General features: G+C 58.2%; 58 protein-coding genes (2 of these 58 cut by a window edge). 21 read left to right on the top strand and 37 right to left on the bottom strand.

What is annotated here, in order from left to right; genetic code table 11:
• Positions 1 to 262, bottom strand: partial view of a phytanoyl-CoA dioxygenase family protein gene (locus AC2FLJ_RS18815; RefSeq protein ID WP_058272224.1) — the 5' end (the start) only. 578 nt of this gene lie to the left of the window's left edge; 262 of the gene's 840 nt are visible here — the first part of the coding sequence; it begins with the start codon at positions 260 to 262; its stop codon lies beyond the left edge, outside the window.
• A gap of 187 nt (positions 263 to 449) precedes the next feature.
• On the opposite strand from AC2FLJ_RS18815, the gene AC2FLJ_RS18820 reads away from it, so the two are divergent.
• Together AC2FLJ_RS18820 and AC2FLJ_RS18825 are read left to right on the top strand one after the other, a co-directional pair.
• Positions 450 to 938 (top strand): twin-arginine translocation pathway signal, encoded by a 489-nt coding sequence (locus AC2FLJ_RS18820; RefSeq protein WP_496699785.1) that lies wholly within the window; start codon positions 450 to 452, stop codon positions 936 to 938.
• A gap of 47 nt (positions 939 to 985) precedes the next feature.
• Complete coding sequence (locus tag AC2FLJ_RS18825; RefSeq protein ID WP_496699786.1) at positions 986 to 1,543, top strand: ferric reductase-like transmembrane domain-containing protein; 558 nt, start codon at positions 986 to 988, stop codon at positions 1,541 to 1,543.
• A gap of 32 nt (positions 1,544 to 1,575) precedes the next feature.
• Here AC2FLJ_RS18825 and AC2FLJ_RS18830 read toward each other — a convergent pair whose 3' ends face one another.
• Genes AC2FLJ_RS18830 through AC2FLJ_RS18840 form a run of 3 tightly spaced genes read right to left on the bottom strand, consistent with a single transcriptional unit; the run spans position 1,576 to position 4,078 of the window.
• Entirely contained in the window at positions 1,576 to 1,923 is a 348-nt protein-coding gene (locus AC2FLJ_RS18830) for a 5-carboxymethyl-2-hydroxymuconate Delta-isomerase (RefSeq protein ID WP_496699787.1), read from the bottom strand.
• A gap of 12 nt (positions 1,924 to 1,935) precedes the next feature.
• Positions 1,936 to 2,862: an ornithine carbamoyltransferase gene (gene argF, locus AC2FLJ_RS18835; RefSeq protein WP_058272227.1), complete on the bottom strand. Its 927-nt coding sequence runs from the start codon at positions 2,860 to 2,862 to the stop codon at positions 1,936 to 1,938.
• Positions 2,863 to 2,890: 28 nt separating this feature from the next.
• Complete coding sequence (locus AC2FLJ_RS18840; RefSeq protein WP_058272228.1) at positions 2,891 to 4,078, bottom strand: aspartate aminotransferase family protein; 1,188 nt, start codon at positions 4,076 to 4,078, stop codon at positions 2,891 to 2,893.
• 292 nt (positions 4,079 to 4,370) lie between these two features.
• Between AC2FLJ_RS18840 and AC2FLJ_RS18845 the strand changes: the two genes are divergently transcribed.
• Together AC2FLJ_RS18845 and AC2FLJ_RS18850 are read left to right on the top strand one after the other, a co-directional pair.
• Positions 4,371 to 5,255, top strand: coding sequence for a DMT family transporter (locus AC2FLJ_RS18845; protein WP_282153513.1), 885 nt, complete (start codon positions 4,371 to 4,373; stop codon positions 5,253 to 5,255).
• 112 nt (positions 5,256 to 5,367) lie between these two features.
• Positions 5,368 to 6,603, top strand: a complete 1,236-nt coding sequence (locus AC2FLJ_RS18850) for an MFS transporter (RefSeq protein ID WP_496707143.1) — start codon at positions 5,368 to 5,370, stop codon at positions 6,601 to 6,603.
• Here the strand turns inward: AC2FLJ_RS18850 and AC2FLJ_RS18855 are convergent.
• A complete protein-coding gene (locus AC2FLJ_RS18855) occupies positions 6,600 to 7,403 on the bottom strand; it encodes an ABC transporter permease (protein WP_109313410.1) in 804 nt (267 codons plus the stop codon). The two genes, AC2FLJ_RS18850 and AC2FLJ_RS18855, sit on opposite strands and share 4 nt — an antisense overlap.
• Before the next feature lie 126 nt (positions 7,404 to 7,529).
• On the opposite strand from AC2FLJ_RS18855, the gene AC2FLJ_RS18860 reads away from it, so the two are divergent.
• Positions 7,530 to 8,105: a GcrA family cell cycle regulator gene (locus tag AC2FLJ_RS18860; protein WP_058272305.1), complete on the top strand. Its 576-nt coding sequence runs from the start codon at positions 7,530 to 7,532 to the stop codon at positions 8,103 to 8,105.
• Between the two features lie 578 nt (positions 8,106 to 8,683).
• Positions 8,684 to 8,974 (top strand): hypothetical protein, encoded by a 291-nt coding sequence (locus AC2FLJ_RS18865; RefSeq protein ID WP_496707145.1) that lies wholly within the window; start codon positions 8,684 to 8,686, stop codon positions 8,972 to 8,974.
• A 3-nt stretch (positions 8,975 to 8,977) separates the two neighbouring features.
• Here AC2FLJ_RS18865 and AC2FLJ_RS18870 read toward each other — a convergent pair whose 3' ends face one another.
• The 3 genes from AC2FLJ_RS18870 to AC2FLJ_RS18880 form a co-directional block, all read right to left on the bottom strand.
• On the bottom strand, positions 8,978 to 10,054 hold the full coding sequence (locus tag AC2FLJ_RS18870) for a T6SS phospholipase effector Tle1-like catalytic domain-containing protein (RefSeq protein ID WP_058276975.1): 1,077 nt from the start codon (positions 10,052 to 10,054) through the stop codon (positions 8,978 to 8,980).
• A complete protein-coding gene (locus AC2FLJ_RS18875) occupies positions 10,032 to 12,323 on the bottom strand; it encodes a xanthine dehydrogenase family protein molybdopterin-binding subunit (RefSeq protein ID WP_496707148.1) in 2,292 nt (763 codons plus the stop codon). The genes AC2FLJ_RS18870 and AC2FLJ_RS18875 overlap by 23 nt, the downstream gene beginning before the upstream one ends.
• Before the next feature lie 99 nt (positions 12,324 to 12,422).
• Entirely contained in the window at positions 12,423 to 12,563 is a 141-nt protein-coding gene (locus AC2FLJ_RS18880) for a hypothetical protein (protein ID WP_186437380.1), read from the bottom strand.
• On the opposite strand from AC2FLJ_RS18880, the gene AC2FLJ_RS18885 reads away from it, so the two are divergent.
• The 4 genes from AC2FLJ_RS18885 to AC2FLJ_RS18900 all read left to right on the top strand — a co-directional run bounded on the left by AC2FLJ_RS18885 (position 12,562) and on the right by AC2FLJ_RS18900 (position 17,569).
• The gene (locus AC2FLJ_RS18885; protein WP_496707150.1) at positions 12,562 to 12,750 is read left to right on the top strand and encodes a hypothetical protein; all 189 of its coding nucleotides are present in this window, start codon (positions 12,562 to 12,564) and stop codon (positions 12,748 to 12,750) included. The two genes, AC2FLJ_RS18880 and AC2FLJ_RS18885, sit on opposite strands and share 2 nt — an antisense overlap.
• 77 nt (positions 12,751 to 12,827) lie before the next feature.
• Complete coding sequence (locus tag AC2FLJ_RS18890) at positions 12,828 to 15,896, top strand: valine--tRNA ligase (protein WP_496707152.1); 3,069 nt, start codon at positions 12,828 to 12,830, stop codon at positions 15,894 to 15,896.
• A 137-nt stretch (positions 15,897 to 16,033) separates the two neighbouring features.
• On the top strand, positions 16,034 to 17,197 hold the full coding sequence (locus AC2FLJ_RS18895; protein WP_496707154.1) for a benzoate/H(+) symporter BenE family transporter: 1,164 nt from the start codon (positions 16,034 to 16,036) through the stop codon (positions 17,195 to 17,197).
• 39 nt (positions 17,198 to 17,236) lie between these two features.
• Complete coding sequence (locus AC2FLJ_RS18900; protein WP_496707156.1) at positions 17,237 to 17,569, top strand: DnaJ family domain-containing protein; 333 nt, start codon at positions 17,237 to 17,239, stop codon at positions 17,567 to 17,569.
• Here the strand turns inward: AC2FLJ_RS18900 and AC2FLJ_RS18905 are convergent.
• The 3 genes from AC2FLJ_RS18905 to AC2FLJ_RS18915 form a co-directional block, all read right to left on the bottom strand.
• The gene (locus AC2FLJ_RS18905; RefSeq protein ID WP_496707157.1) at positions 17,566 to 17,937 is read right to left on the bottom strand and encodes a VOC family protein; all 372 of its coding nucleotides are present in this window, start codon (positions 17,935 to 17,937) and stop codon (positions 17,566 to 17,568) included. The two genes, AC2FLJ_RS18900 and AC2FLJ_RS18905, sit on opposite strands and share 4 nt — an antisense overlap.
• Complete coding sequence (locus AC2FLJ_RS18910; RefSeq protein WP_496707159.1) at positions 17,934 to 18,716, bottom strand: crotonase/enoyl-CoA hydratase family protein; 783 nt, start codon at positions 18,714 to 18,716, stop codon at positions 17,934 to 17,936. The genes AC2FLJ_RS18905 and AC2FLJ_RS18910 overlap by 4 nt, the downstream gene beginning before the upstream one ends.
• Positions 18,717 to 18,781: 65 nt before the next feature.
• On the bottom strand, positions 18,782 to 19,852 hold the full coding sequence (locus AC2FLJ_RS18915; protein ID WP_496707160.1) for an SMP-30/gluconolactonase/LRE family protein: 1,071 nt from the start codon (positions 19,850 to 19,852) through the stop codon (positions 18,782 to 18,784).
• Positions 19,853 to 19,947: 95 nt separating this feature from the next.
• Between AC2FLJ_RS18915 and AC2FLJ_RS18920 the strand changes: the two genes are divergently transcribed.
• Complete coding sequence (locus AC2FLJ_RS18920) at positions 19,948 to 21,048, top strand: pyridoxal phosphate-dependent aminotransferase (RefSeq protein WP_496707161.1); 1,101 nt, start codon at positions 19,948 to 19,950, stop codon at positions 21,046 to 21,048.
• Here AC2FLJ_RS18920 and AC2FLJ_RS18925 read toward each other — a convergent pair.
• The 6 genes from AC2FLJ_RS18925 to AC2FLJ_RS18950 form a co-directional block, all read right to left on the bottom strand.
• Positions 21,045 to 22,241, bottom strand: a complete 1,197-nt coding sequence (locus AC2FLJ_RS18925) for a pyridoxal-phosphate-dependent aminotransferase family protein (RefSeq protein WP_496707162.1) — start codon at positions 22,239 to 22,241, stop codon at positions 21,045 to 21,047. The two genes, AC2FLJ_RS18920 and AC2FLJ_RS18925, sit on opposite strands and share 4 nt — an antisense overlap.
• Positions 22,242 to 22,292: 51 nt before the next feature.
• Positions 22,293 to 22,925 (bottom strand): bifunctional 4-hydroxy-2-oxoglutarate aldolase/2-dehydro-3-deoxy-phosphogluconate aldolase, encoded by a 633-nt coding sequence (gene eda / locus AC2FLJ_RS18930; RefSeq protein WP_282120010.1) that lies wholly within the window; start codon positions 22,923 to 22,925, stop codon positions 22,293 to 22,295.
• Between the two features lie 3 nt (positions 22,926 to 22,928).
• Entirely contained in the window at positions 22,929 to 24,734 is a 1,806-nt protein-coding gene (gene edd, locus AC2FLJ_RS18935; RefSeq protein ID WP_496707164.1) for a phosphogluconate dehydratase, read from the bottom strand.
• A gap of 2 nt (positions 24,735 to 24,736) precedes the next feature.
• Entirely contained in the window at positions 24,737 to 26,182 is a 1,446-nt protein-coding gene (zwf, locus tag AC2FLJ_RS18940) for a glucose-6-phosphate dehydrogenase (protein WP_496707166.1), read from the bottom strand.
• Between the two features lie 117 nt (positions 26,183 to 26,299).
• Complete coding sequence (gene ptsP, locus AC2FLJ_RS18945; protein ID WP_113790526.1) at positions 26,300 to 28,543, bottom strand: phosphoenolpyruvate--protein phosphotransferase; 2,244 nt, start codon at positions 28,541 to 28,543, stop codon at positions 26,300 to 26,302.
• A gap of 46 nt (positions 28,544 to 28,589) precedes the next feature.
• Positions 28,590 to 29,828, bottom strand: a complete 1,239-nt coding sequence (locus tag AC2FLJ_RS18950; RefSeq protein ID WP_058272246.1) for an aspartate kinase — start codon at positions 29,826 to 29,828, stop codon at positions 28,590 to 28,592.
• Between the two features lie 165 nt (positions 29,829 to 29,993).
• On the opposite strand from AC2FLJ_RS18950, the gene AC2FLJ_RS18955 reads away from it, so the two are divergent.
• Positions 29,994 to 30,347, top strand: coding sequence for a hypothetical protein (locus AC2FLJ_RS18955; RefSeq protein WP_496707167.1), 354 nt, complete (start codon positions 29,994 to 29,996; stop codon positions 30,345 to 30,347).
• Here the strand turns inward: AC2FLJ_RS18955 and AC2FLJ_RS18960 are convergent.
• The 5 genes from AC2FLJ_RS18960 to AC2FLJ_RS18980 all read right to left on the bottom strand — a co-directional run bounded on the left by AC2FLJ_RS18960 (position 30,341) and on the right by AC2FLJ_RS18980 (position 33,377).
• Positions 30,341 to 30,979, bottom strand: coding sequence for an SDR family NAD(P)-dependent oxidoreductase (locus AC2FLJ_RS18960; protein WP_496707168.1), 639 nt, complete (start codon positions 30,977 to 30,979; stop codon positions 30,341 to 30,343). The two genes, AC2FLJ_RS18955 and AC2FLJ_RS18960, sit on opposite strands and share 7 nt — an antisense overlap.
• Before the next feature lie 3 nt (positions 30,980 to 30,982).
• On the bottom strand, positions 30,983 to 31,426 hold the full coding sequence (locus tag AC2FLJ_RS18965) for a DUF1178 family protein (RefSeq protein WP_108861745.1): 444 nt from the start codon (positions 31,424 to 31,426) through the stop codon (positions 30,983 to 30,985).
• Between the two features lie 71 nt (positions 31,427 to 31,497).
• On the bottom strand, positions 31,498 to 31,962 hold the full coding sequence (locus AC2FLJ_RS18970) for an NUDIX hydrolase (RefSeq protein ID WP_472724204.1): 465 nt from the start codon (positions 31,960 to 31,962) through the stop codon (positions 31,498 to 31,500).
• A gap of 124 nt (positions 31,963 to 32,086) precedes the next feature.
• Entirely contained in the window at positions 32,087 to 32,830 is a 744-nt protein-coding gene (locus AC2FLJ_RS18975; protein WP_496707170.1) for an EcsC family protein, read from the bottom strand.
• A 52-nt stretch (positions 32,831 to 32,882) separates the two neighbouring features.
• Complete coding sequence (locus AC2FLJ_RS18980) at positions 32,883 to 33,377, bottom strand: GNAT family N-acetyltransferase (protein WP_058276957.1); 495 nt, start codon at positions 33,375 to 33,377, stop codon at positions 32,883 to 32,885.
• A gap of 71 nt (positions 33,378 to 33,448) precedes the next feature.
• On the opposite strand from AC2FLJ_RS18980, the gene AC2FLJ_RS18985 reads away from it, so the two are divergent.
• Both AC2FLJ_RS18985 and AC2FLJ_RS18990 read left to right on the top strand, forming a co-directional pair.
• Complete coding sequence (locus tag AC2FLJ_RS18985; RefSeq protein ID WP_108861743.1) at positions 33,449 to 34,054, top strand: flavin reductase family protein; 606 nt, start codon at positions 33,449 to 33,451, stop codon at positions 34,052 to 34,054.
• Positions 34,054 to 34,695: a CatB-related O-acetyltransferase gene (locus AC2FLJ_RS18990; RefSeq protein WP_496707172.1), complete on the top strand. Its 642-nt coding sequence runs from the start codon at positions 34,054 to 34,056 to the stop codon at positions 34,693 to 34,695. Before AC2FLJ_RS18985 ends, AC2FLJ_RS18990 begins: the two co-directional genes overlap by 1 nt.
• Positions 34,696 to 34,724: 29 nt before the next feature.
• Here AC2FLJ_RS18990 and AC2FLJ_RS18995 read toward each other — a convergent pair whose 3' ends face one another.
• Positions 34,725 to 36,359 (bottom strand): SulP family inorganic anion transporter, encoded by a 1,635-nt coding sequence (locus tag AC2FLJ_RS18995; protein ID WP_496707173.1) that lies wholly within the window; start codon positions 36,357 to 36,359, stop codon positions 34,725 to 34,727.
• A gap of 200 nt (positions 36,360 to 36,559) precedes the next feature.
• Between AC2FLJ_RS18995 and AC2FLJ_RS19000 the strand changes: the two genes are divergently transcribed.
• Positions 36,560 to 37,432 carry an S-methyl-5'-thioadenosine phosphorylase gene (locus AC2FLJ_RS19000; RefSeq protein WP_282120020.1) on the top strand — a complete coding sequence of 291 codons (873 nt, stop codon included), beginning with the start codon at positions 36,560 to 36,562 and terminating at the stop codon, positions 37,430 to 37,432.
• 9 nt (positions 37,433 to 37,441) lie between these two features.
• Here the strand turns inward: AC2FLJ_RS19000 and AC2FLJ_RS19005 are convergent, their stop codons facing one another.
• Complete coding sequence (locus AC2FLJ_RS19005) at positions 37,442 to 38,308, bottom strand: alpha/beta hydrolase (RefSeq protein ID WP_496699805.1); 867 nt, start codon at positions 38,306 to 38,308, stop codon at positions 37,442 to 37,444.
• 212 nt (positions 38,309 to 38,520) lie between these two features.
• On the opposite strand from AC2FLJ_RS19005, the gene AC2FLJ_RS19010 reads away from it, so the two are divergent.
• A complete protein-coding gene (locus AC2FLJ_RS19010; RefSeq protein ID WP_496707175.1) occupies positions 38,521 to 39,537 on the top strand; it encodes a DUF418 domain-containing protein in 1,017 nt (338 codons plus the stop codon).
• Between the two features lie 52 nt (positions 39,538 to 39,589).
• Positions 39,590 to 40,219 (top strand): LysE family translocator, encoded by a 630-nt coding sequence (locus tag AC2FLJ_RS19015; RefSeq protein ID WP_282169121.1) that lies wholly within the window; start codon positions 39,590 to 39,592, stop codon positions 40,217 to 40,219.
• A gap of 4 nt (positions 40,220 to 40,223) precedes the next feature.
• Here AC2FLJ_RS19015 and AC2FLJ_RS19020 read toward each other — a convergent pair whose 3' ends face one another.
• Positions 40,224 to 40,397 (bottom strand): hypothetical protein, encoded by a 174-nt coding sequence (locus AC2FLJ_RS19020; RefSeq protein ID WP_282153539.1) that lies wholly within the window; start codon positions 40,395 to 40,397, stop codon positions 40,224 to 40,226.
• Between the two features lie 308 nt (positions 40,398 to 40,705).
• Here AC2FLJ_RS19020 and AC2FLJ_RS19025 point away from each other — a divergent pair, with 308 nt between their 5' ends.
• Positions 40,706 to 41,245, top strand: a complete 540-nt coding sequence (locus AC2FLJ_RS19025) for an adenine phosphoribosyltransferase (RefSeq protein WP_058272309.1) — start codon at positions 40,706 to 40,708, stop codon at positions 41,243 to 41,245.
• A gap of 170 nt (positions 41,246 to 41,415) precedes the next feature.
• Entirely contained in the window at positions 41,416 to 41,898 is a 483-nt protein-coding gene (locus AC2FLJ_RS19030) for a fasciclin domain-containing protein (protein WP_496707176.1), read from the top strand.
• 34 nt (positions 41,899 to 41,932) lie between these two features.
• Here the strand turns inward: AC2FLJ_RS19030 and AC2FLJ_RS19035 are convergent, their stop codons facing one another.
• From AC2FLJ_RS19035 to coxB, 12 genes are all read right to left on the bottom strand, one after another.
• Entirely contained in the window at positions 41,933 to 43,348 is a 1,416-nt protein-coding gene (locus AC2FLJ_RS19035; protein ID WP_496707178.1) for an FAD-binding oxidoreductase, read from the bottom strand.
• 38 nt (positions 43,349 to 43,386) lie between these two features.
• Complete coding sequence (locus AC2FLJ_RS19040; RefSeq protein ID WP_496707180.1) at positions 43,387 to 44,205, bottom strand: MBL fold metallo-hydrolase; 819 nt, start codon at positions 44,203 to 44,205, stop codon at positions 43,387 to 43,389.
• An 88-nt stretch (positions 44,206 to 44,293) separates the two neighbouring features.
• Complete coding sequence (locus AC2FLJ_RS19045; RefSeq protein WP_496699807.1) at positions 44,294 to 44,920, bottom strand: imm11 family protein; 627 nt, start codon at positions 44,918 to 44,920, stop codon at positions 44,294 to 44,296.
• A 4-nt stretch (positions 44,921 to 44,924) separates the two neighbouring features.
• Entirely contained in the window at positions 44,925 to 45,509 is a 585-nt protein-coding gene (locus tag AC2FLJ_RS19050; RefSeq protein WP_496707182.1) for a GNAT family N-acetyltransferase, read from the bottom strand.
• A complete protein-coding gene (locus AC2FLJ_RS19055) occupies positions 45,509 to 46,771 on the bottom strand; it encodes a M16 family metallopeptidase (protein ID WP_113790541.1) in 1,263 nt (420 codons plus the stop codon). Before AC2FLJ_RS19055 ends, AC2FLJ_RS19050 begins: the two co-directional genes overlap by 1 nt.
• Positions 46,768 to 48,156, bottom strand: coding sequence for a threonine synthase (gene thrC / locus AC2FLJ_RS19060; protein WP_496707184.1), 1,389 nt, complete (start codon positions 48,154 to 48,156; stop codon positions 46,768 to 46,770). Before thrC ends, AC2FLJ_RS19055 begins: the two co-directional genes overlap by 4 nt.
• The gene (locus tag AC2FLJ_RS19065) at positions 48,153 to 48,830 is read right to left on the bottom strand and encodes an SURF1 family protein (RefSeq protein WP_282169115.1); all 678 of its coding nucleotides are present in this window, start codon (positions 48,828 to 48,830) and stop codon (positions 48,153 to 48,155) included. Before AC2FLJ_RS19065 ends, thrC begins: the two co-directional genes overlap by 4 nt.
• Positions 48,831 to 49,000: 170 nt before the next feature.
• Positions 49,001 to 49,816 (bottom strand): cytochrome c oxidase subunit 3, encoded by an 816-nt coding sequence (locus tag AC2FLJ_RS19070; protein WP_058272267.1) that lies wholly within the window; start codon positions 49,814 to 49,816, stop codon positions 49,001 to 49,003.
• Between the two features lie 22 nt (positions 49,817 to 49,838).
• Positions 49,839 to 50,414 (bottom strand): cytochrome c oxidase assembly protein, encoded by a 576-nt coding sequence (locus AC2FLJ_RS19075; protein ID WP_496707186.1) that lies wholly within the window; start codon positions 50,412 to 50,414, stop codon positions 49,839 to 49,841.
• Positions 50,414 to 50,575: a cytochrome c oxidase system small membrane protein gene (locus tag AC2FLJ_RS19080; protein ID WP_239336011.1), complete on the bottom strand. Its 162-nt coding sequence runs from the start codon at positions 50,573 to 50,575 to the stop codon at positions 50,414 to 50,416. The genes AC2FLJ_RS19075 and AC2FLJ_RS19080 overlap by 1 nt, the downstream gene beginning before the upstream one ends.
• Positions 50,572 to 51,528 (bottom strand): heme o synthase, encoded by a 957-nt coding sequence (gene cyoE, locus AC2FLJ_RS19085; RefSeq protein ID WP_496707188.1) that lies wholly within the window; start codon positions 51,526 to 51,528, stop codon positions 50,572 to 50,574. The genes AC2FLJ_RS19080 and cyoE overlap by 4 nt, the downstream gene beginning before the upstream one ends.
• An 85-nt stretch (positions 51,529 to 51,613) precedes the next feature.
• Positions 51,614 to 52,525 (bottom strand): cytochrome c oxidase subunit II, encoded by a 912-nt coding sequence (coxB, locus tag AC2FLJ_RS19090; RefSeq protein WP_496707190.1) that lies wholly within the window; start codon positions 52,523 to 52,525, stop codon positions 51,614 to 51,616.
• 176 nt (positions 52,526 to 52,701) lie between these two features.
• Between coxB and tldD the strand changes: the two genes are divergently transcribed.
• Both tldD and dprA read left to right on the top strand, forming a co-directional pair.
• Entirely contained in the window at positions 52,702 to 54,123 is a 1,422-nt protein-coding gene (tldD, locus tag AC2FLJ_RS19095; protein WP_496707192.1) for a metalloprotease TldD, read from the top strand.
• A gap of 240 nt (positions 54,124 to 54,363) precedes the next feature.
• On the top strand, positions 54,364 to 54,867 hold the beginning of the coding sequence (dprA, locus tag AC2FLJ_RS19100) for a DNA-processing protein DprA (protein WP_496707193.1). The gene runs 630 nt beyond the window's last position; the window shows 504 of its 1,134 coding nt (coding positions 1-504); it begins with the start codon at positions 54,364 to 54,366; its stop codon lies beyond the right edge, outside the window.

Here is a 54,867-nt window from a genome sequence, read left to right on the forward strand (position 1 = left end):
CAAGCGGAGCACAAGGTGAGTTGTGAACGAATTGCGTGAATTGCGGGATTTTATTCCAAGCCCAGTAGTCCTCGAAATAGGCAGGTGCGCGAGGGTCCTTGGTATGGCGGGTGAAATTATCGGTTGGGCGGGCCAAATCCGCGTCGATACCGTCTCGCAAAAGTGCCAGCCAATCCTCTGAGAACCTGGAGCGCAGCACAACCGCACCGTCGCGCTTGAACGCCTTGATTTCTTCGTCTGAGACAACGTCTTCGACAATCATAGTGCAGGACCCCCCGAACTGACGGATTTCAGGATGGCACCTGCGCGGGGGCACGGTCAAAGGAATTCACAATTTGTCACCCCCGCCGCGCGACCCCTCGGAAACTGAAACAATCGTGCTATCTTTCCGCTGAAAGGATGCCCGGCATTGTCGAGGCGTGGTGAAACACTTGAAAAGAGAGGTTTGCATGCCTGGTCTTACGTTCTCTCGTCGTTCTTTGGTTTTGGCGTCTGGGGCTGTTCTGGCAACGGGTGCGACAGGCTTTTTGGTGCCAGCGCGCGCAAGTGGCGTGGCCCCCACCGCATCCATGCGCGGAGGGTCCAACAATTACCGTCCCGGCGCGCCCATCGTTGACCGGATTGGCAGCGGCGGGTTCTGGATGACCGGAACAGTGCGACGCGCCGGGGACGGTGCCCCCCTGCCCGGTCAGCGCATCCAGATCTGGGCGCATACGACAGAAGGCCACGAACGCGATCCGCAGAGCCACGGCGCAACTCTGACCGATGCCAATGGAGAGTTCCGACTGGAGATGCCGCAAATCGTACCCGCCTTTGGCCAGCCACACGGCCATCTAGCTTATGACAGTGGTGAATTCGAAACGGTTTTCCTGCGCCCAATTATGGGCAACTCCAAGGACAAAACCTTGGCCTCGCATTTCGTTCTGCAGCCTGCCTAACCACAGTGCGTCGAAGCCTAGTAATCTGGACCTTTGTGATCCTTGCCATGGCCGTACCGATTATCGCGGCTGCGGCGAGCCCTCAGCTGGCATGGCGTGAACCGATCTACATCACCGCCGGGTTTGCCGGTGTTATTTCAATGTGTCTGCTGTTGATGCAGCCGCTACTTGCGGGCCGTTTGTTGCCGGGGCTAACCCCGGTTGCCAGCCGCCATTGGCATAGGTGGTGTGGGCTAGCATTAGTTGCAGCCATTCTGATCCATGTCGGTGGTTTGTGGATCACCAGCCCGCCCGACGTTATTGACGCTCTGTTATTTGTTTCACCGACACCGTTTTCGGCTTGGGGTGGGATTGCGATGTGGGCCGCGTTCGGAGCCGCGTTTCTAGGTCTTTCTCGCAAGCGCCTTGGCTTAAGGTTTCGCGTCTGGAGGTTGGGGCATGCGAGCCTTGCGATCATCACCATTATTGGCAGCGTCGTACATGCCCTGATGATTGAAGGTACCATGGAGGTCATGACCAAGTGGGTATTGTGCGGTCTGGTCGTGTTGGCGAGCGTCGCGACGCTCGCCAAATTGCGGATTTGGGATATCAGGCGACCCACCTGAACAACACAGGATCTGTGACAACCGGACACTGGCTATGGCCCGGCCACCCGTTTCGCGTAGGAAGCGCGGTTCATCTGAACGTCTTGCACTGTGATACTGCCAACCTCGGGCAAGGCCGCCGACAGAACCTCTAATATGGCCACGGTAAGCTCAGAGCGCGTCGCCTCGTCACGACCCTGCATCAGCAGAAGCGTGGCGTGGACAAAGCTCTGGGGATCAGTGCCTAATCGGTAGTATTCTACCGGTGTCGCGCGAATTTTTATCGTTTCTGCGTCGAATTCAGGATGTTCGGCCAGAACGGCAAAAAGCTGATCGCAAATTGTCTGAATATCATGGACCTGCTCTATGCCTTTCGAAAACTCCAGTGTGACATGAGGCATGGTGGACTCCGTTCAGACGCCCAGACACCAGCGCATCACGGCCTTTTGCGCATGCAGACGGTTTTCGGCCTCGTCGAAGATGACCGAGTTGGGGCCGTCCATCACTTCGGATGTCGCTTCTTCTTCGCGGTGGGCAGGCAAGCAGTGCATGAACAGCGCGTCCGGTTTTGCATGTGACATCAGCTCGGCGTTGACCTGATAGGGGCGCAGCATGTTGTGGCGACGTTCCTTGGCGGACTGGGAATCGTGCATTGAAACCCAGGTATCGGCGACCACCAGATCGGCACCCTCAACCGCTTTATACGGGTCTCGTTCGACCACGATTTTCGAGCCCTTTTGACGGGCAAGCCCCATAAACTCTTCTTCCGGATCAAGCTGGGCCGGGCCGGTGAAAGTGAAATCAAACCCGAACTGACCCGCAGCATGTAGGAACGAGGCGCAAACATTGTTGCCGTCGCCGGTCCAGACTACTTTCTTGCCCGCAATCGGACCGCGGTGTTCCTCAAACGTCAGCACATCCGCCATAATCTGGCAGGGATGGGTGCGGTCAGTCAGGCCGTTAATGACTGGCACGTCCGAGTATTCAGACATCTCGGTCAGAATGGTCTCATCGAAGGTCCGGATCATGATCATGTCGACATAGCGCGACAGGACGCGGGCGGTGTCGGCGATGGTTTCGCCGTGGCCCAGTTGCATGTCTTTGCCCGACAGCACCATGGTCTGCCCGCCCATCTGGCGCACGCCTACGTCAAATGACACGCGCGTTCTGGTGGATGGTTTTTCGAAGATCAGCGCGACCATGCGGTCTTTCAGAGGCTGTTCGTCATCAAGTGCTGCCTTTGGGCGGCCCAGGCGCGCCTGTTTCATAGCGCCCGCCTGATCAATCATGGTCCGCAGATCGCCCGCGTCGGTTTTATGGATATCGAGAAAATGGTTCATTTCTGTTCACTTTTCATTCGGGTGTGTCTTAGGCCGAGGCCATTGACTCTTCGACCTGCGCAGCGGCTTTGTCGAGGCGGATCACGGCCTGGGCGATGTCATCCTCGGTCAATGTCAGCGGCGGAAGCAGGCGGATCACGTTATCGGCGGCTGGGACGGTAATGACCTCATTATCATAGCCGGCGTTGACCATGTCGATATTGGGCGCTTTGCACTTCAGGCCCAGCATCAGTCCTGTTCCGCGCACTTCTTCGAAGACCTCCGGGTGCTCGGCGATTAGCCCTTCGAGCTTCTGGCGCAGCATCCCGGCCTTGCGGTTGACGCCCTCTAGGAATGCAGGCGTTGCCACCTGATCAATGACGGCGCAACCCACGGCACAGCCCAGCGGGTTGCCGCCATAGGTAGAGCCATGCGTGCCTGCCGTCATACCGCTGGCGGCGTCTTCCGTGGCCAGAACAGCACCCAGAGGGAAGCCTCCGCCGATGCCTTTGGCGACCATCATGATGTCCGGGGTAATTCCAGCCCATTCATGGGCGAACAGCTTGCCGGTACGACCTACTCCACATTGCACCTCATCGAGGATCAAAAGCAGGCCGTTGTCATCGCAAATCTGGCGCAAGGCTTTGAGCTCCGCGTCAGGGACGGGACGGATGCCGCCCTCGCCCTGCACGGGTTCGATCATGATCGCGGCGGTTTTATCGGTGATCGCATTGGTGACGCCATCGAGGTCGCCAAACGTGACATGAACAAAGCCCGGCAGCAGTGGACCGAAACCCTTGGTCATCTTCTCAGACCCGGCAGCGGCAATACCAGCCGACGACCGGCCGTGGAACGAGCCATCAAAGGTGATGATCTCGACCCGTTCGGGCTGATCCTTGTCATAGAAATACTTGCGGGCCATCTTGACCGCCAGTTCGCAAGACTCGGTGCCCGAGTTTGTGAAGAACACGGTATCGGCAAAGGTGTGCTCCACCAGTTTGTCGGCCAGCGCCTGCTGCTGCGGGATGTGGTAGAGGTTTGAAACATGCCACAGCGCGTGCGCCTGCTCGGTCAGGGCATTGACCAGTGCGGGATGGGCATGGCCCAGCGCATTCACGGCGATCCCAGCGCCCAGGTCCAGAAAACGTCGGCCATCCGCCTCGGTCAGCCAGGCGCCTTCACCCTTCACGAAAGTCAGGGGCGCGCGGTTATAGGTCGGCAGAACGGACGGGATCATGGGATCATCCTTTTCAGGTAGTTTGAGCCTTGTGAGTGATACACTCGGCCTGTGTTCGTCAACTGATTTGGTGGAAATTGCGCCGATTTGAACAGCGCAAATAGATCAAAGAGGCCGGTTACGCGGCAAAGCGTCGGCGTCGGAGTCGCAGGATATGTGCGTTTTTGATCATAAGCCGCCGTATAGCGCTGCCCGAAGCATCTGAAAACCCTGAAATTGGCAACCAGCGAAAATACTTGGCGCGACGCATTTGCCGCTTGCCATTTGACATGCGCTGACGCACCGCTGACATATGTTTGTCGCCAAAGCCCACAATCCGCCTCTTGCGGCCGTGCTGATCACCGCCGCCAGTGCGTTGCTGGCCGGGACCACCCTGCTGGCCAAAGCCTTGGGAACGGACACGTTGGGTCCCGCGCTGCATCCAATGCAGATCAGCCATGGGCGGTTTCTGTTTGCCTTTATCGTGATCGTCACCGCCGTCGGCGTGATGCGGCCGCGCCTGCAGCGTCCGCATTGGGGCCTGCATATTGGGCGTACAAGTTTCGGCTGGGTCGGGATTACGCTGATGTTCGCCTCGGTCGCGTTCATTCCGATCGCGGATGCGACGGCGATTTCCTTTCTGAACCCGGTCTTTGCAATGGTGTTGGCAATCCCGCTGCTGAAAGAAGGCGTCGGCCCTTGGCGCTGGCTGGCGGCAGTTGTGGCGCTGGCTGGGGCACTGATACTGTTGCGCCCGACACCCGATAGCTTTCAGCCAGCTGCCCTGTTGGCACTGACCGCAGCCGCAGTCATCGGGATGGAGCTGATATTCATCAAGAAACTTTCGGGTCGAGAAATCCCGATCCAGATCTTGCTGATCAACAACGCAATGGGCCTGACGATTGCCTCTGTCGCGGTGAGCTTTGTTTTTCAGATGCCGACTTTAGAACAATGGGCGGCGCTGGCGGGTATCGGCGCGCTGATGGCCTGCGCGCAGGCGTGTTTTGTGAACGGCATGGCCCGGGCAGATGCCTCATTTGTTGCCCCAATCAGCTATGCGACGCTGATTTTTGCCGCTTTCTACGATTTCGCGATATTCGGCGTGATTCCGGACGGGATCAGCATGATCGGCTCAGCCATAATTCTGACTGGCGGGCTTATTCTCGTCTGGCGTGAAGCGAGGGCGCGGCAAGCCTGAAACTCCAAAAACTTTTCCTGACATGGCCCGGGGGCGACCTGTATGTCGCAAACTCCGAAGAACGAGGATTGATCCGGCGCAATGTGTTCTCAGTTGATTTGAGAGTTTACCCATGCACGAACGCCGTATCCCCGAATGGGTGCGCCATGCCCCAGCACCGTCAGTCCGCGACTTTGGTATCCTTGCCGGGTTCGAGGCGATTGTCCGCGGCATTCTGATATCGGTCTTTCCACTGGCCATGTATCGGGCGATGGGTGATGCGTCTTCGGTATCGTTCCTGTATTTTCTGGTCGGCGTTATCTCGTTGATTGCGGGGCTGATGGTGCCGTTCCTGATCCGCTTCATACCGCGCAGATGGGCGTACACTGTTGGTTGCCTCATGTTCATCGGCGGAGCCCTTCTGGCGATTGAGGGCAGCCCGGCGGCAGTGGTCGGTGCGCTTGCCCTGAACACGGTCGCGACAGTGGTCACATTTATTTGCTTCAATGCTTATGTCCTGGATTACATCAGCAAGATCGAGCTGGGAAAATGCGAGACCAGCCGCATGTTTTACAGCGCCCTCGGCTGGGCGGGCGGCCCGATGGCCGGCGTCTTATTGTTGGAGGTATGGCCCCCTGCCCCGTTTGTCATCAGCGCGGTGGCAGGTGCGGTCATGCTGATCCAGTTCTGGCGCATGCGGTTGGGCAATGGCAAGTTGATCACCAAGGCGCGCGGCACCGCGAAAAACCCGCTGGCCTTTCTGCCGCGCTTCTTTGCCCAGCCCCGGTTGGTGGCCGGGTACCTTTTCGCCATGATCCGATCCTGCGGCTGGTGGATCTACGTGGTGTACCTACCCATCTTCGCCATTCAAAACGGGCTGGGTGAGCAACTGGGCGGCATCCTTCTGTCCACCACCAACGCGATGCTGTTCGCAGCTCCGCTTATTCTGCGTTGGGTGCAGGGACGTTCGATTCGCACAGCAGTCCGCGTGGGCTTTGCTGCCTGCGGAACATGCTTTGTCACCGCTGGGGCAATCGCAGGTTGGCCGGTCGCGGCGGTTGTGGCGTTGGTTCTTGGGTCCATCTGGCTAATCGTTTTGGACATTTGCGCAGGCTTGCCGTTCCTAATGGCCGTGAAGCCGTCCGAACGCACTGAAATGTCAGCGATCTACTCCAGTTACCGCGACGTCTCCGGCATTCTGACACCCGGAGTTGCTTCACTGGTCCTTCTGATCTCACCCGTCGCCGGGGTATTCGCAGTCGGGGGCTTCGCCTTGTTCGGGGCCTGGGCCGTGGCCGCAAATCTGCACCCCCGATTGGGAAAGCCCAGAATGACTTTTCATCCCGGTTCACTGGCCGAGACGGGTTAAGCCTTTAGGCGATACCCAGTTCGCAGCATCTGCCAGGTCAGCGCACCGACCAGCAGCGTGGCACCGGTGCATACCGCAATACCCAGCCAGGGTGAGCTGTCGGACACGCCGATCATTCCATACCTCAGGCCGTCAATCAGATAGAAGACCGGGTTCACATGACTCACCCGATTCAGGATAGGAGGCAGCGCCTGGACCGAGTAAAACGTACCCGACAGGAAAGCCAATGGTGTCACGATGAAGTTCGTGATGGCCGCCATCTGATCAAACTTGTTGGCAAAAATACCGGCAAACAGGCCCAAGGCCCCCATGAATGCGCCACCCAGAACAACGAAGATCAGGGCAAACAACGGGTTCTGCGGGTAAATCCCCAAAACCAAAGCAAGTGCGACCGCAACCACACAAGCGATCAGAACACCCCGCGCGACGCCACCGGCCAGATAGCCCAGCAGTATCTCAAGCGGGGACAAAGGCGGCATCAACGTATCGACGATGTTTCCCTGCACTTTGGCGATCACCATCGACGAAGAAGTGTTGGCGAACGCATTCTGGATCACGGTCATCATCATAATGCCCGGCGCCAGAAAGGTCAGGAACGGCACACCCATCACATCCGGACGCCCCGGACCGATGGCGATATTGAAGATCAGCAGGAACAGCCCGGCCGTCACAAGCGGCGCCAACAGGGTTTGTGTCCAGACCGCCAGAAACCGCAGTGTTTCACGCTGGGCCAACGTGTAAAGCCCCATCCAGTTAACTGTTCCGAAACGCCGTTCGCTCTGATCTGCGGAAATCTGCATCACCTGCCCTCATCCTGATTCGAGAACCGCTTGTAACTCGGCTCGCAGTGATTAAAATAGGGGGCTGAGACGAATTCCCAAGGCGGCCCGAATCCGGGGCCGCTTTCCGCTTTTGAAAGGCAAATGATGTCCTGGACTGACGAGCGTGTAGAACTGCTGAAAAAAATGTGGGGCGAGGGCCAGTCGGCCAGCCAGATCGCCAAGGAACTGGGCGGCGTAACCCGCAATGCGGTGATCGGCAAGGTGCACCGTCTGGGCCTGTCGAACCGCGCAACCGGTGCCTCGCCGGCTAAATCCGAACCTAAAGACAAACCGGCACCCGCGCCCAAGGCCGAGGCCAAGCCAAGGCCCGCGCCTAAGACCGAACCGGCGCGCCCAACGCCGGCACCTGCAGCCGAGACAAAACCGGCCGTTCCAGCGCGCCGCCAGATCATACCGGCGGGTCAACCACTGCCGCCGCAGCCTTCGGCCAACGAAATCAGCCCCGAGGCGCTGGCCAAGGTCAACGAGATCGAGAAGAAGGCCAAGAAGCTGACGCTGATGGAACTGACCGAGAAGACCTGCAAATGGCCAGTAGGCGACCCGGCGACCGAGGATTTCTGGTTCTGCGGCCTGCCGGTTGAAGCAGGCAAACCCTATTGTGAGGCGCATGTGGGCGTGGCGTTCCAGCCGATGAGCTCGCGCCGGGATCGTCGGCGGTAAACTCTTAGGCGTGCGCGCTGGTCTCTTGGTGTGACACGGGCGACTTGTTTTCTTAACTGACCACCCATCGAAAGGCGGGTGGTCAGTCATTTTTTGACCAGAGAGATTCTGCTATTCCACCAAAATTGAGATACAAAGTCCTGTTCTTCGCCTATGCTGTGCTGATCTTTATTGCCTACATGCAGCCGTTAGATCCGCAATTGTTCGAACCAAACACGGACAGAAAAGCCCTCTTATTGTTCATTCAAGGCTTGTTTCTGCTCGTTTGGATCATCCCAGCCGCACCCATATGCATCGGTGGACTTGCCTTGCTGGGGATGTGTCCAATCCCGCGTCTTCTAGCAGTATTTCTGGCGATCTCGTCAGTTGTGACTGGACTACTGCTGACACTGGCATCCGGCGTGCTCGCCTTATTTTCGGACACTCAGCTATTGCATGGGATCAGCTTAACGATCGCGATTGCATCGAGCTTTCTCATTTGGTCGGGTCGTGATGGGAAGCCAAATCCATCACGGACTGCGAAAATCGGGATATCGATCTCGACTCTGATCGCACTCTAGTCCCTGCTGACGATTCCGATGCTCTTGTTTCAAGCACGGTTGATCGCGGACGGTTCACTCTATTGCATCGCCGAGCATTCAGAGAATTCTCCGATCGAAACCCTGCACGAGCTACGTGGATTCTCATTCTACACAACAAAAACCGGGTACAAATCGACGTCTGAATGGTACTTTCACGGTTTGATGATCGTAGATCATCCGGACGACCAAAGGGTTTACAATTGGTCTCCAAGACATTGGCGTTTCGATCTTGTAGAACGCCCGGACGCACTGATCGAACCGGTCAGAAACGTCTGCGTCGCAAAGTAAGTTCTACTGCGCCGGATGCGACGGCAAATCCGGCATTGGCACCCAGCGTGGTAACTCATCCGGCGAGACTGAGACATGGAGCTTCTCTGACCGGTCGCGGCCCACTTTGCGGTGCTTGCGCAGCAGGAAAATCTTGCCCCAGCCACGCCAGGTTCCGACAGAACGGGCGGAGGTATCCGTCGGGAACCTATCACGCCAACCCTCAGGTAGCGGAAGACCATGCAGTTCTGCCTTATCCAGCATCCAGACCAGAGAAATGTTGCTGAGGGGACGGGCCTCTTCAAAGCCGTTCAACTGGCCACCCACATCACCGTGAGTGCCACGGAACCAAACTTGTTCGACATGGCCTTTGAATTCGGGCGTACATTTCCACAAGACCGGCTCAAACACTTCGCGAGTCTCGTCCAGTGCCATTGCGTGGTACCCGTGGCGCGTCGCCGGTCCAAGCTGGTGGGTGTGAAAGGCGTGACGCTCTTCGGCCCAGCGCCACAGCAGCGGCAGACGCATGCCCAGCGCTTTGACCGTATCCCAGACGCCAACCATCTCAATCGCCACATCTTCGTGACAAAATTGCCTCCGGAACTCGGCCGCAGCCGACCCGCTGGCATTGCATTCATAGTGCCGGTAGGCCTGTTTGATGTTGCGCACAGTGGCATGTTCGGCCTTGAGCAGACCGATCATGTCAATCACACCAGCCAAGCTGCGCACACCGTAAGCGCCGCGTGAATAGCCGATGAAATAGATACGGTCGCCGGGTTTGTAGCGTGAAGCGAGATAGCCATATGCGCGGCGGATCTGGCGGTTGATGCCCCGCCCCATCATCACGTCCAGCGAGGACTTCCAGTTTTCCCACTGTACACCGGATTCGTAAAAGACGGACACTTTGCTACCCATTTCGCGGCACAGTCGCAGGGTCTGACCCGCATGGGTTTCGTAGCCCGGCTCAAGCGTCGACATGGTGCCGTCTAGGATAATCACATGGCTGACGGGCTCGCGGTGAAGCGCCTCGGCGGAATGCTCGGACCGTAAGGGCCGTCCGAGCCATCCCAGTACCTTTCTACTCAGCCGCGACAGAACCATGCGTCAACAATTCCCATACTTTATGAGGTGTGAAAGGCATGTCCGCCTGCCGCACCCCGTAATCCCAGAGCGCATCCTGAACCGCGTTTGCCACCGCGGCCAGCGCGCCCACGGTGCCGGCCTCTCCGCATCCTTTCATCCCCATCGGGTTGGAAGTTGACGGAACCGGCGCCGAGGTAAACTTAATCATGGGTATCTCGGCCGCGCGGGGCAAGGCGTAATCCATCAACGAAGCCGTGAGCAGTTGCCCCTGCGCATCATGCACAACACGCTCCGTCAATGCCTGACCGATACCTTGTGCCACCCCGCCATGCACCTGCCCTTCGGCCAACATCGGGTTGATAAGATTACCGAAGTCGTCGACGACAGTATAGCGATCCACCCAGGTTTCACCGGTGTAAGAATCAATCACGACTTCGGCAACATGTGCGCCATTGGGATAACTCCGCGCATCCAGATTGGCGCTGGCCTCGTGACTTAGCACGTCGGCACGCCCATCGGCGCGGGCCATCTCCGCAGCCTCGGTGAGCGTCGGCGTCAGGTTTGACCCCGGTGCGCGGAAGGTTTCATGGTCGAAACGCACATCACTTTCCTCCACCCCCATCTTATCCGCCAGATACGGCGTGAATGCGGCGATCATGACGTCAATTGTCGCCAGCGTGGCCGTACTTTGCACCGTGACTGAACGTGACCCGCCAGTCCCGCCACCATGTGGCAACTGATCGCTGTCACCCTGGACCACATTGATCTGGTCCATCGGAACTCCGGTTTGGTCTGACAGGAATTGCGCATAGACCGTCTCATGCCCCTGCCCGTTCGATTGGGTACCGACATAAAGGTTCACCGTACCATCCTCGCAGAACTCGACTTTCGCGTTTTCCGAAGGGTCACCCAAAATGCTTTCGATATAGTAACACAAGCCCCGCCCCCGGATCAGGCCACGTTCCGCATCTGCAGTTTTTCGCGTCGTGAACCCATGGGTCTGGGCACCTGCACGGGACAGGACCATATCGAAATCACCAACGTCATAGATTTCGCCAGTCGCGGTCTTGTAGGGGAAGTTTTCCGGCTGGATGAAATTCCTGCGGCGCAACTCCCAAGGATCGACGCCCAGTTGGCGCGCGGCGCGATCCATTACACGTTCCAGAACATAGATCGCCTCGGGCCGCCCTGCCCCCCGATAGGCATCGACTTGCGTGGTGTTGGTATAGAACCCCTCAACCCGCAGATACGTCGTTTGAACGTCATAAACCCCCATCAACACCTTGCTGAAAAGACTGGTCTGGATCGCTTGCCCGAAATGACTGCTATACGCACCCAGATTTACCTTGCTGTGCACACGGTAGGCCGTGACTTTCAGGTCCTCGTCAAAGGCGAGCTCAGCCAATGAGGTCAGGTCGCGACCGTGATGATCCGACAGCATCGCCTCGGATCGGTCAGACATCCAATGAACCGGCTGCCCGAGTTTCATCGCTGCAACTGAGACGCAAAAATACTCAGGGTACGGCATGACCTTCATGCCGAATCCGCCACCCACATCCGGAGTAGTGACACGGATCGCCTCGGGTTCCAGCTTCAGCTTTTGCGCCAACTGCCCCCGCATCGCCCAGACGCCTTGCCCACCATAGGCAAAGTGCAAACGTCCATCGACCCAATTGGCCTGACATCCCCGTGGCTCGATTGAGGTGATGATCACGCGGTTGTCGGCCACATCCAGCGAAACGGTATGCGCGGCGGCCTGAAAGGCGGCATCGGTTGCTGCTTCATCCCCCAACCCCCAATCAAAAGCACGATTGTCGGCGACCTGATCATGCAGTGGTTCACCACCGGCTTCGACATCCAGTTTTGCGGGCAGATCATCTGTGTCCATCCAGATCATCTCAACAGCATCTCGCGCCTGCAACAACGTGTCTGCGATCACGACAGCCACAGGTTCGCCAACAAACCGGACGCGGTCTTGGGCCAGCATATGCCTGTCGGGCGCAAGGGTCTGAGAGCCATCGCGGTTCTGCACAGTTGCTGCATTCATCACAGTGTCGATCCCAGCCGTCGAGAGATCATCCAGCGTCATGACAAGGCGCACCCCTTCCGCTTCACGCGCGGCATCCAAATCCAGCGCCGTGATCCGACCATGGGCAACCGGGCTGCGAAAAAAAGCTGCGAACAGAGCATCTCCGGGTACATCATCGTCCATGTATCGTCCGTGCCCGGTCAGAAACCGCTGATCTTCTGTCCGTTTGACGGGCTGGCTTTTGCCGAACTTTTCCATGCGATGATCCTCCTGCGATGGCGACCGTAGCCCGCCACAAGACGATGTCCAGTCGAAGAGGCAGCTCCCTCGTGTCTTGCCAGTCATTTTTTGGTTAACCTACAGATCATCACATGGGCACATGACAGCGTATTTCCGTTCACCGCCCTGCTGACCAGCGGCGGCGAAGCCACCCACGACGTGTATGTCGGTTCCGACGCCCGCGCGGGCATGGTACGGCACGGCCCCGGCCTTCGTCATGCGCTACGCCGATGACAAACTTGCCTCAGAAAGGCATATGGGCGTCCTGAAGGATGCTTTCGGTGATCATCTTGAGACGGTGGAATTTGACGGTAACGACCACTCATTGCTGACTTTGGATTTCCATGAACCGGCCTACCAGTGTGTTCAGGACTATTTTCGCGCGCGCTTTGCCCAAGCCGAATAGCATACAACCCTTCCCCTTCCCTTACGCATTCGCTATTGCAGGCGCTGACCCGAATTTGTTGACGCAGGACGCATCCAATGGCGATGGAAAAGACATTCAACGCGGCCGAGGCTGAGGCCCGCATTTATGAGGCTTGGGAACGGGCCGGGGCCTTCAAGGCAGGCGCGAACAGATCGCGCGACGAAAGCTTTACCATCATGATCCCGCCTCCCAACGTGACGGGCGCATTGCATGTGGGCCACGCGTTCAACAACACCTTGCAGGATATCCTGACCCGCTGGCACCGGATGCGCGGCTTCGACACGCTTTGGCAGCCCGGTCAGGACCATGCCGGTATCGCCACCCAGATGCAGGTTGAAAAGATGCTGGCCGCCACCCAACAGCCCAGCCGAAACGAGCTGGGTCGCGAGGCTTTTCTGGACAAGGTCTGGGAATGGAAGGGCGAATACGGCGGCACGATCATCGAGCAGCTGAAACGTCTTGGCTCCTCCTGTGACTGGTCGCGCAACGCCTTCACCATGGCGGGGGCACCACGCGATCCGCGCACCGGGCATGAAAACTCGGCCAACTTCCACGACGCGGTCATCAAGGTCTTCGTCGACATGTATGAAAAGGGCCTGATCTATCGCGGCAAGCGGTTGGTCAATTGGGACCCCCATTTCGAGACCGCGATCTCGGACCTTGAGGTCGAGAATATTGAGGTCGCGGGCCACATGTGGAACTTCAAGTATCCGCTGGCTGGTGGTGAAACCTACACCTATATCGAGAAGGATGAGGACGGGAACGTCGTTTTCGAAGAAGAACGCGATTACATTTCGATTGCCACGACCCGCCCCGAAACCATGCTGGGTGACGGCGCGGTTGCGGTTCATCCGTCGGATGAACGGTATGCGCCAATCGTTGGGAAACTCTGCGAAATCCCGGTTGGTCCGAAGGAGCATCGTCGCCAGATCCCGATCATCACCGATGACTACCCCGATCCTGATTTCGGCTCGGGTGCGGTGAAGATCACTGGTGCACATGACTTCAACGACAACATGGTCGCCAAGCGCGGCGGCATTCCGATGTACCGTCTGATGGACACCAAAGGCGCGATGCGGGCTGATGGTGCGCCCTACGCCGAAGAGGCTGGTAAAGCGCAGGAATACGCACGCGGGCGTGAGTTCACCGAGAACGAGATCGACGCGATTAACCTTGTTCCCGACCATCTGCGGGGTCTCGACCGGTTCGAGGCGCGCGCGAAAGTGGTCGAAGAGATCAACACCGACGGTCTGGCTGTGATGACCCGTGCAGATGACCCGGTTCTGGGCACCAAGTTGGGCGATGATGAAGATCCTGCCGCACTGGTGCCGCTGGTCGAGAGCAAACCGATCATGCAGCCCTTCGGCGACCGCTCGAAAGTTGTGATCGAGCCAATGTTCACCGATCAGTGGTTCGTGGATGCCGAAAAGATCGTCGGCCCCGCGCTGGATGCGGTTAAGGACGGTACAGTCAAAATCCTGCCGGAGTCGGGCGAGAAGACCTATTACCACTGGCTGGAAAACATCGAGCCCTGGTGCATCTCGCGCCAGCTGTGGTGGGGCCATCAGATTCCGGTTTGGTATGGGCCGAAGAAAGACCCGAGCCAGAAGCCTCTGGGCGTCGATTACGACAGCCCGGAACTGGTACCTTTCTGTGCTGCAACATTCGAAGAAGCCCAGAACGCGGCTCGTGAGTTTTACGATGTTTCGCACGTCGTCGAGCATGCTGAAGGCAACGACATGTTTGACGATGCCGTAGAAACGGCCGCGCTTAGAGGCAATGGCGATTTTGTGATCATTCGCCGCGACCCCGACGTCCTCGACACCTGGTTCTCTTCCGGTCTCTGGCCCATCGGCACGCTGGGCTGGCCCGAAAAGACCGAAGAACTGGAGCGCTACTTCCCGACCGATGTCCTGATCACCGGCGCGGACATCCTGTTCTTCTGGGTCGCCCGGATGATGATGATGCAGCTGGCCGTGATGAACGAGATCCCGTTCCACACTGTCTACCTGCACCAGCTCGTCCGTGACGAGAAGGGCAAGAAGATGTCCAAAACCACCGGCAACGTCATCGACCCGCTGGAAATCGTGGACGAATTCGGTGCCGACGCGCTGCGCTTTACCAACGCCTCGATGGCGGCGATTGGCGGCGTGCTGAAACTGTCCCGTGAACGCATCACCGGCTATCGCAACTTCGGCACCAAGCTGTGGAATGCTGTCCGCTTTGCCGAGATGAACGAGGTCTTCACCGACGCCGTTCCTCAACTGGACGTGGCTGACCTGAAGCCCAAAGCTGCGGTGAACCGCTGGATCATCGGCGAAACCGCACGTGTGCGGGAAGAGGTCGACGCGGCGCTGGAAAGCTATCGCTTCAACGACGCGGCCAACGGGCTTTATGCCTTTGTCTGGGGTAAGGTTTGCGACTGGTACGTGGAGCTGTCCAAGCCACTGCTGCAAGGCGATGATGCCGAGGCCCAAGCCGAGACCCGCGCGACCATGCGTTGGGTTCTGGATCAGTGCATGGTCCTGCTGCACCCGATCATGCCCTTCATCACCGAAGAGCTGTGGGGCTTGACCGGCGACCGTGCCAAAATGGCCGTCCACGCCGATTGGCCGACCTATGCCGCCGCCGACCTGATCGACGCGGATGCGGATCGTGAGATGAACTGGGTGATCTCGGTTATCGAAAACACACGCTCGGCCCGTGCGCAGATGCGGGTTCCAGCCGGCCTCTATGTGCCGATGCTGGTGACCGAGATCGACGCGAATGGGCAAGCCGCATGGGACCGCAACGAAGCGCTGATCAAACGCCTGGCACGGATCGACAGCCTGACCAAGGGGGATGAACTGCCCAAAGGCACCATCTCGATTGCCGCCCCCGGCGCGAGTTTCGGCCTGCCATTGGCGGATATCATCGACATTGGCGCGGAAAAGGAACGGTTGGAGAAAGCCAAGGGCAAGCTGGCCAAGGAATTGGGCGGTCTGCGCGGACGTCTGAACAACCCCAAATTCGTGGCCTCGGCCCCGGAAGAGGTCGTCGCGGAAGCCAAAGCCAACCTTGCCGCCCGCGAAGAGGAAGAGGCGAAACTGAATGAGGCCCTCGCCCGTTTGGCCGAAATCGCCTGATCTTCGTCTTTTCGCAAATACTCAAAATCTAACACCCGCCGCTCACCCGGCGGGTTTTTTTGTTCGGTGACGCATTTCACCTTGTTTCTATCCGCTTGCGATTGTTAGCAATCTCTGCAGACAACTCCGAGGAAGTCATGGCGCGCCCTTTCCCTCCTGTGCAGACAATTTCGACTGGCCTTGTGGTGGCCGTTGTCGGCTTTTTCAGCTCTTTCCCGATCGTGCTGCAGGGCCTTATTGCAATGGGCGCCTCGGAGGCTGAGGCGGCCTCGGGTTTGATGATGGCCGCGGTTGCAATGGGGGTGACGGCGATTGTGGTCAGCCTTTGGTACCGGCAGCCGATCAGCGTGGCATGGTCAACACCCGGTGCCGCTCTGCTGGCGGTCTCGGCGACCCCATTGGTCGGATTTTCTGATGCAGTTGGGGCCTTTCTTTGCGCCGGAGCCCTGACTGTTGTTGCCGGAATGTGGCGTCCGCTTGGACGGCTTGCGGCCGCTATCCCGACAACACTTGCACAGGCCATGCTGGGCGGGGTTTTGCTGCCCTTATGCATCATTCCGTTCAAGGCGGCAGTTGAGCTGCCCTGGCAAGCGCTACCGGTCATTCTGACGTGGTTTATCGCTGGGCGGATCAATCGGTTGATCGCAGTTCCTGCCGCAGTGGTTGCCGCGGCAATCGTCGTTGTATTGAACGCCGGTGACGGTTCGGTCCGACCCGAGCATCTGGTCGCCGCCCCTGTCTGGACCATTCCGACATTCTCGATCGCATCGGCGATCGGGATTGGCATCCCCCTGTTCATCGTCACCATGGCTACGCAAAACATACCCGGCATCGCCGTCATGCGCAGCTTTGGGTATGCGCCAATTGCTGGCAAGTTGTTCTCAGCCGTCGGAGGAGCCAGTATTCTGTCTGCCCCCTTTGGCGCTCCGGCCACGTGCCTTGCCGCGATTACCGCTGCGATGTGTTCAAACGAAGACAGCTACCCGGACCCGAACCAGCGTTACTGGTCAGCGGTTATGGCAGGCCTATTTTACTGCGTATTTGGCGTCTTTGCCGTGGCAATCACCGGGTTCGCGGCCCACGCCGACCCATTGCTCATGGGCACTCTGACCGGCATTGCCCTGATCGGTGTGATGGCAAACGCGACCTTTGCCGCATTAGAGGTTCCCGCCGAACGCGAAGCGGCGATTCTGACATTCGCCATCACCGCATCAGGCATCACTGTCTACGGCCTGGGCGCTGCCGTCTGGGGTTTGGCCGCAGGTGGTATCGCCTATCTGGTTACCAACCGATCCAGATGACAGCTTTCCCCCGCTGTGCTGGTCGGGTACTATGAACCTATGTTTGGATCGCTCGGAAAACTGGTCGAACGCCAGATCAAAAAGGCGCAAGCCGAAGGTCAACTAGAGGGGCTGGAGGGCGAAGGCCAGCCGCTGCCTGACCGTTCGTCCGAGGCTCAGACCGATCCGGCCGTCGCCGCCGGTCATCGGATCATGGCGCAAGCAGGCGTTCTTCCCGAAGAGTTCAGCATCAAGAAAGAGTTGGATGCCGCCCGCAAAACCTATGCGTCGCAGTCCGATGCTGACGAGCGTAAAGTGACTATGGCTAAGATCGCCGAGCTTGAGATGCGATACAATATGGCCCGTGATGCACGACGGGCTTTTATGCGTTAATTGCCGGGCGCAAATGCCCTGCTTGACACGGAAATCGAGTTTCCCGATGGATCCTTGGCATTTGCGAAACTGTAGCCATCCGCCGAGTGGATCGGACCGAATTTCAGCCCGTGCTGTGCGGCTTGTCTGCAAAACTTGGCAACGTCCACGACATCAAAAACAATTTTGACCGCTGCTTGCCCCTGCCGAGCGGCCTTGCTGGCCGGATGTAACAACAGGCGCACCCCGTCCCCGTCAGGCACAAGCTCTACAATCCGGTCCCCTTCCAGTTGGCGCACTGCATAGCCAAAATGCGTCTTATAGAAATGTACCATCTTGTCGATGTCTTTGGTGTACAGGATCAATCGTGTGACAGGTGCCGAGATCATTTGAACTCTGGCTTGCGACCTTGCAAATTCGCCGCAATGACCTCCATCTGGTCGGGTTTGCCGATCAGCTCCGCCTGCTCTGATGACTCCTCCAGCAGCACCTCTGTGCGAGGCTTGGCTTCCGCAACCTCTATCAGGCGCTTGGCCGCGCGGATGGCCGAAGGGCTTTGACCAGCGATGTCTTCGGCCAAGGCCAATGACTCGGTCAGTGGGTCATCCGACAGTTTGGTAACCAGCCCCCAGTCCGCCGCCTGCGCGGCACCGATGGGGCGGGCCGAATAGGTCAACAGGCGTAAAACGTCCGACCGGACCAGCTTTGGCAGCAGAACCATCCCGCCCATGTCGGGGATCAGACCCCACTTCATCTCCATCACGGCGAGTTTAGCCTCGGGATGTGCTATCCGGATGTCAGCGCCCAGCGCAAGTTGCAAACCGCCGCCATAAGCAACACCCTGAATGGCACAAATGACGGGAACGGGCACGCGTTGCCAAACCAAGGCAACTTCCTGCACTTCATTGGCGTCCTTGTGGCTGCGGGTCATCAACCATTCGGTCGGGTCCGTTTGCGCCATGCTCGCAAAGCTGGCCATGTCCAGACCCGCGCAAAAGCTTTTGCCTTCACCCGATAGCACCACCGCACGGGCATCCGAGGCAGCGACCTCCTGCCCCGCAGAAATGATGGCCTTTATCATCGCATCATCCAGCGCATTCATCTTGTCGCCGCGCGTCAGAGTTACGTGCGCGATGTGATTTTTGTATTCGACGGATACTCGTGACATCTCAGGCCTCTCAATTCCGGTTAGGGGTACAATGCCCCGATGGATCAGGCAGTTCCACCTCAACGTTAGGGCAGATTTGACGCAGGCATGCGCCCGAACCAGGGCGAATCCAATGTCATGACGTAGAAATGTCCCCCGGCCAACTTGCCACCCGTGGTGATGCCCAGCCGACCCCCGGGGTCTTGCAAGGTCTGCAGGATGTTCCCGTCGCCGTCAAACTGCACCATCATCCCGCGATGGATCGGCGCAGGCCGCACCGTCGGCCCCAGTCGCCAGATCACCTTGCGCAAGAACGGGTATGGCATCAGTGCCTCGCTTGGCACGCGCGGGCTGGCAAAGGCCATCCAATACGTACCATCGCCCTGTGCCTCGATGTTGTCGGGATAGCCTGGGAGATTGTCCATCAGGACCTCTTGCTGCCCGGCCTTCGGGCCTGTCAGCCAAAGCTTGTGCACCCGGGCGCGCCCGGTTTCGGCGATCAGCAGAAAATCCTCACCCGGCGACAACGCGACGCCGTTTGTGTAGACAAAGCCTTCGGCCAGTTTCTCGGTCGTGCCATCGGGCGCGTGACGGGCAACGTAACCTGTGTCCGATTGCTCCCAGATGGTCAGTACCGAAGTCGGTTTGGTCCCGCCCATCGTTTCGGGATCGAACCGATCGGACGAGTTTGAGAAATAGATCGTCCCATCCTTCGCCACGTCCAATTGATTTGCATAGATCACCGGCGCGCCGTTTATCTCGGACACCACTGGCTGCAGCGTACCGGGGCCTGTCCATCGCATGATGCCGCGGAAACTGTCGGCGATATAAAGCACCCCATCCGGACCGACCGTCAGCCCCAAGGGCCGACCGCCGAGATCGTCAACTTTCACCGGGACCTCGTCGTCTATTCGGTACAGTGCCCCGGACAAGCTGGTCGTGTACACGGACCCGCCCGGCATGATGGCAATGTCTTCGGGGCCTTTCTCACCGTCAGGCAACGAGATCAGCTCCAGCTGGTCCAACGCATTGTTCTCGGCAAAGTCACCAGTGAAACCCAGTGCTTCGGGTGGGGTCCATGCCACCGGTTGAACCGGGACCGGCCAGAAAACCAGATAGGCGAGGCCGACAATCAACAAGCCCAAAACAATGCGCATGCGCGCTCCTCCCTTTAATCGTTACGCGAACAATGCGGAGCAGCATCCTGCAACGCAAGCTTGCCTGTCGTATGACCTTACGTTTATCTGCCCCCATGACAGAGCCACGCTATACCCCGCTTGCCCAATCCCTGCCTGCAACCGTGCCGTTTGTTGGCCCCGAAACGCAGGAACGCCAGCGTGGCGCGCCATTTGTGGCGCGGCTGGGCGCAAATGAAAGCGTGTTTGGACCCTCTCCGCACGCCATAGCGGCAATGGCAGAAACGGGGATCTGGATGTATGGCGATCCGGAAAACCACGATCTGCGCGCTGCATTGGCGGATCACCATGGAGTCGGGTCGGAAAACATCGTGGTTGGCGAAGGCATCGACGGGCTGTTGGGTTACCTGGTGCGGCTACTGGTCGGATCCGGAGACGCGGTTGTCACCTCAGATGGGGCATATCCGACCTTCAACTACCATGTGGCTGGGTTCGGCGGAACGCTCCACAAAGTGCCGTATCGCGACGACCACGAGGACCCGGTGGCGCTGTTTGCCAAGGCGGGTGAAGTGGATGCCAAGCTGGTGTATCTGGCCAATCCTGACAACCCGATGGGTAGCTGGCATTCCGGAGCGGATATCGTGGCGGCGCTGGACGATCTGCCTGACGGGTGTTTGCTTGTATTGGACGAGGCCTATGTGGAATGTGCGCCTGAAGGCACCGCCGCCCCTGTGGCAGCAGACGATCCGCGGGTGATCCGGATGCGAACTTTTTCCAAGGTGTACGGCATGGCGGGCGCGCGGGTTGGCTATGCCATCGGCGCACCCGGCCTGATTTCAGCCTTCAATAAGGTGCGCAACCATTTCGGAATGAACCGAGCCGCGCAGGCCGGTGCGCTGGCCGCACTGAATGATGCCGAGTGGCTAAATCATGTTCAGACCAAGATTACCGAAGCGCGTGATCGGATCAGCCAGATTGCCCGCAAGAACGGGTTGGAGCCCCTTCCTTCGGCAACCAATTTCGTCGCCATTAATTGCGGGAAGGATGGGGCCTTTGCCAAGGCAGTTCTGGACTCGCTGGTTGCGCAGAGCATTTTCGTGCGTATGCCCTTTGCCGCCCCGCAAAATCGCTGCATCCGCGTCAGCTGTGGCGAGGCAGCCGATCTGGATGCCTTTGCCACAGCATTGCCAAAAGCGCTTGCCGAGGCGCGGCGTTAGGTCTTCGACGCAAGCACCGCAGCTGCAGCTTCTAACGCGCCGTTGCCGCGAGGGATATCCAGCGCGGCCAAGGCTGTTTCCAGACCGCCCAAAGTAGCCATAACCATCTGGCCGTTGACGTGACCCATATGGCCAAGACGGAAGCATCCTTCCCAGTCGTCCATCCCCAGACCAATACCAAGGGTCAACCCCATTTGGTTTTCAGTGAACTCGCGCAATGGCGTGCCGCGTCCCTCGGTTAGTCGCAAGGCGGTGACAGCATGGCTGCGATGTTGACGCTCCGCAACATTCAAATGCAGCGCGTCACCTTGCGCCCAGGTTTCACATGCTTCCCAGATGGCCGTGGCTAGCCTCTCGTGCCGCGCCCAAACCTGTTCCATCCCCTCGGCATGGATCATGTCTAAGGCTGCGCGCAAACCGTAGAGGTGATGGGTCGGTGCGGTGCCGTTGAAATACTGATAGAACAGGTCGGGGTTGGATCGTGGCTGCCAGTCCCAATACTGCGAAACTCGTGGCATAGCGGCCCGTTTGGCCTGTGCCTTGTCATTGAAGAAGACAAAGCCGGTGCCAGCGGGTGTCATCAGCCCCTTCTGACAGGCCGTAACCGTGACGTCGACGCCCCAGGCATCCATTTCGAACCGGTCACACCCCAGCGAGGCAATGCAATCCGCCATCAAAAGCGCCGGGTGGTCCAGATCGTCCAACAAGGCGCGTAGTGCTGGAATGTCGTTCCGGATTGAGCTTGACGTGTCCACATGAACGGCCAGTACCGCCTTGATCATGTGGGCTTTGTCGTCACGCAATGCCTCGGCAATACGGTCAAAATCCCACGCCGAGGACGAGCCGAAGTCGATCAATTGAACCTTGGCGCCGATACCCTCGGCCATCTCGGCCCAGCCATGGGTAAATCGGCCAGATGCGGGGGCTAGAACCGTTTCACCGGGTGCGATGACGTTGGACAGCGCGGCTTCCCACGTTCCGTGGCCGTTAGAGATATAGATAGCAACGCTATGCTCGGTCCGCGCCACGCGACACAGATCGCGGGTCAGCGACGGCATCATCTCGATCAGCTCGCCCTCGTAGATATTCGGTGACGGGCGGTGCATGGCTTGCAACACCGCGTCTGGAATGACCGAAGGTCCTGGAATCGCCAGATATTCGCGACCTTGCGCCAGGGAAATGGAGTTTATCATGGGATCAACCTGTATGAATTGACGCCCACCCTAGCGCAGCTTTAAGCGGCGTCAATCCATCAGCTTGGAGGCCGCGCGCGCAAGGTTTTCGATACCGGCCCAATCCCCATCAATGACCATCTTTTTCGGCGCAACCCAGCTTCCGCCCGCGCAAACCACATTGGACAAGGACAGGTAATTCTTTGCATTTTCGGGCGACACACCACCGGTCGGACAAAACTTGATTTGCGGCAACGGTGCGCCGATCGCCTTCAACGCCGGTGCACCACCCGATGCTTCGGCCGGGAAGAACTTGAGCATGTCATAGCCCTTTTCCAACAGACGCATCGCCTCACTGGCTGTGGCGGCGCCGGGCAACAAGGGCAAGCCTTCGGCCTCGCAAGCCGCGATCAGAATGTCGGTGGCACCGGGCGAGACCCCGAATTGCGCGCCTGCCTCTTTCGCGGCGCGCACATCTTCGGGCGTCACCAAAGTTCCTGCGCCGACGACGCCGCCCGGAACATCCGCCATCGCGCGGATCGCGTCCAGCGCGGCGGGTGTGCGCAGAGTAACCTCAAGCGCGGGGAGGCCACCTGCGACAAGCGCCTCGGCCAAAGAGCGCGCCTGAGCCGCATCATCGACGACAAGGACAGGAACAATGGGCGCAAGTGCGCAGATTTCACGCGTGCGTTGGGTTTTGGACATGGGTCAAACTCCGAAAATACTGGCGCCGGTGTCTGCTGATCCGACGTTTTGGCGGAAGGTAGCGAACAGGTCACGCCCCACGCCGTGTTGGTTGGCCGACAGATCAGCAGTGGCAGGGGCACGGTCCAGAACCCCGGGGGTCAGAATCTCCAACTCACCCTTCACCGCATCGACGCGCAAGATGTCGCCATCCTGCAGGTAAGCGATCGGCCCGCCATCCAGCGCCTCGGGGCAGACATGGATCGCCGCAGGGACTTTGCCGGACGCGCCGGACATACGACCATCGGTTACAAGCGCCACCTTTTGCCCGCGGCCCTGCAAGATCGACAGGATCGGCGTCAGCGAGTGAAGCTCGGGCATGCCATTTGCTTTGGGTCCCTGGAACCGGACAACAACGATGACATCGCCGGTGAACTCTCCGGCCTTGAACGCGGCTTTTGCTTCGTCCTGATCATGGAACACGCGTGCAGGCGCTTCGACAACCTGATGTTCCGGGGCGACGGCCGAAACCTTCATCACGCCGGTGCCCAGATTGCCGGTCAGACGCGACAACCCACCAGTGGGTTGGAACGGGTCTTTCGCCGGACGGACGATTTTTTCGTTCAGACTGTGGCCAGCCCCGTCTTCCCAAACCAGTTCACCGTTCTTCAGCTTCGGTTCTTTGGTATAATTCTGCAGCCCCTGCCCTGCGACGGTTAGAGTGTCGGGGTGCAGCAGCCCGTCTTCCAGTAGCGTTCCAATGCAGTACCCAAGACCACCCGCTGCGTGGAAGTGGTTCACGTCTGCCAGACCGTTCGGATAAACCCGAGCAACCAAAGGCACCACGGCGGAAATGTCAGAAAAATCCTGCCAATCCAACACGATACCACCTGCCCGCGCCATTGCGATCAAATGGATCAGCAGGTTGGTCGACCCACCCGTGGCCATCAGACCCACGATGCCGTTCACAAACGCACGCTCATCCAGTACCTGATAGACTGGTGTATAGTGGTTGCCCAGCGCACTCAGCGACAGGGCGCGGCGCGCACCTTCCTCGGTCAGCGCATCCCGCAGAGGCGTGTTGGGATTCACAAAGCTGGAGCCTGGCAGGTGCAGGCCCATAAATTCCATCAGCATCTGATTGGTGTTCGCGGTGCCATAAAAAGTACAAGTGCCCGGTCCGTGATACGCGGCCATTTCAGCGGCCATAAGCTCGTCACGGCCGATCTCTCCTGCGGCAAATTTCTGGCGAATCTTGGCTTTTTCATCGTTGGGCAGACCGCTGGTCATCGGTCCGGCTGGCAGGAACACAGCGGGCAGGTGGCCGAACGCCTGTGCGCCGATAATCAAACCGGGTACGATCTTGTCACAGACGCCCAGGAAAACGGCCGCATCGTAGGTGTTATGGCTCAGCGCCACTCCGGTCGCCAGGGCAATGACGTCACGCGAAAACAGAGACAACTCCATCCCCGCCTCGCCTTGGGTGACACCGTCACACATGGCTGGCACGCCACCCGCAACTTGTGCAGTGCCACCTGCGGCTCGGATCGCATCGCGGATCAGGCCGGGATAACGCTCGAACGGCTGGTGGGCGGAAAGCATGTCGTTATAGGCGGTGACGATGCCCAGATTACCGGCCGTATCAGTGGCCATCGCTTGCTGATCCTCACCCGCACCGGCATAGGCATGGGCTTGACCGCTGCAAGACAAATGCGCGCGCGCCGGTCCCTTGGATCGGGCATGTTCCATACGCTCAATATGCGGGCCGCGCAGTCCGGCGCTGCGGTCGATGATGCGTTGAGTGACGTCGGTGATGACTGTATTAATCATGATTACCCTCCGATCTGACGCCAGCGGCGCCCATCGCGATGCATCAGCATCAGCGCTTCTTCTGGGCCGGAACTGCCCTGATCATATTTCGCGGGGCGATCTCCACGCTCTTCCCAACTGTGAATAATGGGATCAACCCAGGCCCAGGCGGCTTCGGCTTCGTCGCCGCGCATAAACAGGGTTTGGTCGCCACGAATGACATCCATGATCAGTCGTTCATAGGCGTCCGGCGATTGCGCCTCATCCCCAAGCGCCTCGGCAAAACTCATGTCCAGTGCAACATCTGACAGGCGGAACCCGCCCTGCCCCGGTTCTTTAATCGTTGTTCGCAGGGTAATACCTTCGTCCGGTTGCAGGCGGATCACCAGCACGTTGCCGTGCAGCGGGCCGACATTGGGGAAGATCGTATGCGGCGGATCCCGGAAAAACACCGCGATTTCGGATTCGCGAGCCCGCAGGCGTTTTCCAGTTCGCAAATAGAACGGCACACTGGCCCAGCGCCAGTTGCCGATATGAGCCTTAAGAGCGATGTAACTTTCTGTGCGGCTCGCGGGGTTGCCAACATGATCCAAATAACCGTCGCCACCTTTGCTCGAACGATATTGGCCGCGTGCGATGTCAGACGGCGCAACAGGCTCCAGCGCCTCGATCACCTTGACCTTCTCGTCACGCACGGCGTTGGGCGAAAATTTGGACGGAGGTTCCATCGCAGTCAGGCACAATAGCTGAACCAGATGGTTCTGCACCATGTCCCGCATTGCACCGGACTGATCGTAATAGGCTCCGCGCCCTTCGACGCCAACAGTCTCTGCCACGGTAATCTGAACATGATCGACATGTGTCGCGTTCCAGAGAGGTTCGAACAGGGAATTGGCAAAGCGCAGTGCCATCAGGTTCTGCACGGTTTCCTTTCCCAAGTAGTGGTCAATCCGATATATCTGATGCTCTTCAAAGCAGGCTCGCAGCCCGGAGTTCAGCGCCTTGGCTGAGGCGAGGTCGTGGCCAAAAGGTTTTTCGACCACGATACGGCTGTCGGGCGTCGCCATACCATAATCGCTGAGCCTTTTTGCGATGCCAGAGAAAAGGCTGGGGCCAACTGACAGGTAGAACGCGCGCACAACGTCAGGACGCAAGGTTTTGGCAAGGTCTTTCCAGCCGGAGTCCCCCATTGCGTCAACGGGAACATATTCAACATGGCTTAGAAACTGATCCAGAACGTCCTTTTTGAACGCAGGCGCAAATTCTTTCATCGAGGCGCGTATTTGGTCACGGAACCCGTCACTGTTCATGTCGGACCGCGCCGTGCCGATGATCTTTGCGTCTTCGGGCATCTGGCCGACTTCGAACCGATGATAGAGCCCGGGCAAGATCTTGCGCTGCGCCAGATCGCCGGTCGCGCCGAATAGCACCAGATCGAACGGGTCTACCGGGATTACGCGTGAAACCATCTATGGGCTCCTTCAAATCTGCTGGCATCACTCAGACGCAGTTATCACTGGTCCTTGTGATGCAAGCATTGTTACCGCTAACATTCAGGCACTGAATAGGGAAGCGCAACTGGAAAATCAACCCTGATTCCGCAACCACTCCATTACCGAGGATCGAACCGATTGGTCTCCACGATGGCGGGCGTCAGCGATGATCTTACGCAGTGACTGCAGATCGGCGCGCAACAGCACGCTTTTGACCGGGCCTATCGACGCAGGGCGCATAGACAGGGTCCGAATACCCATGGCTGCCAGACAAAGCGCCTCAACCGGTCGCCCGGCATCCTCGCCACAGAAAGACAACGGCGTGTTCGAGATATTGCAGCGTTCGACAATCCGTTCGATGAAGGTCAGGAAGCTGACATTCAGCGTGTCATAGCGTCGGCGCACCAGCTCGTTTTCGCGGTCAGCGGCAAAAAAGAACTGTTTCAGGTCGTTGCCCCCGATCGAGACGAAATCGACCTCGTCAAAGAACTTCTGCGGGGCAAAGGCGAGAGACGGCGTTTCCAGCATTGCGCCAACTTCGATCGATTCTGGCAGCACATGACCAAGGCGCTTTTCGCGTTCGATGGTCTTGTTCACTTCCCAACGTGCCTCACGGTATTCTTCGGCCTGCGCCACAAACGGGAACATGATTGTCAAAGGCCGCCCATTGGCTGCACGCATCAACGCCTGCAACTGCATCCGCATAACGCCGCGCTTATCCAGACCAACGCGAATAGCGCGCCAGCCCAAAGCCGGGTTGGGCTCTTCGACGTGCTTCATGTAGGGCAGAACTTTGTCCGACCCGATATCCAGTGTGCGGAACACCACGCGCATGTCGCCAGCAGCATCCATGACGCGCTGATATTGTGTCACAAGCTCGGACCGCTTGGGCATCTGATTGCGGATCAGGAACTGAAGCTCGGTGCGGAATAGGCCCACACCCTCGGCCCCGGAATTGCCCAACGACGGCAGATCCGCCATCAGACCCGCGTTCATAACCAGATTGATCCGTTCACCATCGCGCGTCACTGTCGGAGTATCGCGGATCGAGGCATAGCGTTCCTGCGCTTTAGCCTGCATTGCGATTTTATCGCGAAACGCAGAGACAACCGTATCTTCCGGACGCAGTTGGACCATACCCTGATCGCCATCAACCAGAATATGATCTCCGTTCAACGCCTCGGTCGTGATGTGCCCAACGTGAACCACCAGTGGAATTGCCAGGGCGCGAGCCACAATCGTTGCGTGGCTACCGACCGAGCCTTCCTCAAGAACGATCCCTTTCAACGAGCGACCATATTCCAACAGATCCCCAGGCCCGATATTTCGGGCAACCAGGATCGGATCGGGTGGCAGGTCGGCCCCGTTGGTGCCCCCCTGCCCGGTCAGAATGCGCAGCAGCCGGTTGCTGAGGTCATCCAGATCTGCCAGCCTTTCCCGCAGATAGGGGTCGGTAACCTGCCCCATGCGCGCCCGCGCTTGCGACTGTTCTTTCTCAACCGCCGCTTCGGCGCTAAGGCCCAGGGCAATGTCCTCTTCCATCCGGCGCATCCAGCCTTTGGAATTGGCGAACATGCGATAGGCTTCCAGAACCTGCAATTGTTCCTTGTCACCGCCCTGCGAAATCTCAAGCATCTTGTCGACGCCCACGCGCAGCTCATCCACGGCCTCGTTCAGGCGTTCACGTTCGCGGTGGGGATCGTCGGCAATCGGGTTGGTGACGACAACACGGGGCTCATGCAACCAGACATGCCCTTCGGCAGATCCTTCCTGTGCTGGTCCCCCCTCAAATTGCACCGATTGCTGGTGCCGGGGTGAAAGCGCTGCGCCCTCGCCCACAAAGGCACCAAGCTCGGTCATCTCGGCCAGAACCATGGCGACCACTTCCAGAGCATAGACCTCGTCGGCTGAATACACGCGCGCATCACGGGATTGCACGACCAGTACGCCCAGCTTTTCACCCAAACGCTGGATCGGCACCCCGATGAAGGACGAGAACCTCTCTTCGCCGGTTTCCGGCATATACCGAAACCCCTTGGTCGAAGGCGCGTCTGCGGTGTTCACAACCTTGCCGGATTGCGCAACATGACCCACAAGCCCTTCACCCAACCGCATACGTGTTTTGTGAACCGCCTCTGGCGACAACCCTTCAGTCGCGCAAAGCTCAAGGGTGTCGGCATCCCGGAACAGGTAGATCGAGCACACCTCGGCCCGAATACTGTCGGCAATCAGATGCGTGATCCGGTCAAGACGTTCCTGACCGGCGGCTTCACTCGCCATCTCTTCGCGCAGCCGCCCCAGCAGCTTGCGGGATTCAGTTTCGGTGCCTTCCGCCATATCCCACCCAAATTACGGAATCAGGCGAGACCTTTGGCTGAAATGCTCAGGCCGCCTTGTCCAATTCAAAGGCATCATGCAGTGCCTGAACAGCAAGTTCCATGTATTTCCTGTCGACTAGGACGGAAATTTTTATCTCGGAGGTTGTAATGACCTTGATGTTGATCCCCTCATCCGAGAGTATCTTGAACATCTTGGCCGCCACGCCCGACTGCGAGCGCATACCGATACCCACGACCGAGACCTTGCAGACATCCTGATCCGCGACCAGTTCGGCATAATTCAGCTCACCCGCATCCTTGATCGCCAGCAATGCCTGTTCGGCGCGGGCCACCTGATCGGTGGGGCAGGAAAAGGTCATGTCCGTGCGCCCTTCGTCCGAGATGTTCTGCACGATCATATCGACATTCACGCCCGCATCGCTAAGCGCGGTAAAAATGATCGACGCGATGCCCGGGCGGTCAGCCACCGAGACAACGGTCATCTTGGCTTCGTCGCGGGAATAGGCCACACCGGCCACAACATTGGATTCCATGATATCCTCCTCATCGCAGACCAGCGTACCAGCCTCGTCGGATTGTTCCTCAAAACTTGAGAGAACGCGCAGTTTCACCTTATACCGCATCGCCAATTCGACCGAGCGGGTTTGCAGCACCTTTGCCCCCAACGAGGCCAATTCCAGCATTTCCTCGAACGAAATACGGTCCAGCTTGCGTGCCTTCTCGCAGATGCGCGGGTCGGTGGTATAGACACCGTCAACATCCGTGTAGATGTCGCACCGCTCGGCACCGAAGGCGGCGGCAAATGCCACGGCGGTGGTGTCCGACCCACCCCGGCCCAAGGTCGTGATACGGCCTTCGGGGCTGATGCCCTGGAACCCGGCGACAACGGCAACCTTCATGCCCTCGCCAAACTTCTGGTTCAGGTTATCGGTCGGAATTTCTTCGATCCGGGCCTGGCTGTGGGCGCTGGTGGTCATCAGCGGAACCTGCCAGCCCTGCCAACTGCGTGCCGGGACATCCATTTCCTGCAGCGTCAACGCCATCAGACCAGCCGTGATATTCTCACCCGAGGAAACGACGGCATCATATTCACGCGCATCATATAGCGGTGAAGTTTCATCGACCCAGCCCACAAGCTCGTTCGTCTTGCCGGACATGGCCGACACGATGACGATCACGTCATAGCCCTTCGCCACTTCGACGCCGATGCGCTTGGCTGCGCGGCGGATACGGTCAAGGTTGGCCACCGAAGTGCCGCCAAATTTCATCACGAGTAAGGGCATGGGGGCAAGTGTCTCCGCGCCTTGGATTTCTGGTCCCGTGCGTCTTATGCGAGGGGGGCCGCAAGGGCAAGAGTTCAAAACCAGTCGGATGGCCGCACCTGATCGCTTTACAACCGACCAAGAGGCTGTCAGCCTGCAACTCGCATTTATTCCCAGAGGTTCTCCATGATCCGCGCTGCCGCAGCCCTCGTCCTTTTATCCTCATCCGCCTTTGCACAGGTCTCAACGCTGGCTGCAACCGACGGCAAGAATGCACTGGGTACGGTGCCCTGTGCCAAAGGCGGAGCAGCGCTGAGCAGCTGCCACGCCGAGCTGCGACACCATGACGATGGGACCATGACCTTGGCAGTGGGGCTGGGCGGCGCCGAAGTACGCAGCATCTATTTCACCGATGGCGTACCGACCTCCAGCAGCTCACCGGCCCGGATCAGTCACGAAACACGGGGTGACCTGACAGTGGTCTTCATCGACCCCGATGAAGTTTACGAAATCCCCACGGCGGCTTTGAAACGTCAATAATCGTGCGGCTGACCGTCCCAGGTTTCAAAACACCCGGTCGTGGCCAGTGACAGTGACTCAAAGCGGCAAAGCAGCCCATTTGTTGCCTGATCCACAGTGATCTCAGCCTGAGTGCCGCCCATATCCGTCTGCACCCACCCCGGATGGTAGATGCCCACCGATATACCATCTGCACGCAGATCAGTGGCCAGATTCCGCCCCAAATTCAGGGCTGCTGCTTTGGACGCGCGATAAATATAGCTGCCACCGGGCGCGCGTGTGTGCGACGCCATCTGCGACGACAGGATCACAACTTTGCCTTGCGCTGCCCGAAGATTGGGCAAAAGCACCTGCACGGTTAGAAACACGCCCGTCACATTGGTCGCAAAACTCTGCGCCCACATGTCGGCAGGATAGCCGTCTATTCCGTGGCCTTTGTCCAGATAGACCCCGGCGTTGCAGATCAACAGATCAACCGGACGACCCGCAAGCCCTTCTGCCATAGAAGCCTGCTGCCTCGGGTCTGTCACATCCAGTACAAGCTGCGCACTGGAATCCCGTGCGGTTCCGGTAACGTCATGGCCCTGCGCGCGATAACGATCTGCCAGAGCTTGCCCAATTCCGCGATTAGCCCCGGTGATAACGATATGCATGGGTCAGTTCGTTTTACGGGTGGGAAGAAATGGAAGCGGCGAAACCGGCACACCGTCTTCGATCAGCGCTTTGGCTTCATCGGGCTTGGCCTCGCCATAAATCGCGCGTTCGGGCGCATCGCCCAAATGGATCTTACGCGCTTCTTTGGCAAAATCCTTACCGACATAGTCCGAGTTTTCCTCGACCTTGCGGCGCAGATCGGCCAGCACCTTCTCGATATCTGGCGACGGGGTCGCGACATCCACTTGTTTGCTTTGTGGTTCAGTTGTCTGGGCATTGCGGGCCGGACGAACGCGAGGGGTCATGATAGCCTTATCTACTTGCGCGTCACCACACACAACGCAGGTCACCATACCTGCGGAGGCGAGTTTGTCGTAAGCGGCGGCCGATTGAAACCAACTGTCAAATGTATGGTCGCGGCTGCATTTCAGCGAATATTGAATCATGGTCCGTCCATTTTCCGGTAGGCAAATAGATACCGACAGACATGGCAAGATCAAGCCCTTCGCAAGGCGACTCAGTGTAGAATCGGGCCAAGACGGCGTAACAAAAGGGACAGTTCCCGCGATTTCACCAGAGAGGCCGCTTTTTTAGGCGAAACCCATTTTCGCTTTCGTTGGGCCCGTTCAGGAAATTCAGGCGCAATGGACGTAACACAGAGGGGAAAGACATCCACCAGACACAATACGGGGTTCGTACTGGAGCGGGGTTTCAAATATGAGAAACGACCCATGGGCTTGATTGCGCAATTGCCTTTAACCCCAGCCTCTTCCCAAGCTTCTCGTCTGGCGGTTTGCGATGGTGTCATATCCGCGATCAGCCAGCCCTTCGGTATGATCCAGCGCTTGGATTTGCGCGTTGTGATCAGCAAAACCCTGAGCTTTCCGTGTTTGATGCGATAGCAGAGCGCTGCCGATTGATGCTTAAGCCGCAGGTGCTGTTCGCTTCCCCGCAGACACGTCGGTTGCCTCGCACCGATCACGCCGCACCACCTTTCAAACTGCTTTCATCCTCAATCGCCGACCTTTGAGGTTTTTATACATTTAGCGGCCGGCTGGGGTCAGAATACCATATGGTGCGGTTTCTTCCAAGCATTTAGGCCGTTTTCAAACGCGGGCAGCCAGCTTCCGAACCAGATCTTCATGCGGGATATCGGCATCGATTGCCAGTCGCCGCAGCCCAAAGTGAACTCGGGCCACCTGCTGATAGTACCGGGTGTAGACGTAGTTCGTACCACCACCTGCGATCGCACCCAGAATCGGTATCGATTGCGCCGCCAGCTTCTGGCCCAGTACAATGGACAGACGCGGCGCTACCGCTGAAATTAGCTTTTGCATCGCTGGGCCAGTCAACGTCAGGCGGACCGAAAAGAAGCCCAGATCTGCGCCATCGTCAAAAGACAGTGGTCCGGCTGCAGACAGGACCCGAACGCAATCAAATTTGACGCCTTCCTCGGACGGATCGAACCCTTCGCGGAACGCCGCACCCTGAATGGCACGCAATAGCATGGCCGTTGTTGCAGGCAATTCCATCAGGGCAGTCGACACGCCACCCATGCCACCGGCCGCCCCCATCGCCGTTGCGACAGCCGTGTTCACCCATGGCTTTTGATCCGGAACGGCGCGACGCGAACCCTCGGCTGCGTGCATCGCTAGCCAAAGCGCCTGTTCGGTGGCCCCTGTCAGCCCCTCCCGCACAGATACAGGAAGTTGTTCCAGTAGCGATTCCGCCGACCCCCCCAAACTGTTCAACAGTTTAACGCCGGGACCTCCGGCGGTTCTGTAATACTTGGCCAACCGATCCAATTCGGCATCGGTATCCAGCTTTTCGACTAGAAGCACGTCCTGCATATAAGCCCTCCTGACGTTAAACATCGGGGCTGAGCGGCAGGGTTTCAATAGCTCAGCGCGTCCAGCGGGTCACCTCGCCACGCACATTCAACCATTCACCGGGGCTCAATTCCGCGCCTAAGACCCGGTCTGGGTTTGTTGGCGGGGGCATTTCCACACCGGAAAGTCGTGTGAACCCGAAACGCGCATAATAAGGCGCATCGCCCACCAGCATCGCCCTTTGCCAGCCTATTTCGCGACCGGCCTCAAGCCCCTGATGGATCAGGAATCCCCCCAGACCTTCGCCTTGATGGGTCGGGTGCACCGCCACGGGGCCCAGCAACAAAGCGTCGTGATCGCCCACATGCACGGGCCAGAAACGGATCGCCCCGGCCAGAATGCCCTGCCCGTCGCGCGCAACAAGCGAAAGGCCCGACACGGGTGGAACATCATCGCGCAGACGATACGAGGACAGCGCTTCACGCCCCGGCGCAAAGCACAGGTCGTAAAGTGCCTCGACCTCCCACCAATCATCCGGCTCCTCCGGCCTGATCACGAACTGCTGCACCCTGCCCTCTTTTCCTAGCTGGCAATCGCCCTAGCACTTCGGTACGCCTTGGGCAAACGCTTGGAGATCTTATGTTCTATCGCCCCGAAGACGGCCACGGCCTGCCACACAATCCGTTCAACGCCATTATCACGCCACGACCGATCGGCTGGATTTCCACGCGTGACACAGATGGGATCAACAATCTGGCTCCGTATTCGTTTTTCAACGGCGTTGCTTACACCCCGCCGCAGGTGATGTTTGCTTCAACCGGAACCAAACACGATCAAGACGGCACGAAAGACAGTCTTGCCAATATCAAGGCAACGGGGGTGTTTTGTGTAAACGTCGTGGCCCACGCACATCGCGACGCAATGAATGCCAGCTCAGCAGGCTTGCCGAAACATGTCGACGAATTTGGCCATGCAGGCCTGACACCCTTGGAATGCGAAACCATCCCATGCGCCCGGATCGAAGGGGCTCCGGCAGCGCTGGAATGCAAGCTAACCCAGATCGTGTCCCTTCCGGGCGAGGCCAATCGGGTAGTGTTCGGAGAAGTAACCGGCGTACATCTGCGCGACGATTGCCTGAAAGACGGCATGTTCGACGTCACAACATTCCAACCGCTGGCAAGGCTTGGGTACCGGGACTATTCAGTGGTCACCGAGCTGTTCAGCCTTTCACGACCGGATGACTAATGCCGCTTCCTGACCCCTTACGCAGATACCCGATCACGCTCCCTGATGGCTCTGATCACAAGGGCACAGTTTTCCTGTCTGAAGCGATTGACCATCCCAGGTTTCAGGCCGGAGAATACAGCTACGCATCGGATTTTGAGCCGTCAGACGATTGGGCGCAACGACTTGCCCCCTACCTGTTTCCGTTTTCGCAAGAAAGGCTGGTGCTGGGGAAGTTCTGTCAGATCGCCCATGGCGTACGTTTCATCACATCATCGGCCAATCATTCAATGGATGGATTGACGTGCTTTCCGTTTCCAGTGTTTGACCCGGACGGAATGACCGGGTTTCAGCCGGACACGCGCGACACTCTCATCGGCCACGATGTCTGGATTGGCTATGGCGCAATGATCCTTCCCGGTGCGCAGATCGGTTCGGGGGCAATTATTGGTGCCGGGTCTGTTGTTCGCGGAAACGTACCGCCCTATGCGATCATTACCGGGAACCCTGCCGAAGTACGGCGGTTCCGGTTCGAAAAGGACACCATCGACCGGCTTTTAGCATTGAACTGGTGGGATTGGCCCGCCGAGAAGATCGCCGAAGCCGAAAAGGCGCTTCTGTTTGGTAATATTGAAGAATTGGAACGGATTGCTCCAAAGTAAAAGGCGGCCAAAGTGGCCGCCTTTTACAATCAATGCCCGCCCAGCACACCCGTGCGGACCGAGTAATCGACCGCCAGTTCGTAGTCCGGGTCATCGTCGCTATCGACCATAAGGTGGCCGGCCTTATTCAGCAGTTTGTGGCAATCCCGGCTGAGGTGGCGCAGCATGACGCGTTTGCCCGCAGCCTCGTATTTTCCAGCGATGTTCTCGATGGCCTGCAGCGCGGATTGATCCACGACGCGGCTTTCGGCAAAGTCCACGATTACAGTGTCAGGGTCGTTCTGAATATCAAACAGTTCAATGAATCCGTCGGACGAACCAAAGAACAAAGGCCCCTGAATCTCATAGACTTTTGCGCCCTCTTCCGTGGCCGAGTCCCGCGTGAATGCGTGAATGCGTTTAGCATTGTTCCAGGCATAGGCCAGCGCCGAGACAATCACACCGACAACCACGGCAACCGCAAGGTCTTCCATCACGGTCACAACAGTCACCAGAACAATGACGAACGCATCCATCAGGGGCACCTTGCGCATGATCTTGAACGAATTCCAGGCAAAGGTCCCGATCACCACCATGAACATCACACCAACCAGCGCGGCCAGCGGAATCTGCTCAATCAGCGGTGAGGCGAACAGGATGAACACCAGCAGGAACAGGGCTGCAGCAATCCCGGCGATGCGGGTACGACCGCCGGATTTTACGTTGATCATCGACTGACCGATCATCGCACAACCGCCCATGCCACCGAAGAATCCAGTCGCTACATTGGACACACCCTGCGCAATGCATTCTTGCGAGGCCCCTCCGCGCTTGCCGGTGATTTCACCAACGAGGTTCAGGGTCAGCAGGGATTCAATCAAGCCGATGGCGGCCAGAATGACAGCGTAAGGCAAGATGATCTCAAAGGTTTCCCAGTTCAGCGGCACCATCGGGATGTGAAACGCCGGCAGGCCGCCCTCAATTGAGGCCAGATCACCAACACGCGGCACATCAAGTCCAAAACCAATCACCAGCGCAGCCACAACAACAATCCCGGCCAATGGTGCAGGCACGATACGCGTGATACGCGGCATGACCCAGATAACGGCCATCGTCAGGGCAACCAGACCCAACATCGTGTAAAGCTGCAGGCCCGAAAGCCATTCACCGCCGCTTAGGCCGTGGCCGGTGTTTTCCATGGTGCCGGGCACCTTGAACTGACCCATCTGCGCCAAGAAAATCACGATTGCCAGACCATTCACAAACCCCAGCATCACCGGATGCGGCACCAGTCGGATGAACCGACCCCAATGCATCGCGCCTGCAATGACCTGCAAAACACCCATCAGAACCACCGTGGCGAAAAGGTATTCCACCCCGTGTTCAGCCACCAACGCCACCATCACAACAGCCAGAGCGCCGGTTGCGCCGGAGATCATGCCCGGCCGACCACCGATCAGCGCTGTAATCAAGCCCACCATGAACGCGGCATACAGTCCGACCAACGGGTGCACACCTGCGACAAAGGCAAATGCTACCGCCTCGGGGACCAGCGCCAGCGCAACCGTCAGGCCCGACAACAGCTCAATCCGCAGGCGCGAGACGGTCAGCCCCTCATCCGGCATCCAGCGGAGATCGGGTTTGGCTATACGATTGGCAAAGCTTGCCAGCATGGCTCGGGGCATGAGACGTCCTGTGGGGTTGTTTGTTCGCGCGAAAGATGCCTTTTACCTGTCATACCTGACATTAGATACTGCACCCAGCGGGACCCTGATATGCGTAAACCGCATAGCTAGCAAGCAAGTTACACAAACCCTTGAAGCCACTTGCCAAACCCGCGGCTGCCACGCAGAACTCTTACAACAGTTTTTCACGGAGAGCAGCCATGACCCAGACCAAAATCGCGATCATCGGCGGATCAGGTATTTACGACATCGACGGTTTGGAAAAAGCGAAATGGGTTACGGTCGAAACCCCATGGGGTGATCCTTCGGACCAGATCCTGACCGGATCGCTGAATGGCGTTGAGATGGCCTTTCTTCCTCGTCACGGGCGCGGCCACGTGCATTCCCCTACTGAAGTGCCTTACCGCGCCAATATCGATGCGCTGAAGCGACTGGGCGTGACGGATGTGATCTCGGTGTCGGCCTGCGGGTCGTTCCGCGAGCACATGGCGCCGGGTGATTTCGTGATCGTCGATCAGTTCATCGACCGGACATTCGCGCGCGAGAAGAGCTTTTTTGGCACCGGCTGCGTGGCCCATGTCAGCGTTGCACACCCCACCTGCCCGCGCCTGTCGGACGCGTGTGAGACTGCCGGTCGAGCGGCAGGGATAACCATCCATCGCGGCGGCACCTATCTGGCGATGGAGGGGCCGCAATTCTCGACATTGGCGGAATCCAAGGTGTACCGCGAACACTGGGGCTGCGACGTAATCGGCATGACCAACATGCCCGAGGCCAAACTCGCCCGCGAGGCCGAGCTTTGCTATGCCTCGATCGCCATGGTCACCGATTACGATAGCTGGCACCCGGATCACGGCGAGGTGGACGTCACCGCCATCATCGCCACACTAACCGGCAATGCCGAGAAAGGCCGTGCGCTTGTCAAAGGTCTGCCCGATCTGCTGGGCGCTGACCGCGCGCCCTGCCCTCATGGCTGCGACCGGGCACTGGAATATGCCATCCTGACCGCACCGGAGAAACGTGATCCCACCGTGTTGGCAAAATTGGATGCTGTTGCTGGTCGGATTCTCTGACCGGCAACTTTAGTTGGCTGGCAAAGACTGTTGAACCTGATCCCACAATCCGTGCGACCAGAGGTCGTTGTGTGTGCCGTCCGGGATGACATAGATCTGCGCCGTCTCCCCGGCCATCGCGGCCAAAGCTTCCCCGTGATGCAGTGGAACCGTTTCATCCTCGGTCCCGTGGAATATCAAAGTCGGAACGGTGACGTTCCCGATCAAATCACGGGTCGCGAACTGATCCCGCATCAGGGCATGCACCGGTAGCCAGGGATATCTTTCCGCCGCGACGTCCACCGTGGCTGTAAAGGGTGCCTCAAGCACCAGCAGCTGTGCATTTGGGCGCTGTTCAGCTACGGCGGTCGCAACGGCTGTTCCAAGACTTTGGCCGTGCAACACAACGTCCGCACCTTGGCGATCCAGCTGGTCATACATCTGGATGCCGTCGGAAATTAGCGCCATCTCGGACGGTTCGCCCTCGCTGCCCGGATATCCACGGTAGCTGGGGGCCAGCAGGCCGAAGCCACTGTTGAGGATCTCTCTCATCCGATCGGACCGGTCGCCCAGGTTGCCCGATTGGCCATGAAAGAACAAAACTGTCGGCGCATCATCGGTCGCGGGCGGGGCGGACCACGCGGTCAGCGTAACGCCATCGGACATTGTGAAGGAAACGGACTCCACATCAGCCAACCCTACCGTGTTGGGCGCTGGTAATTCTCCGTCCGGTTTGAACAACAGCGATTGCTGGTTCACATACATGTACCCCACGATGCCCGCATAGATCACCGCGAGGACCGGAACCAAAAGGATCAGCGCGCCCTTTAGGTGGGCAAGCCGCGAGTGGCTGGTTTCAGGTGCCGCGTTCGCGCGTGTTTGATCTGTTTGAACCATCGGCCTCTCCGAAGTGTTGCGTCCGCTCCAAGGTCGGTGGCCCAAGGAACCGTTTCAAGCCGCGCGGGTTACACTTAATCCAATCTTAAAACTTGTTGCCGCGTTGCACAGCCCCGGTTCTTTTTTGCCCTTCATCTTGAAAAATCGCCTGTACTGCACCGATCTGTGGTTCGCACGGCACCGTCAAAACACTGGCGAAACAGAGGGATAGCATGAAGCGACTTGAGGCATTGGACGCAGCCCGGTTTCTGGCGTTTTGCGGAATGGTTCTGGTGAATTTCCGCATTGCCGCTCAGGTCGCCCCCGGCAATGACTGGGCCTCGACCCTGATCGATTTGCTTGAAGGCCGCGCGGCCGCTTTGTTCGTCATCCTGGCCGGCATCGGAATTGGGATATCCTCTGTTTCAGCGTCGGTGCTGCTGCGGCGCGCGGTGTTTCTGTTCGCTCTCGGTCTGATCAACATGACCGTATTTGACGCCGATATCCTGCATTTCTACGCCGTGTACTTCGTTGTTGGCGCTGCTTTCCTGACGGCACCAACCCGTGCATTGTGGTTGGGTTCAGTTGGGGTGGTGGCGCTGGCTGTCCTCGCTGTCATGATTTTCAACTACGACCTTGGCTGGGACTGGGAAACGCTGACATACACCGACCTTTGGACCCTGCCCGGTTTTTTGCGTAACCTGTTTTTCAACGGCTGGCACCCGGTCCTTCCCTGGGCGGCGTTCCTGTTGATCGGAATGGCTATTGGACGATCCGAACTGCACACGATCTGCATTCAACACAGGCTGATTATGTGGGGGTTCGGAGCTGCCATATTTGCCCTGTTTCCGCAAATGTTGACCTCGGACCCTGATCTGGTGATCTATCTGGGAACCGCGTCCATCCCACCGGGACCGTTCTACATTATTGCCGGAACCGGCTCGGCTTGCGTGGTGATCGGATTGCTGTTGAAGCTGTGGCCCAAGATCGAAAAGTTGCGCATCGGCCCAGCCCTGACCGCGCCCGGTCGGCAGAGCCTGACGCTCTATGTGGTGCACATCCTGATCGGCATGGGCATACTGGAGGAGGCCGGGTTGCTGAACGGGTCACTGAACGCCCCGCAGATCGCGGGTTACGCTGTTGCGTTCTGCGCCGCGTCCTCGATCTTTGCCCTATTGTGGTCCCGCAAATTCAAACGCGGTCCGCTTGAGGCGCTGATGCGTCTGACAACGCAACCACGCAGGGCTTGACCTTGCGCGCTGGTCCGGGCTTGCTGCGGGAAACGTATTCACAGGATTTCCGATGTCCCTTGACCTTTGGCTCGCCTTTGTCGCTGCATCTACCGCCTTACTATTGATCCCAGGCCCGACGGTCTTGCTGGTGCTCAGCTATGCCCTATCCAAGGGGCGCAGCGTGGCTGTCGCCTCGGCGACGGGTGTAGCTGTTGGAGATCTGGTGGCTATGACGGCCTCTCTTTTGGGGCTTGGTGCGCTGGTCCTGGCCTCGGCTGCCCTATTCACGGCCCTCAAATGGGTCGGTGCCGCCTATTTGGTCTGGCTGGGGATCAAACTGTTGCGCAGCGCGCCATCAGGCGGGCTTGAGACTGTGGACACCGGGCGCAATGTCACCGCACACAGCGTTTTTGGCCATGCTGCCGCCGTCACCGCGTTGAACCCGAAATCTATCGCGTTTTTTATCGCTTTCGTTCCTCAGTTTCTGCGCCCGGCTGACCCGCTCGGACCGCAATTTGCTATCCTGATCGCAACCTTTGTGGGGCTGGCATGGCTGAATTCGCTGGCATACGCCCTTTTGGCGGACCACCTGCGCCAGATGATCGGCCGTTCGGGCGTCGTCACCGCAATGACCCGGTTCGGAGGGCTGGCATTAATCGGGATGGGAGTGGCCACCGCTGTTCTGCGCCGCCCGGCCTGAGGGCTCAGCTCTCAGCGTGTTCCTTCATGAAACCGCGAATGAACCGCCGGATTTCTCGCGCGGCCGACGTGTCCAACTCTTTGCATAGCTGAACAAACTCGTCCCGTTCATCCTTATCCAGCCGCAGGACCAACTGACTGTTTTTCTTCGTTGAAATCTTACTGTCTTTCGTTCCCACGCGTCCCATTCCCATCAAATTCCCAGGCCTGTAAGATAGGCTTTGTATATACTTCGCATATATTTTGTAATTCACGAGCACCTAACAACAAAAGAAGGTTATGGCAACGAACCTTCATGTCGCTCAGGCGATTTTTTCAAAAGATCAAGGCAAGGGGCACAAACCATATCTGACGCGGCCGGTCGATGCACTGTATCGCGACCACCGTCAGTCGAAACGCCGCACGCCTGGGGCGGCAATCTTTCCTTGCATGACTCACACCAATGGGCCAAACAGCCCAGCGTGTTTTGACGCCAGAGGGGATGGCCATGTCCAGAAACAAGTCGGTCAAAGATTACATTCGGACCATCGTGGATTTCCCACATGAAGGGATCATGTTCCGGGACGTCACGACCCTGTTCGCGGATCCGCGCGGTTTCCGCATGGCGATCGATCAAATGCTGCACCCCTATGCCGGTGAGCGCATCGACAAGGTCGTTGGCCTCGAGGCGCGTGGCTTTATCCTAGGCGGCGCAATCGCGCACCAGCTAAGCGTCGGATTCGTGCCCATCCGCAAAAAGGGCAAGCTGCCGGGAACCACGATCAGTCAAGACTACAAGCTTGAATACGGCGAGGCGATTGTCGAAATCCACGACGACGCCATCCAACCGGGTGAAAAAATCCTCGTGGTCGATGATCTGCTGGCAACAGGTGGCACCGCAGCTGCCGGAATCAAACTGATCGAAAGACTGGGCGGCGAGATCGTCTCATGCTCGTTCATTATCGACTTGCCCGAATTGGGTGGGCGCAAGGCTTTGGAAGATATGGGCATGGACGTCCACGTCCTGTGCGAATTCGAAGGTCTTTGACAGGCTGCGCATTCACAAGATCGTGAGTGGAAACCTGAAACCGCGCTGGCTTAGCGCGGTTTTTCTTTGGATCAACCCGAACTTATCGACATATTCAGTGATCTCCCTTTGATGCCGCCCCGTATCCCGATTGATGCCACCAAGGGCATTCCAACAAGGGATATCATACCATGTTTCGCAAACTCGCAATTGCCGGTGTCGCAAGCTTTCTCGTAGGAACGGCCGCTTATGCAGATGGTCACTCCAAGGATATTGTCGACACCGCCGTCGGCGCTGGCAGCTTTGAAACTCTCGTGGCAGCCGTTCAGGCCGCAGAGCTTGTCGATACGCTCAAAGGTGAAGGCCCATTCACCGTCTTTGCCCCCACTGATGACGCCTTTGCCGCTCTGCCCGAAGGCACAGTTGATACCCTTCTGAAGCCCGAGAACAAGGATCAGCTGGTAGCCATCCTGACCTATCATGTGGTGCCCGGCAAAGTGATGTCAGGCGATCTGTCCGATGACATGACAGCGGCAACCGTACAAGGCGGAGAAGTCAAGATTGACCTTGATAACGGCGTAATGGTCAACGACGCGAACGTTGTTCAGGCAGACATCGAGACATCGAACGGCGTCATCCACGTGATTGACAAAGTTATTCTGCCCGCATCGTGAACCCAGCGCGCGGCCTGTATTAAATAGGCCGCGCCTACGCCTTTAGAACGGCACCCGGATTCATGATCCCTTTTGGATCGATTGCGGCCTTGATCGAGCGCATCGCCGACAGCTTTACCGGATCGCCATAGCGGCCAAGATCATCCGTTTTCAAACGCCCTATACCGTGTTCTGCGCTAATCGATCCACCGAACTCATGCACCAAATCATGCACCACGTGTTTTATCGTTTGCCGCTGTTCGTCATACTCTGAACGGCTATGCCCCTGCGGCGGGAACACGTTGTAGTGAAGGTTGCCGTCACCAAGATGCCCAAAACAGTTAATCCGGAAATCACCCAACCCGCGCACAATTTCGGACCCTCGCAGTATGAACTCGGGGATTTGCGAGATCGGGACCGAGATATCATGGCTCGAGACCGAACCGATCAACCGGTTGGCTTCGGGAATGAGCTCACGTACGGCCCAAAGCTCCATTCGTTGCGCTTCGCTTTGGGCTATGACCGCGTCACCTACAAGCCCACGCGCCTCCGCTGTTTCGAACAACGCCATCAGCGCGTCTGACGGTGACGCACCGCCGGAAAGCCCCAATTCAACAAGCACCATCCACTCAGGCTGGACGTCAAAGGGTTGGCGGATATCGGGCAAAACCTCGGACAGGAATTGCAGGCCTTGCTTGTGGATCAGCTCAAAGGTGCTGACCCCCTCGCCCACCTGATCGCGTGCCAGCGCCAGCAATTCAATGGCAGCATTCGGAGAGGTCACCTGGAACATCGCGGTGCCGGTTTCGGTCGGACGCGGGTACAGCTTCAACGACGCGGCTGTGATGATCCCCAGTGTACCTTCCGCCCCGATCAGCAGGTTGCGCAGATCATACCCAGTGTTGTCCTTTCGCAATCGGCTGAGGCCGTGCCAGATTTCACCATTCGGAAGAACTGCTTCCAACCCAAGACACAGATCGCGCGCATTCCCATAGCGCAATACATTGACCCCACCCGCATTCGTCGCAAGATTTCCTCCAATCCGGCAAGACCCTTGCGCCGCCAATGCCAACGGGAACAATCGATCAGCTTCTTCCGCAGCAGCATGAACATCGGCCAGAATGGCACCGGCCTCGGCGATTAGAATGTTCTCGGTCGGATAAACCGCGCGGATGGCTGACATCCGCTCCAGTGAAACAAGCAACGGAGCCGGGCCGTCGGTCATCACCTGCCCGCCAACCAATCCGGTGCCGCCACCATAAGGCACGACGGGAACCAAAGCATCCGAGGCGAGCCGAACAAGCGTCGAAACCTGTTCTACCGACTTCGGCAGCGCCAGAACGCCGACACGGCCTGCGAACCTGCGGCGCGGCTCTTCCAGGTATCGTTCCTCGACAGGGTGCAGAATATCATCGCCCAGCGCAGTGCGGATTGATTGGGCAAAATTGTCATCGGCAGGGTTTAGTTTCATACCCTTTCCTTGCCCAAGCAACCGCGTCGCCACAAGCCCTATTCCAGCTCAATGAGGTATTGAGGCTCGAGCACAACAACAGTCGGGCGATCGGGCAACGTGCGCAAGGACACCGTGATCTCGGACACGCCTTTGCGTTCAACCGGAAAATCTTCGCGGATATCGACCAGGAACCTGTCCAGCGAAAAGCTGGAAAACCAGTGCATCGGAATAATGACCGAGCTTTTCAGCCGCTTCAAAACCGTGATCATTTCCGGCAACGGCATCGTCGTTCCGCCATCCACCGCGGCCATCACAACGTCCAAACGCCCAAGTGCAGCAAATTGTTCATCCGACGGCACATGATGCAGATGACCCAGATGGCCTATGCACAGCCCTTCAACTTCGAACACAAAGATCGAATTCCCGCGTTCCTCATAGCCGCCATACGAGGATCGGATGTCGGTTGAGACATTGCGCACCAACATCTCTTCCAGATCAAGGTAGTGTTCGATGCCCTGCCCGAACTCGCCCCACCCCGGCAATACATTCGGAATGGCCGGGTCCGGGTGGGCGGTCCAATGGGTGCTGTGGGCGTGGTTCATTGTGACCACGTCCGGGATCAGATCGGCACTGCCGATAAAGCCGGTGAAGTCCGTCACCGCGTTTAACCCGCCCTGGGTCTGAATCAGAAAGGACGCGTGAGCAATATAGCTGATCCGAACCGAGAACTCCGGCACCGGGTCCTGCCAAGCTGCTTTGTGAATATACTCAATCCCCGGTGCGGCATCCGCGATGGCAATGCAATGGCTCGGCCGCCGCTCCTGCGCCGAAGCCCCACCCGAGATCACCATCAATACCGCAACAATCCAGCGCATGTCCGGAGTGTAGCGCAGAACACGGGTAAGTCACGCCTGCAGATATCGCGTGAGTGAATTCACGGACTTGGCATTTTCTAGGAGCAATTCAGAGAACGATGCACTTCCGCAGCTTGAAGGGCCGTGAAACTTTCGCCACACGTAACGCTTGAGCCAACGGATCACTTACAAAAAATGCGCGGCGCATTTTTGTGTCAATCCAGATATCCGGGCCATCCAATGCTATCGCGCTCACGGCGATGTCATTGTCTTTCATGACCAACGGTGGCTGATAAACTTCTTGATTTTCGTAGGGTCTATCAATGTTCGGAGATTGATCTGTCAGCACTGCAGCTTTTTGATTGCCGAAGTTCAGACAATAATATTCTCCTTCAACCGGAGTGGCACGGTCATGTTGAAACAGTTTGACTGGATAGAGATTCCCGTCGCCAAGATCAAACTGGCGCAGAACTGTCGCACACGCAGCGGACACGGTCCATGCACCCGCAGCCATAAAGAAGTCTGGTTGCTTCTTCTCTTTTTTGTCTTTGTAATCGGCAAATACCTCCGAAGGGAAGAAATCCGCTGTAAGCGGCTCTCCTCGGACATTTCGGGTGTTTGCGTCCGCTGTGAACTTCAGATCATTATCCCAACGATCAGAATGAAATCCTTTCAACGCCGCAGTGCCCACCATTGCATCGCTGATCCAGATCACTGGCTTTTTGAGCCGCACCATCGTCCTACCCTGCGTCCGTCTTCCCGCGCCGGTCCGACCTTAGGCTGGCATACAGCACATGTGTCCGCCACCGCCCGTTGATCTGCAGATACGACTGCGCCACGCCCTCGTATTTGAACCCCGAACTTTCCAACAAGCCACGTGACGGTTTGTTCTCGGGCAGGCAGGCAGCCTCTATCCTACTCAGGTCCAGTCGGGTAAAGGCGTGATGAACGATCGCACCAATGGCCTCGCGCATGTAACCCTGACGGGCAAAAGACTGGCCCGTCCAATATCCCAAGGTTCCTGCCTGCGCCGGGCCGCGACGGACATTGTCCAGCGTGATGGCGCCCAGAAGTACATCATCCGTGCGACGGAACAAAAACAGTGGGATCGCCGTCCCACCGGCCACGGAGCGCTGCGCCCAATAAACCCTGTTGGTAAAGGACTTGCGGCTCAGATGATCCTTGGCCCAGATCGGCTCCCACGGGGTCAGGTATTGCTGCGACGCGCGCCGTAGCGCCGCCCAGTCGTTAAAGTCGGAATGCGCGGGCGGGCGCAAGCTCAGGCGCTCGGTTTCAAGTTTCAGCTTGCGTCTGCCCAACAGCATCACGCCGCACGCCTCTCCTGCAATTGCGCCAGCGTGGGTGCGCCCGAGACAGGACCGTAAAGCGCCAGCGCAGCAGGGGCCTGCACTGCCATCTGCTCGGCGAAGGCACGCACATCTTCGGTGCTGACGGCGTCGATCTTGGCCACGGCATCCTCAAGCGAGGGAACCCGGTCCCAGATCTGCACCAGACGCGCCAGACGTTCCGCCCGGTTCGACGGGCTTTCCAGCCCCATCAGCATACCGGCTTTCATCTGCGCGCGGGCGCGGGCAACCTCTTCGGCGCTCATGTCTTCGGCGGCGCGCTTCATCTCATCAATCGTTATGCTGGCCAGCTCTGCGACCTGATCTGCTGACGTTCCGGCGTAGATCGTCGTCGTGCCGGTATCGGCATAAGCTCCGGTCTGCGCAAAGATCGTGTAGCACAACCCGCGTGTTTCGCGCACTTCCTGGAACAAGCGAGAGGACATGCCTCCGCCAAGCGCCGTCGAATAAATCTGTGCGGTATAGATCGCATCGTCGCGATAGCCGGGGCTTTCCAGCGCCAGCGCGAAATGCGCCTGCTCCAGCTCTTTCTCCTGCCGCGCTTCGCCGCCAGTGAAACGGGCGGTTTCCGGGATCAGCCCCTTGCACGGTTTAAGATGGCCAAACAACGCCTCAGCGGTTTTCATCAGCGCATCGTGATCAACGGCACCAGCAGCAGACAGGATCATCTGTTCGGGTCCATAGTGTTCTGCCACAAACCCGGACAAATCTTCGCGCGAAAACGCGCTGACACGTTCGGTCGGACCCAGAATGGTTCGACCCAGCGGTTGATCGTGATAGCTCTGCTCTTGCAACCAATCAAAGATCACATCGTCGGGTGTGTCATAGGCCTGACCGATTTCCTGTAGGATCACACCGCGTTCAACTTCGATCTCACGCGGGTCGAAGATCGGGTTCAGAACGATGTCACCGATGACATCCATCGCCAGCGCCACATCGTCTTTGAGAACACGCGCGTAATAAGCCGTCACCTCGCGCGACGTGTAGGCGTTGATATACCCGCCCACGTCCTCAATCGCCTCGGCGATTTGCAAAGCTGAACGACGCTTGGTTCCCTTGAAAGCCATATGCTCCAAGAAATGCGCAATACCGTTCTGTTCAATCCGCTCGTGCCGCCCACCGGCGGTCACCCAGATGCCGATGGCAGCCGATTGCAACCCCGGCATATGTTCACTGACGATACGAAATCCGTTCTTCAGTTGGTCTTGTCTGACAGTCACTCAGCGATATGCCTTCTGATATGATCCTCGAGAGTGCCCAGATCGTTGGCAATGCTGGTCACCCGTTCCGGACGTTCATACAGATCAGACATGCGGGATGGAAGAGGCGGATGCGTGCCGCTTGCCTTCTCGACCGCTGCTGGGAATTTTGCGGGGTGCGCGGTGGCCAGCGTGATCATCGGAACGTCGGTCGAGCGATGTTCTTCCGCAACCTTGATGCCCACGGCGGTATGCGGGCACACCAGTTCCGCACTATGGGTCAGAGTGGACTTGATTGTCGCCAGCGTTTCATCCTCTGAGACTCGGCCCGAGTCAAAGCTCTCGCGCAGCGCTTCCATCGCGCCCTGACTGACGTTAAAGCCGCCGGTCTTCAATTCATCCATCAACTGCGCGACAGCGCCGCCATCTTCACCGTACGCATAGTAGAGCGCACGCTCAAAGTTCGAACTGACCTGAATGTCCATCGACGGGCTGATCGAGGGGATGGTGTCGCCCTTGAAGTACCCCTCGCCCGACAGGCAACGGTGCAGAATGTCGTTCTGGTTGGTTGCGACAACCAGACGATCAATTGGCAGGCCCATGCGCTTGGCAAGGTAGCCCGCGAAGATGTCACCGAAATTGCCGGTCGGCACCGTAAAGCTGACTTTGCGATGTGGTGCGCCGAGGCTGACAGCAGCGGAGAAGTAGTAGACGATTTGCGCCAGAACACGGGCAAAGTTGATCGAATTCACGCCAGCCAGCTTCACGCCGTCGCGGAAGTCGAAATCGTTGAACATGTCCTTTAGCGCGGCCTGACAATCGTCAAAATCGCCGTCCACGGCCAACGCATGCACGTTGCGGTCCGCGGGTGTCGTCATCTGCCGACGCTGCACTTCCGAAACTCGGCCATGCGGGAACAGGATGAACACGTCCACGGCGTCGAGCCCCCGGAACGCTTCAATCGCAGCCGATCCGGTGTCACCGCTGGTCGCGCCAACGATGGTCACACGGTCGCCACGGCGCTTCAGCGCCACCTGAAACAGTTGACCGATCAGCTGCATGGCGAAGTCTTTGAAGGCCAAGGTCGGCCCGTGGAACAGCTCCAACAGGAAGTGGTTTTCGTTCAACTGCTTCAATGGCGCGCGGGCGTCATGGCCGAAGCCTTCGTAGGCGCGGCCGATGATCTCTTTGAACTCACTCTCACCGAAAGATCCGCTGACATAGGGCCACATCACCCGGAACGCGATTTCCTCAAAGGGCAGTCCGGCCAGTGCCGCGATCTCATCCTGCGTCATCACCGGGATCTCGGCAGGCAGGTACAGACCACCGTCACGAGCCAATCCGGTCAGCATCGCCTCTTCAAACGTCAGTTCGGGCGCCTGCCCGCGGGTCGAGATGTATTTCATGTCGCGTCACTCTCAGAAGGGGCGCGGCTGCGCCACAGAAAATATCCGGTCATCGCGGCCCAGACCAAAGCCAGGCCAAACCATGTTATTGCATATTGCAAGTGATCATTCGGGATACCCGTCACCGAAACAGGCAAGGGTGTGATGTTGGGGTCGGTTTGCGACCGCGCGATTAGCAGAACAGGCTCAGCCCCAAGTGCGGCGGCCAGGTTCGGTACATCGCGGGCAAACCATATATTGTCGTCAATATCCGGCTCAGGCGTGTAGCCGTCAATTTCGTCCGGCCAGTGCAGATTTCCAGTGATCTCCATCGGTCCATTCAGCCTTTGATCGTGCTTCGCGGTCACAGGAACAAAGCCCCGGTCCACAAGAATTGTCCGGTCATTTGTGCTAAAAGACTGGATGATGCGATAGCCCGCCCCAACCTGTTTGACCGAGACAAGAACGTGGATCTCGCCCGGCTCGACCTCGCCCGCAATTGTGACCGGCAGGTACTTATCAGCATCAGGCAACACGGTGTCAGGCAAATCAACCGGATCGGCTGAAATCCGATTTTCAATTTCGGCTAAAACGCCTTGTTTCCACGCCAACCGCTGCATTTGCCAGACACCCAGCGACACAAGGATCGCCAGACCGGCAATGCCAAAGATCATCAGAAAGAGAATGCGGCGCATGTCAGGACCAGGTTGTGTTGTTCGAAGGCTCTGCAAGAGCCGGCGTCTTGTTAAGGGCTGCAGCCGCAGAAAGGCAACCTTGCAATTGTATGGGGCGCAATCTTGCGCCCCGAATAGAGAAAAAGCCGCCCCAAAAGGGCGGCTTTTGCAATTTGTTCGCCCGTCTGGCGCTACATCAACGGCGCCTGGCCCCAGATGTATACTGCGAAGAACAGGAACAGCCAGACAACGTCAACGAAGTGCCAGTACCAGGCAGCCGCCTCAAACCCGACGTGTTTCTCAGGCGTGAAGTCACCCTTGAGCGCCCGGATTAAGCACACTGACAGGAAGATGGTACCGATAAGAACGTGGAACCCGTGAAAGCCGGTTGCCATGAAGAAGTTCGAATAGAACTGATCACCGCCGAATTTCCAGCCTTCATGCGCCAGCAGCTCATAGTATTCAAATGCCTGCAGACCGGTGAACGCGACACCCAGAGCGATACCGATGGCCAGCCCTTGCACCAGCGCCTTGCGATCATTGCCGTGCACCAGCGCGTGGTGCGCCCAGGTGATTGCACAGCCCGACAGCAGCAGGACCAGTGTGTTGATCAGCGGCAGGTGGAACGGGTCAACAGCATGAATGTCAGGTTGGATGTATTCGGTACCGGCATAGTCGTACATCGGGTACATGCGATGTTTAAAGAACGACCAGAACCAGGCAAAGAAGAACATCACCTCGGACATAACGAACAGGATGAAGCCATAGCGCAGGCCGATGCGGACGACTGGTGTATGATCGCCCTGGCGGCTCTCGACCACAACCTCGGACCACCATGCGAACATGGTGTAAAGAACGGCCACCAGGCCGGCCCAGAACATCCACGAGGTAACCCCGTGCATCCACAGGACGGCTCCGAACAGCATCACAAAGCCGCCGATCGCGCCGATCAGAGGCCAGATCGACGGGGCCAGAATGTGATAATCATGGTTTTTTGCGTGTGCCATCAGCGTCCCTCACCTACAGGCGTTAGTTCGTTGTTATATCAGCCTGCGTCTCAAGGGCGGCAACGCCCTCGGGCAGGTCAATTTCGTAGAATGTATACGACAGTGTAATCGTATGAACATACTTAGCTTCAAGATCCTCGACCATTTCAGGGTCGACGAAAAAGGTGACCGGCATCTCAACACGTTCACCGGGTTGCAGCACCTGCTCTTCAAAGCAGAAACAGGCAATTTTCTGGAAATACCCGCCGGCTGAATACGGAGTCACGTTATAGGACGCCTGTCCCGCGATGGGGCGGTCGGTCGGGTTGTAAGCTTCATAGAAGGCCAGTCCGGTTTCGCCGATACGCACTTCCATCTCGCGCGCGACCGGCTTGAATTCCCATGCCATGCCTTTTGCCTTCGAGGCGTCAAAGCGGATGGTCACCTTGCGATCCAGAATGTCTTCGGGTGCAGTCGCGGCCACACCAGTGGTTCCACCAAATCCGGTGACACGGCAGAACCAGTCGTAAAACGGAACAGAGGCCCACGCCAAGCTGCCCATCAGGACAACCACGCCGACTGTCTGCGCAACAGTTTTCTGAGGACCTGTCAGCGCCATCAGTTCTGTACCTCTTGCGTCGCCAAGCTGAAGTCCGTGCCCGAAACCTTAACGATCGTCAGGCCAAAGATGATCACGATGAAGGCAGCCAGCGTCAGACCTACCCCTAGGTTACGACTGAACCGGCGTTGGTGAAGTTCGTGGCTCTTGCGCAGGCTCATGACCAACCTCCTAACCCATAGGGTTTCAGCAGTGCTTCGACCAAGATAGCACCGAAATGCAGGAACAGATACAGCAGCGACAGCTTGAAGAACGCGCGTTCGACCTTGAAATTGTCGGCCTCGGAATCATCCTCGTTGCGGCGCGAAATCTGCCACGCTCCGCGCAGGAACAGCGCGTTCAACACCACCGCGACAGTCAGGTAGATCGGACCGCCAATGCCCGAGAATGCGGTTCCAACAGCCAGCATGGCCAGCAGCCCGGTATATACCAGAATGTGCCAGCGCGTGGCGCGACGACCATGTGTGACGGTCAGCATCGGAACACCCGCATCGTCGTAATCCGAGCGCATGAACAGCGCCAGCGCCCAGAAATGCGGTGGGGTCCACATGAAGGTCAGGGCAAACATTAGCCACGGCTCGATGGACATAGACCCCGTTGCGGCAACCCAGCCGATGACCGGCGGGAATGCCCCGGCCGCGCCGCCGATCACGATGTTCTGCGGCGTCGAGCGTTTCAGCCACATCGTATAGACGACAACGTAGAAAAAGATCGTGAAGGCCAGGAAAGCGCCAGCAAACCAGTTGGTCGCCAGACCCAGCATAATAACGGACAGCCCCGACAGGGCCAGCCCGATTGCCATCGCCTCACCCTCCTGGACTTTGCCGGAGGGGATCGGACGGCCTTTGGTCCGCTTCATCACGCGGTCGATATCGGCGTCCCACCACATGTTCAAAGCGCCGGATGCGCCGCCGCCAATGGCGATGAACAGGATGGCGCAAAAGCCCACGAATGGATGAACAGGAACCGGTGCCGCAAGAAGGCCGACCAAAGCGGTAAACACGACCAGCGACATCACGCGCGGCTTCAGCAAGGCAAAGAAATCACCAAAGCTGGCCTCATCCGCGTGGGATTTGGCGCTCACTGTGCTGGCATTGATGCTTGCGTCGCTCATTTCCGGTCCTTCTGGGGCGAAAGCTGCGCGGATACCGCGCAGCCTGCATTACCTTTGGCGCGAGCTGTTCAACCCGCGCGGGTCATTACTTGGATGCAACCTGATAGGCTGCGGACTGACCTGCATACTCTTCCAGTGCGCCTTGCAGCCACTGCTCATACGCCTCTTCGCTGACCACTTTGACGGTGATCGGCATATAAGCGTGATCCTTGCCGCACAGTTCGGAACATTGACCGAAATAGATGCCTTCCTTCTCGGCCTCGAACCACAGTTCGGCCAGTCGACCCGGAACACCGTCCTGCTTTACGCCAAAGGACGGGATGGTCCACGAGTGGATCACGTCCGAAGCGGTAACCTGCATGACGATGACCTTGCCAACCGGAACGACAACGGCAGTATCGGTGGCCAGCAGCCATTCGTCATCGCTGTAGCCCGCATCCGCCAGTTTGGCACGCATCGCATCGTTCAGAACAAATGGGGTCACGTCAGCATCGGCCGGGCGTGCGCCTTCGTCCAGTGTGGCCGGGTGGCCCAGCAGATAGCTGTCAAAGGCGAAATCGTGATCAACGTATTCGTAGGTCCAGTACCACTGGTTCCCTACGACCTTGATGGTGATGTCGCCTTCGGGGATTTCCTGCTGATTGAACAGAACCGGCAGCGAGAAAGCACCGATGAAGACCAAAATCAGGATCGGGCCAAGGGTCCAGGCAATCTCAACCGGGGTGTAGTGTGAGAATCGCGCCGGTTCAGGGTTGTTACGCGAATTGTAGCGAATGATGCAGTAGATCAGCAGACCTGCAACAAACAGGCAGATCGCGGTGATGATCACCAGAATCATATCATCCAGCCGGTGAATCCCCGAGGCCAGGCTGGTGGCAGCGGGCTGGAACCCAAGGCCGCCATCAACCGGCTTACCAATAATCTCAAGCTCCTGAGCCATTGCGGGAAGGCTGGAGAGGGCTGTCATCAACCCCGAAAGCATCAAAGCATTCTTCATTTTCTGTCCTGATCGTCTGATCTTTGCTTCTCTGGCGAAAAGGTGTGAATCAGTCGCACCTCTCCCGTTGTCTTTGGCCGCGTTAAAAACCATATTCCGTCGGGTAGATAAAGCAAAATGCTTGCGTCAAACAGACGCTATTTTTGATCTGGATCAAACTCGGAAGGTCCCAACAGATGTCCAACGACCCGTTTCGCCCATTTGATAGCGCTATTCCGCATGACGAGGCGCTTGCGGTTTTGCAATCCGCCACCTCTGGGGCAGAAGACGGTGAGCTGTTTGTCGAGCGGCGAAAATCCGAGGCTTTGGTCTTTGATGACGGGCGCTTGAAGACAGCATCTTATGACGCATCCGAAGGGTTCGGCCTGCGGGCGGTGCAGGGCGAAGTTGCTGGGTATGCGCATTCCACCGACGTCTCAATTCCGGCGCTGAAGCGGGCAGCCGAGACCGCGCGCCTGGCTGTTGGCGACGGTGGCGGCACGCTGGCCGATGGTCCCCGCGCCACCAATACCCGCCTTTATACGGACGAAGACCCGATTGAATCCGCTGATTTCCCGGTCAAGATCGAAACGCTGCGCGAGATCGACGCCTATGCCCGCGACATGGATCCCCGCGTCGTGCAGGTTAGCGCGACAATCGCCGCAGCCGTGCAAGAAGTCGAGATTTTGCGCCCGGACGGCGTACTGATGCGAGACGTGCGGCCAATGACCCGCCTGAATATCTCGGTCATCGTCGAACAGAACGGTCGCCGCGAAAGTGGCTCGGCCGGGGGTGGCGGGCGCGTTGGGCTCGACGGCCTGATCGATCCGTCGGATTGGCAGGACAAAGCGCGCGAGGCGTTGCGGATCGCCTTGGTCAATCTCGACGCGATCCCGGCCCCTGCCGGCGTGATGGAGGTCGCGCTTGGCCCCGGTTGGCCGGGCATCCTGTTGCACGAGGCAATCGGACACGGTTTGGAGGGGGACTTTAACCGCAAGGGAAGCTCGGCCTTTGCCGGATTGATGGGGCAGCAGATCGCATCCAAAGGCGTGACCGTCGTCGATGACGGCACAATCCCGGATCGTCGCGGCTCGATCTCTTTGGATGACGAAGGCACACCCAGTTCAAGGACAGTTTTGATCGAAGATGGCGTCCTGACCGGCTATATGCAGGATCGCCAAAACGCGCGCCTGATGGGCGTGGCCCCCACCGGAAACGGGCGGCGGCAAAGCTATGCGCACAAACCCATGCCGCGGATGACGAACACGGTGATGCTGGGGGGCGACGCCGATCCGGCCTCTTTGGTTGCGGACATCAAGGACGGTATCTGGGCCGTTGGTTTCGGCGGCGGTCAGGTGGATATCACCAACGGCAAATTCGTGTTCTCGTGCACCGAGGCGTACCGCGTTGAAAACGGCAAGATAGGGGCGCCGGTCAAAGGCGCGACCCTGATCGGCGATGGCCCATCCGCCCTTAAACGCATACGGGGATTGGGCAACGACATGGCGCTGGATCCGGGCATGGGAACCTGTGGCAAAGACGGCCAGTGGGTACCGGTCGGCGTTGGCCAGCCTACCGTTCTGATGGATGGCCTGACAGTCGGCGGATCGGCCGCATAGCCGGGAATCGCTTGGCGGGAAATCGAGAGCGCAGGGTTAACGCTGCGCTTTTAGCCCGCCGGCGCCTTAACATCCTGTCAGGCGCCCGCATTGAAGGCCGTTGTGTTTATTTCATACATTTCAACGCACTAAATAACTCTAAGTGATAAACGCCGAAAATTATCCGGATAATTTGAAGAGATTCACAAGCTGTTAACCCCAGCAATCGTAAACCAGTTCTGCAATCAGGCGGAGCATCGGATGACCGAAGAGCAGCATTCTTCCTATCACCCCACACTCCCACCCACCACGGAAGAGGATCGGTTTTCCTGGCTTCGTCTGTTGCGCTCTCGCAAGGTTGGTCCGGCGACGTTTCGTCGGTTGCTGCGGGAACATGGCTCGGCGCAGAACGCGCTGGCCGCGCTGCCGGAGATGGCACGCGCTGCCGGAATTGATGGGTACGAAGTTTGCCCCCCCGGCGTGATTGAGGCGGAACTCAAGGCCGCAAAAGCCGCGAACGCGCACCTTTTGTGCCTTGGCTCCGCCGATTATCCAGATGCCTTGAACGATCTATCCGACGCCCCGCCAATGCTTTGGGCGATTGGAGATAGCTCTCTGCTGCAGCGCCGGTCGATTGCACTGGTCGGTGCGCGGAATTGTTCGTCCCTGGGGGCGCGGATGGCGCGGGGGCTTGCCACAGATCTCGGCAAGCAAGGCTATGTCGTTGTGTCCGGCCTGGCACGCGGCATTGATACAGCGGCCCAT

The organism is Ruegeria sp. CDSA034 (assembly GCF_059612275.1).

Excerpts from the sequence above, each read along its gene's own strand:
- AC2FLJ_RS18820 (WP_496699785.1), top strand. The coding sequence starts at position 450 with ATGCCTGGTCTTACGTTCTCTCGTCGTTCTTTGGTTTTGGCGTCTGGG.
- AC2FLJ_RS18825 (WP_496699786.1), top strand. The coding sequence starts at position 986 with ATGGCCGTACCGATTATCGCGGCTGCGGCGAGCCCTCAGCTGGCATGG.
- AC2FLJ_RS18830 (WP_496699787.1), bottom strand. The coding sequence starts at position 1,923 with ATGCCTCATGTCACACTGGAGTTTTCGAAAGGCATAGAGCAGGTCCAT.
- argF (WP_058272227.1), bottom strand. The coding sequence starts at position 2,862 with ATGAACCATTTTCTCGATATCCATAAAACCGACGCGGGCGATCTGCGG.
- AC2FLJ_RS18840 (WP_058272228.1), bottom strand. The coding sequence starts at position 4,078 with ATGATCCCGTCCGTTCTGCCGACCTATAACCGCGCGCCCCTGACTTTC.
- AC2FLJ_RS18845 (WP_282153513.1), top strand. The coding sequence starts at position 4,371 with ATGTTTGTCGCCAAAGCCCACAATCCGCCTCTTGCGGCCGTGCTGATC.
- AC2FLJ_RS18850 (WP_496707143.1), top strand. The coding sequence starts at position 5,368 with ATGCACGAACGCCGTATCCCCGAATGGGTGCGCCATGCCCCAGCACCG.
- AC2FLJ_RS18855 (WP_109313410.1), bottom strand. The coding sequence starts at position 7,403 with ATGCAGATTTCCGCAGATCAGAGCGAACGGCGTTTCGGAACAGTTAAC.
- AC2FLJ_RS18860 (WP_058272305.1), top strand. The coding sequence starts at position 7,530 with ATGTCCTGGACTGACGAGCGTGTAGAACTGCTGAAAAAAATGTGGGGC.
- AC2FLJ_RS18865 (WP_496707145.1), top strand. The coding sequence starts at position 8,684 with ATGCTCTTGTTTCAAGCACGGTTGATCGCGGACGGTTCACTCTATTGC.
- AC2FLJ_RS18870 (WP_058276975.1), bottom strand. The coding sequence starts at position 10,054 with ATGGTTCTGTCGCGGCTGAGTAGAAAGGTACTGGGATGGCTCGGACGG.
- AC2FLJ_RS18875 (WP_496707148.1), bottom strand. The coding sequence starts at position 12,323 with ATGGAAAAGTTCGGCAAAAGCCAGCCCGTCAAACGGACAGAAGATCAG.
- AC2FLJ_RS18885 (WP_496707150.1), top strand. The coding sequence starts at position 12,562 with ATGCGCTACGCCGATGACAAACTTGCCTCAGAAAGGCATATGGGCGTC.
- AC2FLJ_RS18880 (WP_186437380.1), bottom strand. The coding sequence starts at position 12,563 with ATGACGAAGGCCGGGGCCGTGCCGTACCATGCCCGCGCGGGCGTCGGA.
- AC2FLJ_RS18890 (WP_496707152.1), top strand. The coding sequence starts at position 12,828 with ATGGCGATGGAAAAGACATTCAACGCGGCCGAGGCTGAGGCCCGCATT.
- AC2FLJ_RS18895 (WP_496707154.1), top strand. The coding sequence starts at position 16,034 with ATGGCGCGCCCTTTCCCTCCTGTGCAGACAATTTCGACTGGCCTTGTG.
- AC2FLJ_RS18900 (WP_496707156.1), top strand. The coding sequence starts at position 17,237 with ATGTTTGGATCGCTCGGAAAACTGGTCGAACGCCAGATCAAAAAGGCG.
- AC2FLJ_RS18905 (WP_496707157.1), bottom strand. The coding sequence starts at position 17,937 with ATGATCTCGGCACCTGTCACACGATTGATCCTGTACACCAAAGACATC.
- AC2FLJ_RS18910 (WP_496707159.1), bottom strand. The coding sequence starts at position 18,716 with ATGTCACGAGTATCCGTCGAATACAAAAATCACATCGCGCACGTAACT.
- AC2FLJ_RS18915 (WP_496707160.1), bottom strand. The coding sequence starts at position 19,852 with ATGCGCATTGTTTTGGGCTTGTTGATTGTCGGCCTCGCCTATCTGGTT.
- AC2FLJ_RS18920 (WP_496707161.1), top strand. The coding sequence starts at position 19,948 with ATGACAGAGCCACGCTATACCCCGCTTGCCCAATCCCTGCCTGCAACC.
- AC2FLJ_RS18925 (WP_496707162.1), bottom strand. The coding sequence starts at position 22,241 with ATGATAAACTCCATTTCCCTGGCGCAAGGTCGCGAATATCTGGCGATT.
- eda (WP_282120010.1), bottom strand. The coding sequence starts at position 22,925 with ATGTCCAAAACCCAACGCACGCGTGAAATCTGCGCACTTGCGCCCATT.
- edd (WP_496707164.1), bottom strand. The coding sequence starts at position 24,734 with ATGATTAATACAGTCATCACCGACGTCACTCAACGCATCATCGACCGC.
- zwf (WP_496707166.1), bottom strand. The coding sequence starts at position 26,182 with ATGGTTTCACGCGTAATCCCGGTAGACCCGTTCGATCTGGTGCTATTC.
- ptsP (WP_113790526.1), bottom strand. The coding sequence starts at position 28,543 with ATGGCGGAAGGCACCGAAACTGAATCCCGCAAGCTGCTGGGGCGGCTG.
- AC2FLJ_RS18950 (WP_058272246.1), bottom strand. The coding sequence starts at position 29,828 with ATGCCCTTACTCGTGATGAAATTTGGCGGCACTTCGGTGGCCAACCTT.
- AC2FLJ_RS18955 (WP_496707167.1), top strand. The coding sequence starts at position 29,994 with ATGATCCGCGCTGCCGCAGCCCTCGTCCTTTTATCCTCATCCGCCTTT.
- AC2FLJ_RS18960 (WP_496707168.1), bottom strand. The coding sequence starts at position 30,979 with ATGCATATCGTTATCACCGGGGCTAATCGCGGAATTGGGCAAGCTCTG.
- AC2FLJ_RS18965 (WP_108861745.1), bottom strand. The coding sequence starts at position 31,426 with ATGATTCAATATTCGCTGAAATGCAGCCGCGACCATACATTTGACAGT.
- AC2FLJ_RS18975 (WP_496707170.1), bottom strand. The coding sequence starts at position 32,830 with ATGCAGGACGTGCTTCTAGTCGAAAAGCTGGATACCGATGCCGAATTG.
- AC2FLJ_RS18985 (WP_108861743.1), top strand. The coding sequence starts at position 33,449 with ATGTTCTATCGCCCCGAAGACGGCCACGGCCTGCCACACAATCCGTTC.
- AC2FLJ_RS18990 (WP_496707172.1), top strand. The coding sequence starts at position 34,054 with ATGCCGCTTCCTGACCCCTTACGCAGATACCCGATCACGCTCCCTGAT.
- AC2FLJ_RS18995 (WP_496707173.1), bottom strand. The coding sequence starts at position 36,359 with ATGCCCCGAGCCATGCTGGCAAGCTTTGCCAATCGTATAGCCAAACCC.
- AC2FLJ_RS19000 (WP_282120020.1), top strand. The coding sequence starts at position 36,560 with ATGACCCAGACCAAAATCGCGATCATCGGCGGATCAGGTATTTACGAC.
- AC2FLJ_RS19005 (WP_496699805.1), bottom strand. The coding sequence starts at position 38,308 with ATGGTTCAAACAGATCAAACACGCGCGAACGCGGCACCTGAAACCAGC.
- AC2FLJ_RS19010 (WP_496707175.1), top strand. The coding sequence starts at position 38,521 with ATGAAGCGACTTGAGGCATTGGACGCAGCCCGGTTTCTGGCGTTTTGC.
- AC2FLJ_RS19015 (WP_282169121.1), top strand. The coding sequence starts at position 39,590 with ATGTCCCTTGACCTTTGGCTCGCCTTTGTCGCTGCATCTACCGCCTTA.
- AC2FLJ_RS19025 (WP_058272309.1), top strand. The coding sequence starts at position 40,706 with ATGTCCAGAAACAAGTCGGTCAAAGATTACATTCGGACCATCGTGGAT.
- AC2FLJ_RS19030 (WP_496707176.1), top strand. The coding sequence starts at position 41,416 with ATGTTTCGCAAACTCGCAATTGCCGGTGTCGCAAGCTTTCTCGTAGGA.
- AC2FLJ_RS19035 (WP_496707178.1), bottom strand. The coding sequence starts at position 43,348 with ATGAAACTAAACCCTGCCGATGACAATTTTGCCCAATCAATCCGCACT.
- AC2FLJ_RS19040 (WP_496707180.1), bottom strand. The coding sequence starts at position 44,205 with ATGCGCTGGATTGTTGCGGTATTGATGGTGATCTCGGGTGGGGCTTCG.
- AC2FLJ_RS19045 (WP_496699807.1), bottom strand. The coding sequence starts at position 44,920 with ATGGTGCGGCTCAAAAAGCCAGTGATCTGGATCAGCGATGCAATGGTG.
- AC2FLJ_RS19050 (WP_496707182.1), bottom strand. The coding sequence starts at position 45,509 with ATGCTGTTGGGCAGACGCAAGCTGAAACTTGAAACCGAGCGCCTGAGC.
- thrC (WP_496707184.1), bottom strand. The coding sequence starts at position 48,156 with ATGAAATACATCTCGACCCGCGGGCAGGCGCCCGAACTGACGTTTGAA.
- AC2FLJ_RS19065 (WP_282169115.1), bottom strand. The coding sequence starts at position 48,830 with ATGCGCCGCATTCTCTTTCTGATGATCTTTGGCATTGCCGGTCTGGCG.
- AC2FLJ_RS19070 (WP_058272267.1), bottom strand. The coding sequence starts at position 49,816 with ATGGCACACGCAAAAAACCATGATTATCACATTCTGGCCCCGTCGATC.
- AC2FLJ_RS19075 (WP_496707186.1), bottom strand. The coding sequence starts at position 50,414 with ATGGCGCTGACAGGTCCTCAGAAAACTGTTGCGCAGACAGTCGGCGTG.
- AC2FLJ_RS19080 (WP_239336011.1), bottom strand. The coding sequence starts at position 50,575 with ATGAGCCTGCGCAAGAGCCACGAACTTCACCAACGCCGGTTCAGTCGT.
- cyoE (WP_496707188.1), bottom strand. The coding sequence starts at position 51,528 with ATGAGCGACGCAAGCATCAATGCCAGCACAGTGAGCGCCAAATCCCAC.
- coxB (WP_496707190.1), bottom strand. The coding sequence starts at position 52,525 with ATGAAGAATGCTTTGATGCTTTCGGGGTTGATGACAGCCCTCTCCAGC.
- tldD (WP_496707192.1), top strand. The coding sequence starts at position 52,702 with ATGTCCAACGACCCGTTTCGCCCATTTGATAGCGCTATTCCGCATGAC.